The following is a 57,671-nucleotide window of genomic DNA, read 5'->3' as shown; positions in this document are numbered from 1 at the left end:
CGGCACAAAACTGCGGTGGACAATGCCGGGCGCGGTACCATTCTGTTGCTGGACAACGTGGGCCAACTCGTGGGCGATCAGTCGTCGGCCTTCATGCGAAACCAGGTCATAGCTGCCTGCGGCAAACCCTATACTGTCGCCAAGCGTATATGCGTGGGCGCTTATATTTTGAGCCGTGTTATTGCTTTCGTTTCCGGTGTGGATGCGGACATCGCCCAGATCGCGCCCAAACCGAGGTTCAAAAAACTCTCGCGTTTCGGCATCAAGCGGGTGCCCGGAAGAACCGAAAATGCCCGAAGAAGGCGGGACACTGTTTGAGCCCGGTTTCGCTCGTCGGTGAAACGTCTTTGATTCCCTGCCCTCATGAGCCACCGCCCCACTTCCACCATCCGGCATCCGCATTACGTTATCGGCGATGCGATCGGCTTCGATCTCGGCGGGATCGTTGGGCTGGGAAACCTTCAGATCGCTGGATTGCGTCTGACAAGCCGGGCATCTGCCCCCGCAGGAGCACGAAGCTTTTCGAAGTACAGTCGCCCCCGGTGGCAGTGTGCTTGTCGGCAAAGCGCCGCCATCCGGTGTCACGGCAGTCCGAGGGTGAGTCGACACGTCAGGTATCGAGGTTGTTGCTCTCACGTTCATTTCGGTTAGTCCGCTTCACCTTTCCTGGTGCGGAATTCGGCGTTCCATCACGACCCCGGATGCATCTCGTTCCAGCGTGCGGCTTCAGAAGATCGCGTCGGGCTATCCGGGCTAACGGATATATGCATACGCCGGATAGCGCGCGACGAGCGCACTTTTCAGCGCTCCGGGCAGAACGCTCACCTTGCCCGTTGACTTGATCGTTCGCGTCGTCTTGCGCTTATTCAAGTTTTTTGGATCCGAAAAGGTCCAGACGATTTCGATCTCGACGTGGTAGATCGCCGAGTAGTCACGAATCAAATAGATGTCGAAATGCGCGCGGGACGTGACATTCGTGTGCCCTGCATCGAAGAGGTCCTTTATGTCGCCCTCGCGTGGGGCCGGCGCGTCGTAGATCGACACTGAGGTCGCGTCGCGCCATGCGTCGCTCTTATCGTCGAAAAATGGAGTTGACGCACTGTAGCTGTCCACGGCCCAGTTGGGCGAAGCTGTCGTCGTCGTTAACTTGTACTTATTCTTCCCGCCGCCGGCGGTGATCTCTTTATCGAGGGAGGTGCGCTTTCCGCCGCCCTTCGGATCATAGCTGATCTCACGTTCGATGAACTGCACCCACCGGCTATGTGCTGAGAGAGCTCCGCTGTAGCCGACACCAAACCCATATTGCCCCGTCGTTCCGGACGTGGTCTTCCACGGCACTTCGGTCTCTGCCTTGATCGTCCCCCCTGCAACGGGTGGCGGGGGCGTCGCCGGCGCTTTGCCCGGGCCGGGCTGGGCCTTGAATGTGGTCGGCGCGTGGACGGCAGCCGGGCCTGGCGCATTGAGCAGATAGAGCGAGTATGCGAGGTCCGCACCTGTCAGCTTCGCGGTGAGGTCAGCCTCGAGCGTATTGGTGAACAGCGTTGCATACGTCGTCTTCAGTGTGCTGGATTTTGTCGAGTCGTACGCCAGCGGAAGCAAGGCGGCATAGATGGCCTCGGCGTCGATCGTCTTGCCGGCGAGCGCCGTATTGATCGTCTTCGCAACTGTCTCGAACTCCGTGGCCGTAACCGGCGCTTTCGTAGAAACTGCGAGACCGCCTTTCACCCCAAGCAGTGTCTTGGCGAGGGCGAGACCCGGCCCCTTTAGTTGCGAGCCAAGATCGGCGACGAGGTCTGTCATATGCCTCGTCTTATACGCAGACTTGAGCGACGTGATGGCCGTCGCGTCCCGTTCGAGTTTTTGCAGTGCAACGTAGATGAGTTCCTCGTCCGTTGGAACACTGGCGATGGCATCGTGAAGCGAGTCGGCGAGTGTGTCCACATCGGCGGGTGTGAGCGCGACGCGCGCGATCACGGGCGGCTTACCAGAGGCCGCCTGGCCGCTCTGCTGGGCGACATGCGCAAGCTCGTGGGCGATCAGATACCGGCCGCTTTCCGAGTGCGGGGCGTACTCGCTGTTACCGAAAACGATGTCGTTGCCGACCGTATAGGCGCGCGCATCGACCTTCCTCGCCGACTGCGAGGCGGCCAAGTAGGTGTGAACGCGAACTCCCGAAAGGTCGCGGCCCAAGCGCGGTTCAAAGAATCCGCGGGTCACCAGGTCGAGCGGCTGGCCGCCGGAGCCGATGACGCTGTGTACGTGATCGGGATTTGGCGATGGCATTTCGCCCGGGCCCGACAACGGTTTTCGCCGGATCGTTTCTTCTTCGTCCTCGCACGCATCGCATTTACGATGGGTCCCCTTTGTCGGATCGATGTGATTCGTCGTGTTCAGTGCTTCGGCTCCGGCTGGCATCTTCATCACACGATCGGCGATCGCATCCGCCTCGATCTCGGCTGCGTCGTTCGGTTGGGACACGCGCAGGTCGCCCGTACCGGAATGGCATGTCGTACATCCGGCAGTTTTCCTTTGCACTTCAGGTTCGCCGCGGTCTCCTTCAACTTGTCGCGGGACGCTTCGAATCGGAGTGCTCTGAGGATTGAAATAGTTATATAACCTGACGAAATCGACCTGCAGCATGAACCGAATGTCCTGCTCACCAGGATACAAATCTGGCAAGCCGGGAACCTGCTGCATGATCCTGGAACCCGCACCCGTATACGGATCCCTTTCTAAAAGCGGATACGGATCAACACCCTGACGGAAACCACCGGAGAACATCAAGCCATCATCGAACAGTCCCAAATTTACATTCAATGATGACAGTCCTACAGGCGAGGCGCCTGTCGGCGCTGTGGTATTCAGACGTCCGGCGGTCTCGATCGACAAGGTTGACAGCGGGCTATTTTCATCCAACGATTCGATTATTCCTGACACGTCCAAATCGAGATCGAATTCGAACCGTGTTTGCTCAGGGTCAAGGATCCTGTATGTAAAGGTCTTTATCGGAAATTGCGGAAGAAGGGCGCCCGGCGCCATACCGAGATTGAAATCGTTAAGGTGTCTCCGCATTGCTGGATTCGCCATCGCCAGTGCCCAGATGCCCAGATAATTCGCGCCCAGGAATAGAGGCACACCAACACTCAGCGGTGCGGGCAGTGCACGGAACCTGTCACCAAGCTCTTCGGTTAGTTTGGAAAAAGCAGGATTATTCTCATCGAGGTTTTCTGCGACGGTCGCAAGCCCTTCACCGATCGGTTCAGGTTCTTCTTCAGCTGCCTGCGTTCCACTGGCCGGCTGGCGTTGAATTTGCGGTTCTGATACGGACGAATTGAGAGTGATCGGACCGATTTTCTCAATCGGCACGCGCATCACACGATCGGCGATCGCATCGGCATCGATCTCGGCCGAATCATTCGGCTGCGAGACTTTGAAATTGCCCCCACCCGACTGGCACGACGGACATCCACCGCCGCAGGGACAAAAAGCCTTTCTCTGAATTTGGAACTGGTCATGTACAGGAATAGACGACACCGGCAGATACGCCAGCCGGTGATGTGCCGAGTCCAATCGATTTTTAAGCTTCCCCACGGGGCACAACGTCATCGATTGATCAATCCTATTGTAAAACTCATATGAGCAGTCCGGACTCTCCGGCTTCTTTGTCTATGGATTTGGGGCTGTCGTGGCATCAAACACTGCTTTTACCTGACGATCTTCCGGGCCGAGAGCACCCACTTCGCCGCAGGCATAGACTCCTGTTTCGACCTGAGTACATTCGGGTGCGACATCGACGATACGTCCGCGTCCAACCCCTTTATCGACGAGCACTTCCATAACGAGTTGCGCGCGACGCTGAGCCAGGTCCAGGTTATAAGTCTCCGGACCCTCCGGCGAAGCCTTTCCAACCAGTTGGAGTGCTAATGACGGGTTGCCCTGCAACTGTTCGAGCAGAATAGGCCACACGGACTTACTTTCAGTCGTGAGGCTTCGCAGCAAGGTAGCCTCTGTTTTCGCCCATCCACTCATCGGTCGGTCCTGGTCGAAATGGAGCACAACATTCCCTGGCGCTGAAATGGAAGGCTGGTCCGGTATCGGCGTCGGAGTCGGCTGGGGTAGACAGGGATGACCTTGCTTATCGGTATGATCTCCCGGCCCGCAACACCCGCCGAAGAGGTTCGGTCTTTCTCCCGGCAAACAGGGCACGAAAGGACTAGGAGCCGGAATTGGCCCGGGAGGTTGAGGTTCAGAGCCGCTGATACATTGCCCGTTGGATGCGACCTCGCCCGCCGGGCAACAACGCAGGCCCAATGGTGTGGAAGCAGCGCGTGCCGGCGGACAACAGTTGCTGGCACTCTCTATAGTATTGTCTTCCGTCGTCTGATCTGGATTGGTTGTCCTTTTTTCAATGCAACATTGGTCTTTGAACTCTGCCGATCTGCCGGGACGGAAGCCGGAAGGACAAGAGACGGACGGCTTTTCCGGTTTTTTGCATCCTAATTTCCTGCATACAAAACTGCATCCAGGCAGGGAAGGGACTTTTTCACACGCCGTCTTGGCATAGGAGCCACAGACCTTCTTGCCGAACACCGGATCGATCACACAAGGGTCGAATTCGTCGAAGATCGGGATTGTGATCTGCCGTTGAACGACCGGCGCGCCGACCGACTGCTGAATCACGTGCGCGAGTTCGTGCGCAAGCAGCCGACGCCCTGCTTGAGTCTCCGGGGCGAACTGTCCTTGCCCAAAGACGATATTGTTGCCGACCGTATACGCATGCGCGCTGACGTCTCGCGCCGATTGTTCAGCGACAGTGCCGGTATGTACTCGCACACTCGAGAAGTCATAGCCGAACCGTTGCCCCATGTCGTACTGCAGCGATAGATCGAGCGGTCTGCCGCCGCTTGTAAGGATGTGACCTGCATCGGTATGAGCCCCATCCATCCGTCTATCCGATTGACCTGAGAAACGTTGGATACGCGGCCATGCGCCCTTCACTGGAGAATGCCCTGGTGCCGACATCACCCCATCGGCGATCCGATCCGCTTCGATTTCGGCTGGGTCGCCGGGCCGGGAGAGTTTCAGATCATTCGATTTCGCTTGGCAGGCCGGACACCCGCCACCACAGGGACAGGAAGACTTTCTCTGAATTTGGAGCTGATCATGCGCCGGCAGGGACGATACCAGCTCGGGCTGACGCGCACCTGATCGGCGCGATGACAGCTCCAAGCGACTCTTAAACTTCCCAACGGGGCATACCGTCATCTATTGACCACTCCCATGATGAAACGACGCCCTCATCCAGCCGTATGACCCGCGCATGAGATATGGGCGACGTCTTCTCCGGCCAGGCGCCTTGCAAAGGCTTCGAAGCATGTTGCGTCCGCTCGTCTCAGCGCATTTGGGGCATGGCGTGCCATATGAAACCAGATATGGAATGGTTCATGCAAAATTGTCGCAGCTTGCTCTGTTGGGTCGTCCCAAAATGCCTGGCATAGAACGACTAAACGATTACCGGGGCATGAAAAAGCAAAATCAGCTCCACATGTTCCTGTCGCGCATCCCACGAGACTCACAGTGCCGCCACGACATATGTAACGAAGATAGCCACTCTCCAGGGTTTCGCGCACCCGCCGGAAGCGATCCCTTTGTTGTTCGACAAGTGAGAAATGTGCCCGATTGGTGAGTGTTAAGCCCAACTCTTCCTGCAAGATCACATCAAAATCCGGATCAACAGGTTCGCCCGCACGAGCAAACAGCAGATGTGCTTCAAGCAACAGTTCCGCCCGTAACGCCAGCCTAATAGCTTCCGCATCCGCCGCCTCCAAAGCAGCAACAACTTCATCCCCTGTAAGATTTGGATTCGTCAACCCATTCTGCTGACACGATACATGGTCACGCACAACGCTCCGCTGAACAAGACCAGACGATGTATCCGCTGTTTTAAGCCTCGAGATCTGTAGGTTGCCGGTCGTCGGCGATTCGGCGTTACGTGCGGCAGTCTCACGACCATGTTCAACTCCGGAATCAAGACGGCGTCGGGTAAGCGGCGAAGCGTTGGACTGCTGCACAACATGGGTCAGCTCGTGCGCGAGTAATCGCCGACCGGCATCCATACTGGGCCTATATTGCCCTGCCCCAAAAACAATATTGTGACCTGCCGTATAGGCATGGGCATTCAAGTCCCGCGCAGATTGTTCGGCAGCAGCATCGGTATGTACTCGTACTCGTGAAAAATCATGACCAAAGCGCTGTTCCATGTCCCGCTGCAGCGATTGATCGAGCGGTCTGCCGCCGCCGGCAAGGACGTGACCGACCTTGGCATGAGTCACATCCGTCTGCCCATCCGATTGATCTGAGAAACGTTGGATACGCGGCCATGCGCCCTTCACTGGAGAATGCCCTGATGCCGACATCACCTGATCCGCAATCCGATCGGCTTCGATCTCGGCGGCATCGTTAGGCTGGGAGACCTTTAGATCGGCGGATTTCGCCTGACATGTCGGACACCCGCCGCCGCAGGCGCAGGAAGTTTTTCGATGGATGGGCACTTCTCCAAAAGGGCGGGAAGGTAGACTATGGTCAGTCGCGTCCCAAATGTGGCTTCGAACAGCGTGATGCATCGTACGGCTATCGGAGGCGTGTATCGCAGCTGCCGCTCTCATGCCTTCGGCTCCACCTTCGCCGGCTTAGATCGCCTATGATCCGTTACCGCTTCGACTTCGTCTTGCCGAAACAGTAGGCACAATGATGGTAGCCGGCCTTTTCCGCCTCCGCGGAACTACCGAAATAGATCGGCCCACTGGACTTGACCGCGTCGAACCGACAACGTTTGGTGAGATTCTGCGTATCGTGAAATTCGCGTGTCGCTGGATTACCGGCGTACCGTGCCCTGTCATTCGTGCCCTCCTTAGGCTCGATGACGTACTCTCGATAGACCGTGCCCGCATTGACGACGAGGGGTACTGGATCTTCATGAATGACGACGCCCTTGGCATCGAGGATTTCAACCCGCGCAAGAACTTCGTTGCCATCACCCGCTGTTGCGGCTGAGGCAGTCTTGCGGGACAGCTTTTCCGCCATCCGCTCGGAGCTTTTGACGTTCGGTTCTGAGGGTCGCCCCTTTCGGATCTTGCCGGACGGCCGGTCGAAAGGAATACTGAAATAACCATCGGCATTGGTGGTGGTTGATGCAAATGTCTCGCCTTTGTCGCCGTCGCGAGCGGCCGTCAGTCGTACCGTCAGTCCTTTTTGAGGCGCAAACGCAATATCCGAGACAAAACCATGGAATACAGTACCCTCTCCGGATAATGCGACCAAGGTCCGGTCGATGCGTGCTTTTCCTTGTTGACTGGTCGTGCGTAATTCCGTGGCCCGTGCAATGGAGACTTTCAGCCGTTCCATGCGAGGATCATTGTCCCGCTCAACGGTCCTCGACAATCGATTGAGTTCCCGCTCCTCAGACGCGACAAAGGCATCCGGAAGCGCGGCCATAAAAGCCAGCACCTCGAGTCCGAGGTTGATGGCGGGCTGTCGCGCCGCAGCCAGGGGAGCGTCGAGAAATTGTTTTCGTATCGCTTCGGCCGTCGGTTCTCCGGCAAGAAATTCAGGACGTTGATTCTTTTGCGCTTGATCGTTCATGGTAGATCTCCTGTTGCGAGTCCGACGTAGCCGATCGGCCGGCGTCTAGCCTTGATCGCGGCCGCATACGCCTGGACAGAAGGCTTCGACGAGAGACAGATTGTCCTTGAATACGAGCATATTCGGCAAGAACGCCTGAGCCCGCAGGCAGTGGGTAGCCTGATTGTCCGTCGTTGTGTTCATGCCGCCGATCGACCAGCCGGAGAACAATGCGCGGAGCCATGTTTCAGAAAGCCGATTGTCGGCGACCCGCACGCTGCCGGCACCAAGCACGACGTCCGTCAAGACGAAGAAATTCGTCGAGTTGATCTCACACTGATTATCGGTGAACCCCAGATCATCAAGAGAAAATATTGCGACTGAACTGAGGGCGAAGGCAAACGGGTCTTCCGACACATCGAATGTGACCTGATTCTCCGTAAACAGTGTTTTCCCGCTGTTCCATTTGCGCATCAGCGGCGGCCAGAGCGAGGGTGGTTGTGTCGAGACGTTGATCAGTCCCAAGTTCCTCGCCAACTCGCATTCCCGCCCCTTCAAAGCATCAGGTAGTTTTCCCGTCCGTATCAGGATCAGCACCAAAAGCAGACCCAGAGTCCATTCATTGCTGATGCCCAGATTTCCAATGAGGACGGTCGTTGCGAGTAGATCAAGACCTTTCCCGGTCGTTCCTTCGGTGACCAAGCGATTGCGGCCGACCATGACGGAGCCCAGCGCGAAAAACGTGACCGCGCGCCCAAGCGGAGCCACAATCAGATTATCGCGCAGCATGGCTGTGATCGGACCGTCGATAAACGAGGAATTGCGCTTGAATGACGAGAATGAGTTCGTTTCGGTCGTGGTATCCAGCGAAGGGAGAATCAGCCAAACATGCACGCCGCCGCGTATGCCGACCTGTGCGTTATCGACCGGTTCCAGACTGCGGCTGCCGTTATTGAGGATGCGGTTGTCATCAAGTTGCAGGCCTTGCACGAATATGGCGTAGACCCCGCAAATGGGGAACAGATGATGGCGGCCATTGTTGATGATTTCATTGCGAAGGATGCGCAGGTCACTGACTTTGGCGAGCACGATGCCGCCATACGCGACAAGCCATTCCATCGATTTACGAACCGGCGCGATGTCGCGGCGCATGCAGCGGGTGATGAAATTATCGTAGATATGCAGGTTATGCACGCCGATCAAATCCCCGCGATTCACAATGTCAAAAAACCGTACGACGCCGATACCATTGGTTCCCATATCGGTGATGCGATTCCCCGCAATTTCAACATCATACAAATCCCCCGCCGAGACAAATTTCGGCGGACTACCGTCCGGGTTGTCGTCATCGGTCGTATCGACAGGTTTGCAGGGATCACAGGGGTCGGGTTGTTCCGGATCATCAGGGACGTCGCCGCCGTCACCACCCACTTTGGCCAAGCTGCCTAAGGTAATGCCGTTCCAGATGCCGCCTTGAATCAGGTTATCAATGATGCGAACACGATCCGAACCGCCGGCGAGTTGGATGCCACCGCGCGTGGCAGCTCCCACGGTGATCGGCCCCGGCGGGGTGTTGACACTCGCCGGTGATCCCGGGCTGCCCGATTTCGGCGGGATGGTTGGTGCGGGCACGGCTCCTCCGCGCGGCAGGACTTCGATGATATTGGAGTCGATCAGGACATCGTCTGCTCGCGAATAGATCGCTTGCCAAATCGTGGGCAGGTCGCGCATCTGCACAAAGCACCGACGAACCGCGACGTGACGGGCGTTATCGATTTGCACGGCACTGCGCGGGCCGGATTCGATTGCGAGGTCTTCAATCGCGACGGTGTCCGAGTTTTTAATCATGAATGCCGGCTGAGGAGCCGCATTATCGGAGACGGCACGAATGCGTGCGCCCGGGCCGCAACCATGGATACGAATTCCGACCCGTTCATCGATCAGAATACTTTCGTCATAGATACCGTTCAACACACAGACGGTGCCGCCTTTGGCGGGTAGCGCATCGATGGCCGCTTGGACTTTGACAAAATCGCCATGTGAATGAATCCCGTCGCCGACACGGTATATGCAGCAGCCACGAAGTTTGGTCAGGGGTTGAAAAGGGCGGCGGCAGTCTTCTATGTCGTCGCCGGTGACAATATTGCCGGTCCAGTGTATTTCTGCGAGGGGCACCCGGTGGTAGAAGATGCCCTGCGGCGGAACCGGCGTGATCGGATCGGCAGGCATCGGACCGGGAATCCCAACCAGAACCAGCGGGTTACCGATTCCAGCCGCCCGTGCCTCGAACGTCCAGAAATCAGATGGGGTATATTTGCCAACGGCTTCAGGTTCAAATGTGACTTGAATGCCAAGATTGTCCGGGAGATCCTTCTTCGTCTTAAAATCCTCGACACGCTCGATCCCATTCCAGAGGCGGAAAAATCGCTTGCCCTTCGCCGGAGCGGACGGAATCACGCCCTTATAGATATCGCCCGGTGTCACGACAGGGTCAGGCAGCGTCAGGGTATTATCGTTGGCAAGCGCGACCTTGGCGCCATACACGACTTTCCAGCAACCGAGCAGCGGATCATGATCGAGCGCTTCAAGATAGAAATTGTTCGATCCGGAATACACGATCGCGTTCTTATTCCCGAAGAGCGTGACGGTTTTGTCAACCGCGTCAAAATCTCCTGTCCCGACAAGCCCTCCATTCACGTGCGACCACTTAAAGTGGGCCTGGGGTGCGGGTTTATCCGTGTCGGCAATTTCAATGCGATAGAGACGATGCTCAAACCCCGTATAGCCGCCTTCCTCGACCACCGGGCAATCGCCGTCACTCGCCGTCGTAGGTTTCAGCTCGACGATGAGCTTGCCCTTGTTTCCGAAATCGTCTTTCAGCGCGCCAATAATAGAATCGCACGTATCATCGACGGCCATACGGTAGAGCCGAACACGAAACGAAGTCTGGACACGCTCGGTCGTATCCACTCCTCCAAGAGCCGGTTCGATCAGCAGACCAGGATTCTGAAAGGCGCTCAGTTCCTCGAGCCACGCTTCCAGAATTACCGCGTCGCGATCACCGATTGCAGGCGCAGCGCCCGGTAGCGGAGCAGGTTGAATCGGCGGGCCAAGATAGCCCGCAGTCCGGATCGCGTCGACTCCGGTCGGGAGCGCGGGAGGCTCTTCGTCTCTTTTCAGTTCGGCGAGGAGTCCATCCGCCCACACCCGTCCCTTGTTCAGAGAAACTTTGACCTGACCGCCCGTTATCTCGGCTTTGGTGATCTTAAAACTGAGCGGTTCATCCGCCGGAACCGCCGCAACTCCGGCCCCGAACGCATCACGCGCGGCAAGCTGCTGCCATTCGCCCATGATCTCGGTTTGCGCGTTCCAGTCCCGATCGAGCAAGACACGGCCTTGCTGGTGGAGCGTGCCACGGAAATTGTGAGATGTATCCTTATTCCATGCGGAAAAATCGCCTCTCATCCATGCCTCCTTTAACTGACGGGGATCAAAATCGGTCTGATCCCGACCGGCATAAACTCACGAAATCGTATCTTCAAGTTGCGCCACTTGTGCGCCTCAAGCAGAAAATTGAATGCTCCCATTTGATCGTTGTCGACACCCTCTTCGAGAATACGAGGGTCACATTCGAGTGAAAGCTGGCAATAGGCAGGATCACCAAAGTATTCACTCGTAAAAATGAGCCGCGCGTCCGGGCCGGAGACACAGGCAAAGTGTGGGGGCAAGCGGTTTTTGACCTCGTCGGGCGGCGGTGGACTTCCCGTATCATCCGCAAAATAGCAATACTTCAAACACCCGCGCTGCTGATCGAACACTTCGACGACGCCTGTAAAAATATCTCCGGCTCCTTCCGCACTGAGGGTTCGGACTCGGCCAAGGACCGTCAGGTTTCGGACGGTTGTGGCCCCGGCATAGCCCGTAGCCGGATTCGTGGCACTCGTGATCGCAAAGGAAAACACCTTCAAACCGATTGTCACAGGGATGGATTCGATGATCGAGTCGGCAAGGCAGAGGTTGTATCCCTCATCGGTAAGGATGGCTCCGGAGATCGACCGCTGCAGAATGATTTCCGGCGTCTGTTTGAACGCGAGCTCTTCCGCGGCTGCGGAAAATCCATAGGGTTCTTTGAGGTTCATTCCCGGAAGCAGCGGCGCGCGATTTCCATTAAAATAGCGAAATCCACCCGGATCGAGCGTGCAACTCATGACCTCGAGTTTGTTCAAGGCGGCACGCGCAATCAACGGCTGCCCGGCCGCAAAATTCAGCCCGCGCGCGAGATAGAGTCCTTCCAGCCTGACGAACAACGCCTCCATTTGTGCATCGAGCGTCGCCTGTTCCGCGGCATCGGCACCGACGACTTTCGCCGGCCGGAACGCGAGCGGTCGCGCCAGTTCGATCACGGGACGTTCTCCATCGGCCGCCCGTATGATCAACGGGCATGTCAGCAGAATACTCCGCCCCAATTCGCTATTGAGATCCGCCGCGTTCAGCAGATCGATGTCCAGCGAGTGCGTACGGCTGTCCTTGATCTCGATGACGATCGCGGCCTTGGGAGTCCCGCCTGCCGCCGCAGTGCGTGCATCTTCGAGAGCTGTTTTTAGGACCGCTTGGAGCTGCTTTGCCGGATTGCGCAGCACCACGTCTTTGTAATCAATCAATGGTTGTGCCGGATCGAACTCCTTCGGCAGCGGGGGGTATGAGACCGGGTGCGCGCCCACCGGTCCGACGGCACCATAGGTATAGGTCAGCAGCAAATCCTGCACGAGCGCGTCCGCCCTCGTATCATCCGAAACTCCGATACAGAGTCGTCCATGGAAAGGATCAACGGCAATCTCACGATCGGCCAGCGGCGGATTCAGCCCACGCTCCCAGGCGCAGAGATTCTCACCTCGTATGGTCCAAAATCTGGGCAGTGCCGTATGGGGCCACACTTCACCGGGAAACGTCGGGTCGGGAAGATGCAGTTGCAAGCCGACATCGGAAAGCTGGTACGATTTCAAATCATCCTCAGGAACAGCCACATTGAAGGCCGGATCATAGGACTCGACGGAGACATATTCCTGTGGAGCAGTGAATGAAGCATCGGCAAACAATTGGAGCGGGGCCGGATTTGGAGAGGCAAGCGAATCGTCATACTGTTCGGCGATGTCATAATCGGAAATCCGCGCCGGGGGAATAGGCCCTGGTACCTGATCGGCACTGGATATACGCGGGGCGATCGCAGAAAGGTTGAGTGCAGCCATGCCGGTTCTCCCTTCGGCAAAAAGGCCGATCCTGTTCGTATTGAAAAGTGTCACCGGCCTGCCGGCGGGCGTATTGATCGGCTTGACGTAGGGCGTCGAGAGCGTATTGACCGGAATATCACACGCATTCACACGGACGACCCGAGGGGCGCCCAGCGACGGGGTCACTTTTTCTGCCAACGGCTTCGTCACGCCAAGACGGTAATCTTTGAGTCGCCACAGGTAAATCGCCAGGTTGGGCAGGTTGTGGCTCACGTGCCCGATCTCCGGTGGCTTGACCTCCCCCACATGGGCAAAGGGATCGAATGGTGTATTCAGCTGCGCAAGTAAGGAAGGGTCTCGTAAGGAGACGGTCCCTCCTCGAATGGGTGTCGAAGGACGAACGGTCGGGAGCGAATAGGGAGGAATTCCACCTTCATCAGGTCGCTGATGATTGAGGTGCTGATTCCACACCATCTTTTCGAACAATTCCACCGAATGGACTCCCCATTTCGTGAGGATATAGGCGAGCAGTTCGATGGCGCCCAACGTTCCCTTGCGTCTCCGGAGTGCGATCGTATCGGCGACATCGGCACGGAGCGTCCATGGATCGCCGGACAGATGGGTGGTTCCCAACAGGTCACCGATGTAGGGAATGACCCAGGGATCGCAGGTTTCAATGAAGAGATCATGATAGAGCGATTCGATGTTTTCATGGATCGCAGAAAACATGTCCTCGACCGGTGTGAGGTAGTCACGGAGCTGATAGGCAGGCATCGGTTGGCCGTTGGCCAGATAGAGCTTCGAAAGATCGCCATCCTTGATACGATAGATTTCAGGAAGTCGCCGATAGAGCGCGACGCGTTTCTTCGTGGCCACCTCAACTTCCTCTCTCGGCGACAGGAGTCACCGTCAAATGCTGATCGAACAGGCTCAGGATATGGCTGCTGTCGCAGACCACAATCGGATCAAGGACCGTCAGCGACGGCGGTTCGATGGCCGCCGGATCATCTGTATCCACAAGCGCCGTGAAGCCGACTGCTTGAGCCCAGAGCACACCCTCGACATTCTGCACTGTCCCCTCGATTGAAGATGCATATTCGCGCCCGCCGAAACGTCTGCGCCTGAGACTGAAAAGTCCGGTCTGATCTTCCTCGGGAGTGGCTTGACCACGATTGACACCCAGCGCACGGCGGATACATGGTTCGACCAGATCGGCGCGATAGGTCGGTTTGAGCGCATAACGAACCGAGACGGTCACATACATCCGCCTGCCCAATACGACCTCGATCGCATGGCGCGCGGCTCCGCGCTGATTGTTGTAGGCGTTCAGTGTTGCGCGGACGGCGGCAATCTCGGCACTGCGTCCGGTTTCCATCAAAACGGTGACGGCCACGGCCGGTATGTGATCGACCACCTGCCACGCAGCGGAAGCGGACGTGACTCCTGGAATGGCTGCCGCTTCGGATTCAAAATCCTTGATACTGACGATACGCCCCAGACTTTGCACCTTGCCGGGTGCCGCGCGACGAGCATTTTCTCCCGATTCCGGCGTCGATCCACCGGTGGCAACCATCGGCATCCCGACCTTGTCCAGATTCTTGAGTTTTGCCGAAGCCTGAACTTTGGTATCCGCCTTCAATGGGCCGTATGCGCCGCTGCCGGTGCGGAACACCGCGGTGACATTATTCACGCCGCTGGTCAGCCTGGCCCCGGATTTGCCGTCCCCAAACTGCACCCAACTGTTGCCTTCCGCGTCTTCACGGACAATATAGATCTGCTCGCCTTTGTCATGTCCAAAAAAGCTGGCCACTCGCGTCCACTCGCGTCCATTCACATAGATCGCAAGTTCCGGCGTTTCTGCCGGCGTGTTGTCCGGCACGATATGATAGGTCAGCGGAGCTTTAGGGAGTTTGAAGTTCTGGAATGCCGTCGTTTCATCGCCGCTGCCGATGGTGGCTTCCGGGAGGGTTTTGCCCTCATTCGCACCAACCAGGTTGCCGAATACGGTGACAAGCGCCTCGCCATTCGGAAAGTCGGCATAAGAAACGGCTTCCGAGAGTGTCACCGCATGCAACTGCGGAATCGCCTCAGTGCCGGTCGCTGACGTCGAATCGATATCGGTCACTGTGACTATCCGAGGCTCCTCACCTGGTTGATCGAACATGATCCGGCGATTCTTTAATGTTTCCGTCTGTCCCGCCGTGCCATAGAAATAGAGCGTGTTGCCGGACATGAGAGTCGTTTCTTTCTTAGCCCGCATGAGACTGAATAGCGGGCTCGTTGCTTCATGGAAGAGCGCATCGGCAATCTGCATCGACGCATTTGTCCCAACCGAACTGCCGAGTTCATCGTTCAGTCTCAGTTGGCTCACGGTCCCGCTGATTCCGCCCCAGGTCATGGTCACGGTACGGACATCGGTGATCATCCTGACGAGAGTGCTCATCGGTAACGGTTGACCGAGAATGAACGCCATGAACGGATACGTGAACGCAGCCTGGATGACGATCGGAACATTGCTCGGAAGATCGCTCACCTCCGAATCGATCGGAAAATCTCTGTCGCTGAGACTTGTACTCATCGTTGCGCCTAGAAAGGCATTGAAAGGCGTATCAACAGGTCTGGCAAGCGGCACGGTTTGATACGGAATGGTTGATGAAGTGGACGTGGTCCCCCCGCTTACGGTGGCGGTGGATGTGACGGCCGCCGTCTTATTCACGATCTGCGACGGGCTGTTGTATCCGAAATGGTGAAACGTCCGCCCGATACGATAGGCCGATAGACTGCCGACGTTTGACGTGCGGCTCAGCTTGCCCTTGATCGTGTAGTATGTGCGTCCGTGCTCTTCTCGAATCGAATCGATGAAAATCACTTCGGCATTGGCCAGGTTGAACGACCCTGGGAAAGAGACCGCCGGCGCTTCCCCTACGATCAGCCGATCACCGACTTTCAGATCGATCTTGTCTAAGAGCTGCTCCGGATACGCGATGTAGAATTCGGTTGTCGTCGGTGTGATGTCTCCATCTTCCAGCGGCTTGTATAAATGAAATCTTCCGAGCCACGGATAGGCCGTCGCTTCTGCGATCGTCTCGAATTCGGCAGGTTTCGGAAGCTCTTCCAGGGTAGCTTTAAGAGGGAATCCGGCGGGAATGACAACAGGCTCATCTTTTTTCAGCTCGATGGCAAGCACCGCATGTCCACCAACGGCAGGCGAAAGACGATAGCCCAGCAGCCGCACGAGATCGGCGATACTTTCGCGCCATCGCGCTGTCCCGAGAAATGCCTCGTTGGCGTATGTTTCCTGATAAAAGGTGAGAATATCGCCGAGGATCGATGCCCCTTCGAGAAGCGCCACGGCGGGATCGTCCGGCGCGCGGTGGGTCCATGTTTGGAGATTCGGAGTTTGGTCGATCCGGTGAAACAGGAATTCGCGAATCGTCCCATAGGTCCCGATCCGGTAATTGAACCGGGAAAGCGACGGACGATTGTCCTGACTGGTGTGCTCCAGGGGAGCGCTACAGCAGGGGCAATCCTCCCCATGTCCGAACGGGAGCTCCGTTCCGGGCCGGCGCGGAAACCGCAGCGGCATCGTGCAATCATTCGCGCAATCGCGGTCGCTCACTGCCTTCCTCCCTTGACCTCGAACCGGATAAACCCTTGCTCCAGGTGATCGGGGTTTCCCATCACCTGGATGATCTCGTTGTAGTTGACTTGGGTCAGCGCGTCCGTCGCGGCAACGGGAGAATTCCATCGCTTGATCGACACACTGATGGTTTTATCGGCGGGTGGCGTGCCCGCTTTTTGCCCGACAACATGCTCGACCCCTTGAACCCTCATGGCACGCCCGATGATCTGACTGGCATAGAGCGGCTGCCCGAATGTCCATTCATCCGGATGGAAAAATCCTTTGCGTCCATCGGGCGTCCATCCGGCAGAGAATTCCTGTTCAAGCACAAACTTGAGATCTTCCGGCCAAACATCCGGCTTCGCGCAAAGCATGACGTTGATCTCCAGCGGAACGAATTCGGGTGGACGTATCTCGATATCTTCACCGATCAGCCTGACTGCGTTCAGATAGTCCGCCACGGTTGTTCGGAGTTCATACGAAAGCTCGGTTGTCCCGACAGGATCGATCGTGACACGCACGGTACGCCAGCTCCCCGTCCAAGCGTACCGGGCCGCGGCACGGAACACCCCTTCGATTTCTTCCGCCCGCGAGACGTAATCCGCCAGGGTGACGGCACGGAGTTGATGTTGGCGATAGGCTTCGGGCACACGGCGGATGATTTCGGCAACGGGCTCTTGATCATGGCCATTTGTCACGTCGAACGGATTCCAGCATAAGCGGAGCACGAACGGAAACGGCGGAACGACCTTGAGACTGTCTTCCGAAACACTCACGATCATATCGGCGCCGACGTTGCCGTCGAGCGGCATTCCGTACTGATAGCTACAGGTCACCACGGCTCCATCGGGTAACTCCCTGCCGTTCGTGCCGTTTCCAAAACGGATCACGCTTCGACGATTCTCATCGGTTTCGACCACGAAGTGGTCACCGTTCTCGGCAGAATCATCGCTATGGATTAAGTTCGCGACTTCGTCCCATAGGTCGCCGGGAGGCGTCACCTCGACGGTCAAAGTCGATTCCGGAGGAACATCACCGCCGGGTATCGTCTGTTTATAGGCAAGCGGAACGCCCGGGAGACGGCAGAGCGTGCCCCAGCGAGTGCGCTCATAATGAAATTGGAGCGGTTTATTCGGGTCGCTTACATCCAGCAACTCTCCTTCATCTATAAAAATCGTCTGCTCCTCTCGTCCATGAAACATCTCGACCAGATTGCCGTGAAAGAGCGAGACGTTTTTTACCGCACCGATCGCGGTTCCGGGATTGTCGGCAGGACAGTTCACGGTAAAACAATAGTCAAACCGAAGCGCGTCCTTCTTTTCCCAATGGACACGAACCATCCACTCGTTCGTAATGGGGTCTTGTACCGACTCCGCCGCTCCAGATATCAATGAAAGAATCTGACGTTTGGCCGGGTTTCTTCCCGGTGCCTTCCCGGTTTGTGGATTGAGATGTTCCTGAATGAGCAGATGGCGGATGCGCGAGTTGCGGATCAAGTCGCGGATCTCGTCGGCAGCCGCTTGAGTCGCGATCTCGACCGGTGGAGCGGGATCGCCAAGATACAATTTGCTGTACAGCTTAAGATCTGCCCTTGTGCTGCCCGCCTTCAATGTCGTGATGGTGTCGCTCCAGGTATAGAGGCCGACATGATTGAGATATTGATGGACGGTTTGCGTGCCCGCGTGACGAGAGAGGAATACCGCCGAGGCTGCTGTTTCCTTTTTTTTATGAGTCGTTTCATCGATCGTACTTTCACCGGCCCATGCCTTGAGTCCTTGCGCAAGCTGGAACGCTTTCTGTCCCGTATCATGTCCGATTTCCAGCGCAAGCCAGGTCGAAGCTTGGCTGCCTTGATGAATGTGGTAATCCATCAGTCTGGCATGGCGCGCAACCGAGACTCGCTTTCGGGCAGAGGCCAGGTACGCTTCATTCATCACGCGATCCTGATGGTCGCTGAGTTCATCTGCGGCGACTGAGAAGAGCTCCGCCAGCACCATGTCGAGATCGGCCTCGCTGGTCGGCTCCCATCCGGGCACCCGACGAGACATGGCTGCGATCATCGTCCGGCGGAATGACCCGTAGTCCTTAGCGAGATAATCGATGACCGGTTCCTCCAGAGGCGCAAGCGCCGATTCCCATTCAGGGGCGCAGTTGTTATTGAAGCACCCTGGACGAAACTTGAACCGTATCTCGGCGAAGAGCGGATCGATCACTGCATTGGGAATTCCCGCGGTGCTGACCCCAAGTGTGTAGGTGGAATAATCTCCAACCGGTTTGACGACGAGGCGCAACAGAGGTTTCGTGGGATCAGGCTGTGTGATCGCTGCGTTTGGAGGAGTTCCGGTTGAATCAACCTGCACCTGTCCGAGCGCACGGCCGGCGCGAACTCTGATACCGCCCGAGATTGTGAAGATCGTCTTGGCAAGATGGTTGTTCCCGGTATATTCAAGGACAATAGCGGGCAGAATGTTCAGGTTGTAGAAGTGCAGGTCAAGCACGGCAGTATCCAAAACATTGTCCACTTCGACGACACGCAACAGCTTGATCCCATTCGGAGCCGTTGGTCCCGGCGAATCGGTCATCAAGCGCGCGCGCTCACGTAGCGGCTCGCTCCTGGCCAATTCTCTTAGAGGCAGGGCTGGTTCGTCATACATACGCGACTCAGCTTCCCTCGCGCTTGAAACGCAGCACGCGCGTATCATCCGTCCCGGCTAAGCGGTAGCGGATGTCCACCGAAATTGTCGAATTCTGTACCTCGACCTGAATGTATTCCAGGGTCACGCGATGTCCCAGCCACCGATTGATCGCCTGTGTGATCTGAGCCTTGGCCATGGCCGCCGTCGCATCGTCTGCCGCCTCGAACACCAACCGCCTGACGCCGCCGCCGAAATCGACTACAAACGGCCTTTCTCCTTGATTCGTCAACACGAGTTGGACGATCTCATCACGGACATGTTCTTCGAGCGATTGAACGGTCGCCATCCGTCCATCGGTCCCGACGCGAAAGGGAAATGATAGATGCTCTCCGTTGACCGGCTTCATTCTTTACGTCGCCTTCGCCTTGACCTGTGTCTGAGGAATTATCGCCAGACCCTGAACGGCCCCCTCGGCGGTGATACACTTGCCGATGCTCGACTGAGTCAGCACTCCGGTTCCATTGCCCTTGCACATGGTCGCGCCCATCGTCCATTCGATTCGAATACATGGTTGAGGCTTACCCGGCGGCACCGTGAACGGACAACCGACGACCGAATGAATATCCGATTCCAGCAGTGCCGGTGCATGATCGACCATAATCATCGTATTGGCCGTGGTGAGTACCGCCGTCCCCCCATGCGTGCACATGACCTGGCTCATGGTCGTGAGAATGTACCCGGGCATACGCTACGCGCCTATCTTCATGGCCCCGTTTCCGATATCGACCCCGCCCGACGTGAGCTTTACCGAACCCATGGAACTCGCCTGTATGGTGATCTGTGTCGATTCGATCTTGATCTGCGGCGACATCGACGAGGTCCCTACTTGAAGTGTGATCTCGTTGGATGTCAGTTTGACGCTGGAATCGCCGATCTTGAGAATGACGTCATTGTCGCTCATGGTGAGTTCCGCCCCATCCGCATGAAGCAGCTTCACCTCATTCGCATCGTCGTCGAGCAACAGCTTATGTCCTTTGGTCGTGATGAAACTTCGGATCAGCTTCCCTTTCGGCTCAGGCATCTCACCGGACGCCCACCAAAATCCTGTCCAGATCGGAAGCGACGTGCGGCCGGCTTCGAATTCCACCCATACACCGTCGCCTTCTTCAGGGACCGCGACAAATCCATGCTTACTCCCGGCGAATGGGCTGCAGGGCCTGACGTGTTCGACCACGTGGTCCGAGCCGAACACATCAGGCACTTTGACTGCGATCATCCCGAGGTTGTCGCCTTCTTCGACTGACTCCACGATTCCTCTGTACTTCCCGAAGAAATGCTCGTTGCGCCATTCGGAAAGATCGACTATCTGATCTTCAAATTCGAGCGGGTCCATCAAAAGATATCCACTTGAATGTTGAAACTTACGGCGGCCGCACCGGCGGCCACGGCTGCAGCCGGTGAAAAGGCATTCACTGAAGCTTCCGGCGTCACTGCGTTTCCGCGCACTGAAAAGCTTTGCGTATATTCGGATATCCCAAGCGTGTGGGTAACCTTGAAAATCACATACTGAGAGCTGTAGCGGCTGTTGGAAACACGGGCGCGGATCATCCGGTACGGCGAGAGTATCCCGCTGAAGCACTGCGGTATGACCGCCCCTTCGGCGCGGACGGTATAGCTTGATCGCCGTGCCATACTCTCCGCCGCTTCGGAAGGATCCACATGATCTCCGATTCCCGGCGGGAGTCGCCTGGTTCGTATCTCGGAACCCCCGGCAACCGTTGCCGCTTCCCCTTCAGACGGAGCGGCTTCCGAAGAGCGTGAGCTCCCGGTTGAGACATTCTTGTCGTCCATGCTCAACGAGGCCCCTTCATATTGCGCGGCGCTGTTCGATGCCCGCTGAACGTGGAAGCCGCTCATGTTCCGGTCAGGTCCCGTCAGCACCAGAGCAGGCAACATCGGATCCACTGTCTCCGGTAATTTTTTAAAATAACAATCGCTCGTGCCGGGCGCGCTTCCCGGCAACACATACGCGTAAAAATCGGGATGTCGTCTCATCAGTGATCGGAGGAGCTGCATCGGTGTGCCATGTCGCTGAACGACGGCATGGGGATCCGTCGCCGCGCCGGTCTCATCCACTTCAATCGTTCCGCCGAGCGCGGCTTCGGCAAAGAGCGACCGCGCGATGTCGCTGTCCGACTGTCCGGGTGGAAAACCCTCTGAACCGGCTTCGCGATGGAGCAAGGTCGTATCGTCCTGGACGGTCAGCGTCAACATGCTGGCTCCGGGGTCGGCACTCATGCCCGGATCCTGGCCGACAATGCGTCCGTCGATGAGCGGCACAAAATCGCCGTCCCCGACTCGCGCCTCGACACGCACGCGTGAAAATTCAGCGTATTCCGGATTACTCTCGCCGTCCCAGGAACCGTCCTCAGCGATGCAAATCGGTATGGTTATCTTGGCCTGCCATGCGCGGCCGATTTCCTGTTCAACGACGATCTCGTCGATCGCGTTGAGCTGTTCCTGGCTGGCTGGAACGTTTCCATAGTAAACCCTGAATTCCTTGACCATGGATTAACTTTCCGGAACGACTATGAACCGCGTTTCTTCCTGCACGAGCGGATTTTCATTGCGTTCCCGTTCCACCAACCGGTTAGCCTCGAGCTCGGTATTGGCATCCGCGACGTGCCAAAACTTTGTTCCGTCTTTGTATCGACGGTGAGCCATGATATCGAGCCGGTCGGTGCCCTTTGTCTCGGTAAGCTTGCCCGGCACATACGGCAGCCGGCGCAATTTTACGGCGAGAACTTTAGCCCCTTTTACCGTTTCCACTTCGACGGTGGAGCATTTGACGTATCTGGAATTCTCATCAAACATGTATGCACCTCGGCTAAAACGGGATCAATTCCACTACTTGCTGCGCGGTATTCGCCAAGTTCGCCATCGCCTGCGCATCCTTCGCCATGTTGGTATAGAGCATGGCGCCCTTCGCGACTTCGTCGTCGGAACAGAGATCAGTTGCATTGACCGCCAACGTGATGGACACCTCAGCCTGAACAGGATTGAGCAGGAAATCGTACTGCTGCTCGGTAATGCTCATGGATTCGATGATCACGGGCAGTACCCGATACACGCCCCAGATAAAAAGGATTCGTGGATATTTTTCGCGTGGAATCGGCTGACGCAGGGCGGCTCCACCGCCGAGCACCCCCGCTGCTCCGCCAAGCGCCGCGCCGATCGCCGCAAGTAAATCGTTGGACGGATAGACCATCTTTTCCAAGGCAGCCAGACGCGTACCCACTCCGAACAGGCGCGCCAAGGCCTTGTTCTCGCCGAACTCATCCGCCGCGCTGAAACTTGCCTTCAGGGTGATCTTTTCGATCGACGGTTCTCCCGCCTGCGTGGTCTCACGCGCAGTTGCCGATGCGGGACGCGAAGGAATCTGCACCGTTCTGGTCAGGGTTTCCGGATTGAACTGGAATATGACGACATTCGGGATCGGGCCCATAAAATCAGACCCATATTCAATCAGCGCTCCGCGCATCAGGAAACCCATAGAATTACCTTTCGCCTCCATCGAGAATCTTCATGACTTTTGAGGCCACTTGCTTTCCAATCTGTGTGTGCATCGCGCCCGCATGCCTGCCGATCCTAATCTTTCCAGAAGACAGACGATCGATCCTGAGCGTTCCCGAATGCCCCTGAGTTGCTTCGGCGATATGTTTCACAATCTCCTGCCCGACGTCTGAGGCAAGCTTCCTCGGATCACTCATCAGGTGGCCTGCGCTTCGGGGAAGCCGCACGGTTAAGTTGGATATATGAATTCTTCGCTTGGTCATGGATTACTCGAGTTTGACGATATCGTGTACATACGGCCCCAGTTGTTCGAGGCTCAAGGCGCGGTTCATCTTGTCGTATTCGCGTTTGACGGCAACGAGGACATCTTTCATAAACAGTTCTTTATGTCCGTTACCGGCGTACGCCGACTGCAGGCAGGCATTGAACACGATGGAACGGATGTGCCCCCCGGAAAGTGGAAACTGTCGTGCCAGGAAGGCGATATCGATGCGTGAATTTGCCGCGACGGAGGCCGGTATCACCTGTTGCCAAATGGCGGCTCGTTGGATCTCGTCCGGAACCGGAAACTCGATGATATGGCGGATACGCCGCAAGAACGCTTGATCCAAGTCGCTCTTTCGGTTCGTCGCCAAAACCGCCAGCCCTTTGAAGCGCTCCATTCTTTCCAACAGATAACTGACTTCCAGATTGGCATAGCGATCGCGGGCATCATTGGCTTCTATGCGTTTGCCAAAGAGCGCATCGGCCTCGTCGAAGAACAACAGCATGTCCGAGACATCCGCGGCGTCAAAGATGCGTTTCAAGTTTTTTTCCGTCTCACCTATGTACTTATTGACCACCTGTGACAGATCGATGCGGTACATCGGAAGCTTGAGCCGATAGGCCAAAATCTCGGCTGCCATCGTCTTTCCGGTTCCCGGGGGTCCGGAAAACAGCACGGTAATACCGCCTTCGTTCCAGGCACGGGCGGTCCCCCAGTCGTAATGCACCTTGGTCAGGGCCTGCATGGCAGCCAACTGCTCTTCAAACTGAATCGCCTGTTTATTCGGGAGAATAAGCTTCTCGTCGGTAAAACGCGGTTCGACATAGGCCGCCAGTTCACCCATGTCCACGCTCAGTTCGGCACGGCAGGCCTCGATAAAATCATCGTCTTTCAGCGGTTCGGGTTGCGCCCTTAGCTCTGCACAGATATCGCGGATCGTATCCTTCTCATAACGAAACCGGCGAGCCATCTCCTTCAGAATAGGTTCATACCGTTGGGCATCTGGGCCAAAACCTTCCATCCAGGCCGCAAGTCGGCCTTCATAGCCGAGTGCAGAAACTTTCACGAACGGTAACAGCAATGCGGGGTCGAGATGCGCGACCTGCCTCCGATCGGCTATCGCCAGGAACAGTACGATAGGAACCGATACGAGGGGCAGTCCTTCGTTACGCGCGCGCCGAGCTTCCGTTCCATCAAACAACTCCTGCTGGATCAACAGATTGTGTCCGGTCAGCCATGCGAAACACATCAGCATCGCGAAATAGTCTTCATGACCGAGCAAAGTTGGATCGCCCTTGTATTCCCAAAGTTTCTGCTCTGTCAGCAGAGCGATATCGATCGCGGTCTGGCGGTAAGCCGAACGACGGTTTCCAAGCAATGGTACGACGCGCAGTCCGTGCGGCATTTCCGCACGAACACGATAGGCGATCAATGTTTCAGCCTTCGTGAGCTCACCATGCCTCTCCTTCGCCGGGTCGATCAGCTTTAAACTCGTCGAACCAATTTCTGCTCCATCGCTCATCGAACGTGCCACCAACCATGGCACCGAGAGAGGTTGCTCCCAAAGGGTGTCCGCATATGGCCGCTGGACGGACGAGCCGCGACGGAGCAACCCCATCGCAAACAGCGGGTGCATGGGGTCGGAAAGCGTTTGCGCTTCTTCCGGGTCATCCCACAATCGCTGTATCAGCATGAGGTTTGGATGAATGCGGGACGGGTCGTTCAGGCACGATGCGATAACGGCTCCGAAACTCGCGTCAAAGGCCGAGGCGAGCCCCATGGCAAGCGTCAATGCCGAGACATCGTCAAGCGAGAGCTCATGAAGAACCCATCCGAAAGACCCGCGAACCGATTGATCTATTCTGGGGGGCGGAATACTCAGTTGGTCGGTCAAATATTTCGCCGCCACATGGCTTGCATAAAATCTCCGCTTTTCGTCCCAGTGACGCGACAGATCGAGTGAGACCGACGCGCGGTCGATCATCGGCGGCAATTCACCCGATTGTGGAGGTGAGCCGGTACCTCGTTCGTGCCACAGCCAGGCTATTTCGCGCCGCAGACGGAGTGTGGCTTGGCGCATCCAATAATTCGCCAGCTCATCACGAGCCCGCAAATTTGGCGTGAACACAATGGGTTCTGTTCTGATCGATTCCACGTTCATGGACCATCCATGTGAATCAATGGACTCCGAGGAGCTTGCTGTCCGTTGACGATCACCACCAGGTTGTAATCGCCTGCGGGAATGGCATCGCTGTTGGCCATTGTGAGACGACGCTTGGTTTGTGGCGGCGGCGGACCCGGTGGAATCGTAAACACATCGAACATCCGAGCGACGCTGCCGTTTCGGTAGAATGCGGCAATTACATCATCGCCATCCGTACCCAAGAGCAGGCCCGTCAGATCGATCGTGGCAAAGGCTGTGCGAGGTGGCCCGCCGTTGACCGTCACCGTACCGGGGGGTACCGTGACCACAGATTGCAGGGTGGGCACGAGATTGCCGATTACGGCATTGCTCTTTCTCTTTTTCCCCGTCCCCGGGAGGGTTTGGACGACAGTGACGGCATGACTTCCGGCAGAAATCCCACTCGTCCCGATGATCGCGGCATCCACCATGAACTTCAGCTGATCTGGTCGTTGCATCGTCACGGGCAATTCAACCGTTCCGAGCATGACCGAAAGGTTCGCCAAGTGCAGGTCTGTGCCTTGTATCGTGACCTCTTCACCCACTTCGAAACCGACAGGGACAATTTCATCGATGTGCGCTCCCATGGATGGAATGGTATCGATGCCGACATACGGATCGGCCAGCGTCGTGGGTGACTGCGTGTAATCGATACCGACCAATAGCGAGTAGTCGCCGGGTTCCGCCGCTGCGATCATCACCGGGCGCACCTGAAAACAAATCGAGAGCCTGTATTTTTCATCGGTTCCCTGCATGAGCTTTGCCAGCAGATCCGAATGACTCTCGTCGAACGTGACATGCAATTCTTGAGGATTCGGACTGAGCGCTTTGCTGATCGTGGTGTTCACTCCGATATCGATCAAGTCGTTCCGGTTCAGCGCCTTAATCGCTCCACCGAGTCTCTGATGCGCAACAATCGTGTCGCTCACATCCTGGGCTGAATAGGCCGTCAGCAAATACTTCAGCACCATCCACAACGGAGGTTTCTCACCTTCGTTGAGCGGAATGTTTTTTAAGAAGGGGTCAAACTCGATCTGATACAGAAATAGGTTCAGATGGGGCGTTGCGTCATCTGACTCTTCGGGTTTGCCGATGGTGACCAGAGTCGAGCCACTCAGGGCCTGAAGCCGCAGCTGAAGCATTTCAGTGACCGCGCCGATGGCATTGGTGGTGTCTGCGAGCGCCATGATTCTCTAGCAGGCTGTTGACAAATCTTTTGAACGTCTCGAACGGCGCAGGGGCTCCCTGATCGCCAATGGGTTTGGAATACCCCGCAGGGTGCTTAAAAAGGTCGTCCAACGAGGCCGCAGCGAGCGAAGAGGCGACGCGTACTCTGGGCCGTACGTTGAGCCTCTACGCGACGCAAAAACACCGTTGGCGGACTTGTTCAACATACCGCTAGATGTAATGCCGGCTCAGCCGTGACGGCGAAGGTCTTGATGCTCTGTTGCCTTGCCCGGATTCACTCCGCCGCGCAGGAGCAAGCTGAATCGGTCGCTTATCGTCTTCTATCACCACGCTGATCGTTCCAATTGAAAGATCAAGCACCTGTTCCTGGATGTCGGGTATCGCTTTCATGGGCTGATCGTGAGTTCTCAATTCCACCCTCTCTGTGCTGCCGATACGAACCACGCTGGGTTCGGGCTCCGATGGCTGCACCACTTCACGTTGTTTTCTCGGCGACGATCCTTGATGCCCTTCCTTCATGATCCCGGACTTTTCAGGTGCCACCGGTCCCGCCGCAATCCATTCCTGAATTTCTTGCAAAAGAACGGTTTGTATTTCGGCATGCTCCATTGCACTTCCGTCGATGATCCCGGCTATCTTTCGGAAATGTTTGTTCTCCTGCTGTTGTTCGGATGAGACGGCGGGGACAGATTCGTTTGTCCTTAATTCATGGACCCTCTCGGAATGCTCACCGACAGTAGCCCGTTCTTCAACAGGCCGACTTGGCTCGGAATCAACCGTCTGAATCTCCCCCTTTGACGACATGTCTCCGCTAAACCGAACTATTGGAACTTCTTCGCGGATACGATCATGGATCTCCGAAGGAACGACCATAGGTTGGGGACGATTGAGCAAGGGCGCGCCCTCTGCTCGCTCCCTCACCGCCATACGTTCGATTTCGGATATTGCCTTTGGAGCCCTATCGGTTTTCGACGACAAGGGATTGTTCGTCTCCGGAGTTGATGGGACCTCTACAAACTCTTCCACGTCGACAGGCGCAATCTTCGATGAGCGAGGGCGAGCTCCTTGGATCAGGGTTCCAGCTGATGACGGTCTCGGTTCCGCAAATCGGAGGCCGCTCTGTCTCGCCATATGTGAAAAATATCCGCTCATTTCTTCGCGGCCCAGATCAGCTGCAGGTACTGTTGTCGTCGCCATTCGGGAACAGCGAGCACATCTGCCTCGCTCCAGTGATACTGCGACGCCATTCTATGAATCGCATGGATCAACTGGGTTTGCATTCGGCTCAGCATAGCGAGCGCGGTCTCCATCAGATCGACCCGATAGCCGTTGAGCCTGTCGCATTCCCCGCAACTCACCCGACAACTAAAATTCACGAGCGGGTCGGCGTCATCAAACATTCTTTCGACCTCACTCACCGAAGCCGTTCCAAGAGTCGTCGGGAAATCCGCCGTGACAGTCAGAGACCTGATCATGCTCGCTGCCGCATTCTGTTCATCAGGGAACACCGCCCTTGCCCAGACTTCTTGGTCACGGCCTGTGGGCTTGCGAAATTCGATTCGCCTGCCCTCCACGTCGACGCCGACTGTTTCAATTTTGTCCGCCTCACGCTGAACCTCCGAAAGCTCCTCGAAGGTGAGCTCCAGTTCAAGATCCTCGCCGCATCCCTGACAGTTGAACACCAAACTCAAGGCCTTATCCCACCCTCCGGCTGCGAGTAGAAGAAGGCATTCGATCCGCTTGCCGATTGAAAGTTCGATGAAATGTCCGGGCGGAAGCAGATGTTCGGGATCAACGGAGCACAACTCAAGCAGACGTGTAACAAGCGCCGCCCGGTTCGGCACCGAGAAATCCACGGCGAGATCAGTCTGGCATTTCCCAAATCTCCTGAATCCCGCGCCACCTTTGAACCATGCCACGGAAGATGACGTGGTAAACGACGGCAACGGGATCACATGCTCTGTCCCGACCTCAATATTCATGGGCTCATCCTACCGGCTAACCTTGCGGAACATCGTCGGCCTCATTGGGTTCTTTTGTGTCCTTGTCTCGATCCCAACCTTCGAGCTCGATCTTCATCGATTCAATGGCCACGGCATTGGCGTTGGCGTTCAATTCGGGAATGGCCGTGTATTCACTGACCCAGCAGTCGTACAAGAAATACCTGTATACCACGTGGCCTTTCTCGTTCATCATTTCGAGCGTGAGATCCTTTTTATAGGCGGCGAGATCCATCGCGCTATCTCCTGAATACGGATGCACCTTATTCGCCCAGGCTTCGAATTCCGGATCGTGAGTCAAACCGCGCTCGACGCTCACCGCATCGTAACTGGTGCGGCCCGGCGATTTATGGTCGGTACTGTTATCACCGCCGTCACGATGCTTGACCACCTCGGTCGTCCGTTTGAGCGCGCTGACCTTACTGATACCCATGACCGGTTTGCCGTCCCAAACGAGCCGGAACTTGAAATTCTTGTACGGATCGAACCTCTTTGCGTTCTTAACGAATCCTTTAGCCATGTCTCGCTCCTTTTAGCGGTTACACATCCGGTATCTGTTGAATGCTGATGATGACGAACTCGGCTGGTTTGAGCGGTGCAAAACCGACCTGGATATTGACGATGCCCAGATTGCGATCGTTGGCCGTCGTTGTTTCGCCGTCGCATTTGACGAAAAACGCCTTGTCGGGCGTACTGCCCTGAAATGCCCCTTGCCTGAACAGGCCCATCATGAACGCAGTGATGTTCATGCGGATCTTGGCCCACAACGGCTCATCGTTCGGCTCGAACACAACCCATTTCGTGCCGCGGAAAAGCGATTCCTCGAGGAACAGCGCCAATCTGCGGATTGGAATATATTTCCACTCCGACCCGAAATCATCGCTGCCATCGAGTGTGCGTGCGCCCCAATTGACGATTCCGTTCGGAAACTTGCGGATGCAATTGACTCCGAGCTTATTGAGGACGCCGTTTTCTCCGTCCGTCATATTCAGTTCGACGTCGAGGACCCCCCGAAGATCGGCCTCGGTTCCAGCCGGCGCCTTCCACACGCCCCGTTGTGAATCGGTTCTCGCCATCAGACCGGCTATCCCGCCGGACGGTCCGAGCGGCTTAATGATACCGGCGTCGCTGTATTTGACTCTGGGATAGAAAATCGCCGAGTTTTGCTTCACGATGCCGGCGCGGAGCCCGTTGACCTTTGCCGCATCGGCGACCATTTTGTCCCCGTTGGTCCAACTCACAGGTGCATCGATCAGCAAGAACGCGCGGCGGCTTTCACAATATGTCGTGGCAGGTCCGATGAGCTGCTGGTATTCACTTTCATCGATATCTCCGTCCTGAGGGATGATCATGAGATTAAACAGGTCGACGCGATCGAGCGCATAGAAGCCCGTATGATCCAACGCGCTTCCCGTATAGTCGGCAACGGTCAATGGCGTCCCGTCATCGTCCTGTCCGATCTGTCCCGCACCATTTTGAAATGAGCCGGTTCCGATGTTGCCCAGGGCGTACTGCCTGACGTTGGACGTGAATGATCCGGCCAGGTTTTCGGTTGCGGTCGAGACGGTGTAGGTCGTATTCAACATCCCGACCTTCGGCTTGAAGGCGATCCGGTATCCCCACACCTCGGCTGTAACCGGAGCGTCGGGTTTGTCATTTATCGTCTTCGCCATGATTTGAAGCTTTTCCCGCACCCCATCGGAATGGTTGGTAATCGCCGACGAGAGGGCGTCTTTGAACCACCGGTCAGCCGCGCCGGTCGTTTGCAACACATTGGGGAGTGGAACGTTGAAATCAATCGCATTGGGCGCGGGGGCGCCGGCGAACGTAATCTTCGTGATGTCGTGCGCCACATCCGTCTGAAACAGTTTTGCCAAGGTGTTCGCGCTTCCTGAGAAATATGTCGAGGTTGGAACGGGGCGATGATTGGCGAACCGCGTCGCTTCAACTCCACCTTGATCGATACCGAGCATGAGCGCTGCCGCCAAGTCGTTGCTGCTTGCGCGTCGTATCTTGACGCTGAGATTGTTGCCTGTTGCGGATGTAATGCGGAGGACTCTCAGTCCCGAACCGGAGTCTATTTCGTCCAGGCTGCAGGTGACCGAAACACCCGCCGGAAGGCTCGGCGTGATACGAGCCAGTATCTCAGCCTCGAGCGGACCTTTTGTCGTTGCGGTCAACGGGGCAGGATTATTAGCGCGGATATCAACAGATGAATGTGGCCCTTCATTCACGCTGATATCAAACTTTCGACTGGCCGATGCCGCAGGCGGGGTATAAATCAGAGCGTTTAACTCATCTCGAACGGCGGTCAACGTGGCGCCCATTACGCGGCGGCCCTCACTATAGCCGGCTTGTGCCGAGGAATTTATGTCAAAGCCCGTCGCCAACTGAACGTCGACTAATTGTGAACTTTGAGTCACAAAATTCACGACATATCGGGGCGCCGCCGGATTCATGGATAGGTTAAGAAAGGTCTCGCTGTTGACGACCACACCACCGTCCTCTTGTGTCAGATAGAGATTGAAGGTCTCCTCCGGGTTCGAGGTGTTGTAGTCGATCGCCAATCGGACATTGTTGCCCCAGATGCCGGCATCTTTTGCCATAATGGTCAGCGCGGGGACGCCGGCCACATTTTTGAGTGTGACGTCGGCTTTTTTAGCATTGTGCGCGAGTCTGACGATGTAACAATCCGTCCCTCCGTTTCCAAAAAACTGCTTGACGTTTGCGCCCAGTTCGCTCGATGGATGTCCACCTCCGAATTCACGCAAGAAATCCGAATAGCTCAGACAACGGACCGCCTTGTTGATCGCTCCCTTTTGCGCCCGGCCAAAAAACGCCGCGATAGAGGTGGACACGCCCGTGATCGTCCTGACACCGCTTGGAACTTCCTGGATATAGACACCTGGGTAACTCACTGACACTGGCATGGTTCATCCTCCTTGTTAGCATGCGCCGTCGTCACGTTCATTTCTCGCTGCCCGACTGTCTGGCTACCGTTCTCACCGTCTGCACGATGTCTCCGTGCTCCTCAGTGATCATGCTCTGCCGATACGAGCGGAGTTGCTGCGTAAATACATGCGTTGTATCCGGTGTCACACTCACGATGGTCAGGTCCGGATAGACCGCCAGTAATTGCCCGCACAACGCCGGTTCATCCATGTGTTCCTGCGCAAGAAGGACGACATCGGCCTTGGCTCGACCGGTTTCCTGGAGAATTTTCATCGCCCCTCGGCAATCCCCGACCACTTCCATGTCATCCTGTTCTTCAACAAGATGTCGAACGACATCAGGAATCATGATCGGATAATTTCCGAAAAGTACTCTGATTTTGTCCAATAGACGGCCTCGCGATACTGTTGACGTACTCTAGCCGTAATTGTGTGAGATCCCATGGATCTACGGGATGAATTTGGGTCTAGATGCGGCAGAAGTAAGATCTAGATCCTCATCTAGATCCTTTTCGGATGAGCCGGGAGGGGATCAATGAAACTCGTGTGTGACAGGGACTTGGGGAGGCTAGCGTCCGGTGTACATGGCCTGTTCTTTGAAGTGCTTCACCGCTGAATGGCGATTGTGCAACTGCAGTTTATCGAGGATATTATGGACATGGTTTTTAACGGTCGACACTCCAATGTGCAGGCAAACGGCAATTTCTTTGTTACTGAGCCCCTCATCAATCAATCCGACAATTTGCGTTTCACGCCGAGTGAGACGCGCTCCATCGACGGCATGGCCACTTTCAATCTGACGTGTGAGTGCGGACACACGGTCGAACGCCAGACTCGCAACACGTGGAGAGCACAGTGTCTCCCCATTCACCACCGCCTTGATGTTGTTTATGAGATCTTTGATGGAAGCATTGTGCAGCAGGTAGCCCGAGGCCCCGCCGGTTTCAATGCAGTACAGCACATCATTGTCATTTTCAGGCACATCGATCACCAAGGTCTTCACTCGCGATGACAGATGACGAATTCTCGCGGTGGTTCTTTCTTCTCCGCGAGCCAATATTCCAAACTCAAGCAGGAGCACATCAACGTGATGCGCGCGAAGCGCTTCTTCGATCTCTTCTGAATTCGATGCATCATGCTCCACTGAAAATAAATCGATCTGTGCCAAACAGCAACTCAGGCTTTCTCGAAACAGCTGATTACGGTGGAGGATCGCAACGCCGATGTTGTGAATGTTTGTCGCAGTCATGAGGTGGTACCGAACGCCTTCCCTCATTTCCAGAGGGTCCCTAACTTACGCCTAGATGGTACCTTCGTCAATTCTCATTCAATCAACTCCATGATAACTTTCACTCATGCGGCGTCATACAAAAAGCATTCCACTACGGCGGGACACGGGAGCTTCTTGAATCAGAAAGTTCTCGCAGGGAAGAACTATTTTGGGGGCACGTTTCAACGCGCTGTTTCACTCAAATATATTCTTTTTCCCTCACATGAAGACCGGTTCGATAAACTCACTGTACTGTATTAAAACGATACACCCATCAGTTCGAAGCGCGTAGTGTATCCAGACGATCAAATGAGTGTATCTAAATTGTTTGATCCGTGCGGGAACGCGCTCTACGCTCAGTCATAATTTCATGTTTGTCCGTCCTCGCTCACGACGTTCATCGTCGAACGAACCGGCTTGCAATCGTAATCGTATGGTGCGCTGAACGCTGGAAGAACACCAGGCGGCGTAGATGTCGGTGAAGTTATCCTGATCCGTGATGCCGCACTCGTAGAGGAGGACTTGCCGATTTCTGCCTGAAGCAAGCACAACAGGCTGATTCCTCGATGACGACACCCGGCGGTGGATTTCTCATCATCACCGCCGGACTCGCCCGCCCGGGGCCGGAACCTCACAAGGAGATGGGGGTGCTGGATTGGGCGATCCAGTCTAGCCCCGGCCCGGGACATGCTGTCCGTACCCAGCAAGTCCCGTGCTTAGCTGACATCCTGGATCCAGATTTTCCAAATCGCACGATCATGGAGAAAATCTGGCGGTTTTACGCGAATTCGCGTAGCCAGACCTGGTCATCTTCGGTCACCGTACCGAACGGCTGAATAAAAATTGATTCAACATGAATACAAACTGGGCGATTATGCCCAACTCGACACCACACTGATAGTCCATTAGAACGCGCCGAACTTGACCAATCTGGTGCGCTATGAGTTGGCGCACCTACGTTGTTTTAGTCAGCCTCGTTGTATGTATGACAAGTCTTGGCGGCCTCGAAATGGGGAGAAAAGTAAACACAGAATGTAGTGCGATGGGGTTGTTTGAAAATATCTTCATAATTGAATTTTCCAAAGACGTACATGATTTTATCGCCATTGGCAAACTCATCGATTTCGTCTTGGGTAAGTCCTGCGGAGACTCGGATGTGCCAACTAACAAGCCCTCCAGGCTGTACCACGCCCAATCCTGGTTTATCGTCAGGCTTTGGATAGACTGGAGAGAAGGGTTCGCTTTTGGAAAGTACCCGAGAAACTACATGACCATGCATTTTCCGAGCTGGAGTTCTCCCGGTATTTGCTACTTGGACCTCAGTGACAAGTCTTGCGTTTGGTTTGACCTGAGGAGTGGTAGCGAGCGCGAATCCAATCCACGCCCTTTGATCAATTTGAGCAGATTGCCGGTATTCATCGAGCATGATTTTGTTTCGTTCTACAGTCGCCTCCAGAGAGTTAGCCATTCTCGTGGCTTCGGAAATGATTCTATCGGTTTGCATAGAGCTATCTTTAGCCTGAAAGCAATAAATAACGACTTGGGCAGCAGCAGATATAGCCATGATAGCTGTCAGGACAATCATCCATACGTCGCTTTTTTGAATTCTGTCTACAAGCGCCTTATCGCGTATGGAAGCTGCCTGATGGCTCTTATCTGCATGTGTTGCGGTCTTTTCCTGGTGCGTTTTTACGATGGGCAGTTCGACAGCCTCCTGTTGAGGAGGCTCAATGGGCGAAGGCGAATTTATGCTGGGATCGGTCTGTGCGGGCTTTCCATCGCCATCCTCTATCATGGGATATCGCTATTGTGGTGGTGTTGATGGATTTTTGCGTTTCTTTGGTTTGGATATCGCACTATCTCTCTGTGGCTTCGGTGGCGCTTTAACGAGAACGTCTATGACCTCTTCAAAGCTCAACGGATGGAGCGAGAGTGGTTTCGCCTTCGGCATACAACCTCCATGGGCAGGTTTAGCTGCACGTTCTTCGGATCATACTTCATGCTGGCACGCTTTACCGCTGGCGTGCTCAGCATTCTGCTATCACGTCGCCAAAGATGTCTGGATTCTGGCGGTTATTGTGCCGGTAGCTGAACTCGGCCAGGTACAGCGGCAAGTAGTCTTTGCTCACCTTGTGATAGGTGCCGATCACACCCCGCTTCAACAAGCTCCAGAAGCTGTCCAGGTTCGCGGTATGCACATTGCCGCGCACATACTCACCGCGATAATGGCTCACCGACTCATGCGGATAGCCCAGCTTGGCCAGGCCCTTATAACCAGAGTGCTCATCAGTGGCCACCAGGGACACGTTCTCTCCTACAGCCTGCCGTACAAAGCCCTGCAAAGTCTCTGCATTGACTTTCTCAATGATCTTGGCCACGACCTTACCCTTGCGAGCCATCGCGCCAATAACGGCAACCTTGCCCTTGGTGCTGCCATGGGGACCATCCAGGCGTTGAGAGACATGCTTGTTCTTAAACTTGCCGCCGATGTAGGTTTCGTCTACCTCTACTTCGCCCATCAGCGCATTGAATCCGCCGTCTTGCATGGCAGATCGGATGCGATGGCACATATACCAAGCGGTCCGATAGGCCCCGCTACCGATCATGCGTTGTACCTGCAAGGCGCTAATCCCCTTCTTGCTGGTCATCATGAGGTAGATGACCTGAAACCAAGTCCGCAACGGATAGTTCGTGTTCTCGAAGATCGTATGGGTGATGATCGAGAAGCGGTAGCCGTTCCGTCCTCCGCACTCCTTGCCCTTACAGACCCAATGGAACGGACGGCTCTTGACGGCGAAGACCTTGGCATTGTTGCAACGGGGGCAGTGGACCCCATTCGGCCAGCGGCGCTCAAGCAAGAACTGCTTGCAGGCGGTTTCGTCTTTGAATCGATTCATCATGCTGGTGAGCGTCGTTTTCATTGTCTGGCCTCCGTGATGTTGAGGCCATTCTACAGCTTTATGGATGTGGTGTCAAGTGGGGCATAATCGCCACAAACTGATTCACACGGTCTATCCAATCTGTAGTCTCAACCCTACAATAAACAACTAACCACACCCGTGGTGCGACATTCCGCGTGATCGACTAGAACACCCGTTGTGAGAAAGGAATTGCTGATCAGAAAAACGCCAGGCTGGCGTAGGTCACGGTGGAGTTATATTGATCCGTGATGCCGCGATCGTAGCGGAGGACGTGGCCCTTTTCCGCCTGAATCACTCGCAACAGGCTATAGATCGGCGAGAAGCCCGAAATGCGACGTTGATCGTGTTCCTTTTGGATGTACCCGGCGAATGCGTCCGGTTGGAGTTCTTCGACATGCTTCAACATTTCCAAATCGCGCTGCATGGCGCGATGAAAGGAAAAATCAGTCGGTGGAGCGGCATCGCCATAGCGCAGGCCGAGATGAGCCAGCTCCCCTGCGGCAATGACACATGATGTCTTTCTGGAGACAGCGATCGCATCTTGCAGAGCCTTCAGAAACCGATCCACCGAATTCCGGACTGTAGGATCATGGAGACTCGATGCGGAAAATGAGGACAAGATCGGAACGATCGTGAACGGCTTCCCGATGATGGTTTGGAGAAACGGCAATTGGAATTCAATGGCATGTTCGGATTGATGGGCGATGTCTTCTTGGAAGTATTCCGGAACCAATTCGTTTAACCGGTCTACGACCGTCCGATCAACCTGGACCGTTCCCAACGGGGTCTCAAAATCTTTGTCGGTGACTGCAAACAAATTCCCCAGTCCGGCATGTGCCGTACCGAACAGCACATAGACATCCGGCCGTTGGGCTTCCTGTAACTCTTTGTATCCCCACGCATAAACCGGTCCTGCCTGCTTGAGATCGTATGTGGGCACCACGAGCCCCTTGATCGTCTTGCCCTGATGCTCGGAGGGCTTGAAATCCGGACCTTCACCAGACGTAAAGAATCCGTCGATCTGCTTTTTGAGCTTCACACCATCGGCCTCGTAGCTCCGTCCGGCAAACGCGGCCGGCCTGGCCGGCTGCTGCCGATACTCGATCCGGGCCTGTTCCCGTGCCGATTCAGCTTGCGGGCCTTCCAAGAAAAGCTTGTGCGCCAGATCCGCCACCAACTGTTCCACTTTGCTCGGCAGCAGGAATTCACCAAACCGTTTCAGGTACAGCGCGCCGATGTCTTGGAGAGAATGCTCTCCGTCGAAATGTTGCACGATGAAAAAGAAATTGAGCGGCAGGACCAGTTTTTCCTTGCTCAGGCCGCTGGGATCCCAGAGCACCATCAATTGATCTTCCCCCTGCTTAATGGGCGAAAATTGCAGATTCCGAAGGACCGGATACTGAGTTGAATCTTTGACGACACCGGTGGACATGACGACGGTCATTGTAGGGGATGGAATGGAGCCGCTGCAACCGATCCGATAGCCGTGGCTACTGACTACTTGGAGGAGGGGCTTCACCTCGCCGGGCCAATATGATGAGCGCCACCACCGTGAGAATCAGCAACCAGATGGTAGGCCGCCCGTAGGAGGCATCGGAGAATTCGATCAAATCGGTCAATCGGCCGATCAAGAGCGACATGCGGGCCATAACCGTATAACCAAACGCGGCGCCGAAGGAAATCATCAAGAACAGCACGCCGGTTCGAGCCACTGCCCTTCCAGGCCCACTGTGCTCGATCGAAAAAAAGAAGTAGAACAAGACCGAGCCGACTCCCAGCAGGATGATGATCGCATTGAGGTTGCTCGCGGGATTGAGCAGGTTCATCGAGAAGCTGACGCCATCCGCTCCCGCGATCGATAACAACGGACGAACTGTATCCTCGATTTGTTTCAGGATGAAGGAAGAAATCGTTCTCGGTATCGCCAATCCCGCCCCCATCCCGACGATGAAGGCGAAGGCGTATCGGGATATCCAGGCGGCTTTCGGCACGTACCTGGTCAGCATGAGCATCCCAATGGCCACGGGAATCAGCAGGGCGATTTCCCCGTTTTCGACGATCGGCTTGACGACCAAGTGGACGATGACGGTATCGTACGTCTTCACGATCGTGTAGCCGACCGAAACCCCCACATAGAGATGCTCGGCCAGTTTGAACAACACGTTATCCTTGTACAGGAATGAGAAGATCAGGAGGGTCAACCCCGTCGCAACCCAGGCCCCTAGTATCGTGGCATCCATCGAGATCCTCTACCCTTCAGCCAACCTGTCCCTGTGCCCGAGCTGTGCGCCGGAGCGAGAGGTAAAATGCGTTGCAGATGATCACCAGCACGATGATGGCGAGATGCGTCGCGGACTGTGCGTCCATACCCGCCACCGCTTTGCCTTTCTGACCGATGAGGCTCTCATACTCAGCCGCGCCGCGGAGGCCGCCGATCAGGCCGTTGATCTGTCCGCTTCGCAGCAATGGATATAATCCCGGCGCCATCACTCCCGTGCAGCCACCACCCATTTCGAACTTATATTTGTCCTTCCCAAAGACATACCACTCTTCAACCCCGGGACGGCCGGCGCCCAAGCTGACCATGTAGCCGACATCCTTCAAGCTGCGCACGCCGTCAAGAACCGGCAAATCCTTCGTGGGCTTGCCGCTATAGTCGCTGGGAAATGCTGAATAGAGGTCCTGCCCCATATTGATGATCACGGCTTGCCCGCCCGGACTCCATCCCAGAAATGCATAATCCTTCCCGTATTCTCTCCCCATCTCTTTGGCAACCTGCGTGACTAACTGATCCGCCATGCCTGTCCCGGTCACCCAGAGAGTCATCGTGACCACCCGAAGATTCTTCTTGAAAGCGTGACGCAGCAGCGCCACCGCTTGCGGATAGAGCTCGGGTTTGGAGGCGGGATCGAAATCGATCGACAGCAGAAAGACGGAATGTTCCGGCAACGACTCGATATGCTCGTACACGCCACGGACTTCCGACGAAATCCTGATCGGCAAACCGACCGGATAGAGCAACGGCAACAAGGTGCAGAGGCCGATCACCAAGAAAATGATCCGCCGATCGATCCTGAGCATACGCTCTGAAAAACTCATGCCTTCTCCTGCTCCCCCTCACCCATCAACTGCGGGTGGCGCCGAGCGGGAGCCCGGTCGCGCGCAGCGGAAGGGTCCCACACTTCCTACTCCTTCCCTCCGCCAAGATACGACCGCTCCACGCCAAAGATAATCTTGAATGACAACGCAATAGCGCCGAGACTGACGCCGATCAGAATGGCCCGGCGTACGGAAGCATTGAGCACATTCAAAATCCATGAGGAAACGTCGCCGCTCAAGGGAATCAGATACTCACCCAGCGGCACACGTCCCATCATCACGATCACTGCCGCGACCAACAATACCGCCGCTTCCCGACTCCTGGCCCTGAACGAGCGATAGGCGGCCGATGCGATGAAGAAGGCCAATATGGCAAACATCGTCCCTTGCAGCGGCACCATCATATAGTTGTAGACCCAGCCGAATGCCGTCATGGCCCCATCGAGGCTTTCTTTGCCATTGGCCCACAGCCCGGCCGCGATCGTCCCGAGCATGGCGGCATACAGCACGAGGCTGTAGCCCCATCCGGCTTCCTTGCGCCCGATCTTGACCGCATGTTGATGGAACAGGCTGGTCACACCCAGGATCAACGCGAATCCTCCGATAATCTGCAGCCATTTCGTCGCGGAGGTGAGCATCTGCTCCGAGGCCGGATGCGGCACATAGTACTGCGCCGCAAACAGAAGACCCGTGATCATCGTGATAAGCAGAGGCAGTTGCCGACGGAGAAAGATCATTTCAGGTCCCTAAAGAGATCGAGGACAATCTGCGGCCAATGCGCGCCGGTGACGACTCCGACCGTCGCCAATACGGTTCCGACGGCGATCGCGCTGAGCACGACCGCTTTCCCGATGTCCTGTCCGCGCAGCGTGCCGACTTGGACCGGCTCCCTGGACAGATACGCGCTCGCGGCGTACAGCTCTTCGCCGATCAACGTGTAATCGCAGGTGGTCACGAAGAACGGGAGTTGGTGGTCGGCATCCGTTCCGGCGATTTGGATGGCGCCGGTGCTCGCGCCGGTTTCGGTGAGCAACAGCGACTCGGCAAAGTAATGGCCCATGAAGAAGTTTGCGGCGGGCTTCTTCCGCAGCATGATCCCGTCGACCGCCGCCGTGTAGCTGAACTGATCGGGTGTGATGAAAAAGTTCGCGTCTTCCTTGAAGAGATCGGGCTTTCCCGCCTCCAAATAGGCTTGTTTGGTGATTTCCTGGCAGACCGCCATCGTAATCGGCTCGCGATGGGGCACCATCAATTCCGTTTCATAGAGCGCAGCCCGCTTCGCCACCTTCCCGAGAATGACCGCAGCGGCAATCGTCGAAGGGTCGTGCAAGTCATGCGCGCCGGTCATATAGAGAATCGGCTTGCCCAACTCGGTTGCGCGCCCGATCGCTTCATCCACTGCGTCGAGCCCCGGAATACGACGCAAGAAGATCTCGTTCCGCTTTGCATAGCTGATCGTATAAAACACCAGCCCACAGAATGAGACGGCGATGATGAGATTATTCAGTTGATTCCAGTTGAACCAGTCCGGCGAAGGAGTCGCCACCGACACCGGGCTGAAAACCCGCTGATCGCCTTGGACAGCCGCCAATGCGACGGCATAGGCCGTGCCATCCGTCACGTCGATATTCTTTGCACTCTTGATGACGGCCTGGTGCCAGGTCTTCTCGGCCTTCCTTGTCCACCAAGCGGTTTTTGTGTCTTTGACGTATTTCGTATTGGCGGGGAATTCTGCGACGACCGTGAATGTCGTTGGATCGGCAGCAGGTGCTCTTGCAAGCAAGACCTGATAGCGGATGTCCGGACCATCTTTCGGCGTAGGAGCCCACTGAACGGTCAGGCTTCCTCCTCCGTCGTTCGGCGTGTCGAATACCTGCACATCTTGGGGAGCACTGATAGCTGTCTCAGCCGAGGTGCACGGTGGTTGCAAACTCGACACACAGAAAATCACGACCAGCAAAGGCCATGCGAAACGGCCCCAACCGCCTTCCACGAGATCCACTTCACGCCTCACGCTTCAGGCCCCCTCGATCACCTCGATATTCGTCCGCGGAATCACGACCCGCGTTCCATCGGCGAACTTCACTTCCAATACCCGCACCTCGCTCTCGGTAGGAATCTTGGTGAGATCGGACGGAAGCGCCGATACTTCCCCGATTCTGCCGAAGAGCGGATCGCGGATGATGCGGACCGGATCGCCAAGGCGAATCCCGTCGCGCCGGGTAACGGTCTCCATCCCAACCTTGTCTTCTACTTGTGGAATAATAATTTCCGGACGGATGACGCCGGCTCTGATCTGTGTGGCGCCCGAGATGGATGCCTTCCGGCCGACATGAGCGGAAAGCAGCTTAAAGGTCTTGGTCGCCATTGGAATCGTCCCGAACCCCTCCGTCAGGATCAGCGTAAATCCCACTTGTTCCGTTCCTGTAATGGCGACACCGAGATCATATCCCAACAGGGCACGCAGATCCTCATCATGAATCCCCCCCACGACCAATCCGGCCACACCGACGGCCTTGGCCTGCTTCAGGGCTTCGGCCGAAAGGAACGACCCTCCCACGACCACTTTGCCTTTCATACTCGAATTGAAATGTCCCGGCGACTGTGGTTCGTCCGGAGCTTTCACGCCCAGCACGATGTCGCCGAACGTCTCTCCACCGATGCCGAAGATCCCTTGCACCAATCCACATGTCGCTTCGACCACGACACCCTGCTGCGGAACCGTCTCCGAGATGATCCCATCCACATAGGCCAGCAGTTGTAGGACTCTGGGCGGTTCCCGCAAGAGCACTTGGCCTGTGATGGTCGACACAGACTCGACTATGCCCGCCACCGGCGATCGGATCTCCGTCTTGAACCACTTGATCAGGGGCTTGTTCTCGGCAAGAATCTCGTCTTTCTCAACGGCATCGCCTTCCTTCTTGATCAAATAGTCCTTGATCTCACCCGGGGCAATGCTGAGTTGATTGGCAAGATTGACCGGGAAGACTTTTCCCGGCAACTCTGCCTTGGCAACAACCTGATCTGACCGCACCCGCTCGCCGACGTTGACCAATACCTTACCCGGCAAGGGCAACATGCGCCGCCGATGGATCACCGTACGATCCGTAACAGTGAGGCCGGGTGTATAACTGTGAGCCATTTCCCTATGGTCCTAAACCGGGTAGAGATCGACTGCCTTGAACCATTTCGTCAGTGACGCGACCCGGGCTTGATGGTCAACCGGAAATCTGAGCGGTCGCCCACGGCCATCGAGCAAGAGTCCGACCACACCGCCATGGACCTCTCTCGTGAAAGCAGTCCCCGCTCCCGCACCCATGTTGACGCCTTTGGCAGGTTGAATCTTGATGGTTGCCTGTTTGCCGGAATCCAACGGATAGAGCCGCAGATCGCCGAATGTGAGTCGATCGTTGATGGTCTTTCCATCAGGCAACGTGATCTGATAGTCGGCACAGAGATCCCCGTCTTTCCCCTGTCCGATCGGCGCCACGCAGGTGCCCAGATAAATCATGCAATCTCGAACGAACACATCGGTTGCGGCCTTCTCATTGATCGTGGACAGCACGCCGAGATGCGGCATCATGAAAATGCTGTCGACCGACAACCTCGTGCAGCCCATCGGCTCGTAGGCATCGACCATCATCAGCATCGATTGGATCCGCCGCGGCGCATGGGACAGGATGCCGCCGCTGCCGACAATCAGATCCAGTTTCAACATATCGATCAGCGATTTACCGGACGCCTGCTGTTCGAAGACATCGGAGATCGTCCGCTCCTGTTGCACGCCCTTCAACCCCGTTGCCAGCGACTTATGATGAATCAAGGCCAACCGCAGAGCCTCGCGCGCGATCGCCTGCTCGATTTGCAATTCATCGAGTGTTTGGGGAATCGTGGTGGGCCGGATCATCTTGTTCTTGATGCGGTTACGAAGCGTCTGTTCATCGATCGTGAACGGCACCCATCGCATAATGTTCGCCAGTCCCGCTTCGGCGAGGACATTGGACACACTATAGGACATGCCGAGATTGGCACTGACCGTCCGGTTGAACACGCCGTCGAACACGGAAAAGACGTCGGTCGTTGCTCCGCCGATATCCACCCCGATCAGATTTAAATGTTCCCGCTGGGCGATCGTCTCCATGATGAGCCCGACTGCAGCGGGCGTCGGCATGATGGGAGCGCCGGCCATCTCGATGAGCTTCTTATAGCCCGGCGCCTGTTGCATGACGTGCTCAAGAAACAAGTCGTGAATCTTATTCCGCGCCGGCGCCAGGTTCTCTCGTTCCAAGACCGGACGGATGTTCTCTGTGACGACCAACGCCGATTTGTCTTCCAACGTCTTTTTGACTTGCGGTTGGGCTTCCTTGTTGCCCGCATAGATCAAGGGCAACTTATACGTCACACCGAACCGGGGCCGTGGTTCGGCTGCCGCGACATATTCGGCCATCTCCACCACGTGGGTCACCGCTCCTCCGTCGGTCCCACCCGACATCAGAATCATGTCCGGTCTCATGGAGCGGATGCGCTCGATCTTTTCGTGCGGCAACCGGCCGTCGTTTGAGGCCAACACATCGATCACGATCGCGCCGGCCCCCAACGCCGCACGCTGCGCGCTTTCGCCGGTCATGTTCTGTACCACGCCCGTCACCATCATCTGCAGCCCGCCGCCGGCGCTGCTGGTCGAGATATAAATGTCGACACCTGTCTTGTCGTCCCGGCAGGGCGTGATGATCTGATCGCCATCCAGAATTTTCCGGCCGGAGAGCTCCTCGATCTCAGCGATGGCGTTCAACACGCCGCGCGTTACGTCTTCGAACGGAGCTTCCACAGTCGTCGGCGCTTCGCCGCGATACGTCTGCCGATACTCGTCACCGACTTTTTCGATGAGAATGGCTTTGGTCGTGGTGCTGCCGCAATCGGTCGCCACGATTACATTGAGAGGGCGATCGATCTTTGGAGGGCTGGATGCGGAAGACGTCATTGAGCCGTTGCTCCCTTTGGAGCAGACTTGGCTTCAATGATGGAGATGAGGCGAGTCACCGTATCACGGCGCTCGAGCAATCGCGCAACCTGCTCGACTTCTTTCGTGTTGAAGGCACAATCAAGGATCGGGGTCAGGAAATGCAGTGCCTGGCTGCCCAGAAAATTCATCGGTCCCATGGACTCCAAGAACATCGTCGCCGGAGCCGCCATTCTCCGCTTGACGATCACCTCCGCGATCCGTTCCATCAACTGCACGTCTTCTATAGAGAGGGGCTGATTCTCAGGAGGAACGGCAAACGCATGGCGAAGCCCGGCTCCTATTTGAGCCAGCTTTCCCACCAGATTGTCATTGAAGCGCGATCGCATAAGTGCAGGCCGGACAAGGCAAACCTCGAACGGATCGCATTATATGAAGGGGGTAGAAGAGAGTCAATTCAATGGTGGAACTGCGAAATCAGTTCAAAAGTCGAGCTAGCCGCCAGCATGGCATCGTTTTCGAAGAAAATGTGACGAGTGTGGGTCTGCATGGTGATGACAAAAGGCACACATTGAGCTAGACTGGCGCATGAAGCCGTTTCGTTGGGGTCACGAGAAGAATGAGCAACTGAAAGCTGAGCGGAATATTTCCTTCGAGGAAATCGTCCTTGCCATTGAGGCCGATGGATTGCTCGATATCGTGGTACACTCCAACCTCGACAAATACCCTCGTCAACGAATGTTTGTTGTCGAGGTCGAGCGCTACGTCTATTTGGTTCCATTCGTGGAAGAAGCTGACCATTACTTTCTTAAAACGGTCATTCCGAACAGGAAGGCGACCCGTGACTACCTAAAGGGCGGTGTCTAAATGAGAAAACGTCGGCCATCGTATGAAGAACAGATTGCGAAGGAATATGAGGAAGGCCGGTTTAAGTCCGTTGCTCCCTCAAAAGCTGAACTCAAGCGTTTCAAAGAAACGGCCCGGGCGACATTCATCAAGAATCGGAGAGTCAATGTGAGATTATCCTCACCCGATTTGATGGATATTCAAACCCGTGCAGCCGAAGAAGGGGTGCCTTACCAAACACTCATTGCCAGCGTGCTACATAAGTTCGTGACAGGTCGATTCACAGAGAAATCATCGCGTCTCACAACGCGTTCGAGCGCGCGCGCCAAACGACGGCGTGCGGCATAGCACGAGTACACTGCTCGGATCAGACGTGGGTTCGGTAAAGAATCCCTCAATTCACCACTATGACACTCATTACCCGCGAAACTGTTGCTGAGAAGTTTGCCGAATATTTGCGACACGATTTGTCGTTGGACAGCCTGGTGGCCTGGGCAGAATCAGCACTGATGGACGGTGAATTCGATCCAGCTCATCTTGCGACCATTCGTGACATCGTGGCGAGGATCGGCGTCGCCGACGTACGCGCACTCGGCCTCACCTGAGACGACTCCGAGCACTCGCTCGCCCAGCTCGGTTATTCCGCACAACTCAGTATTGTCGCCCGGTAGTTTCGCCTGAAACCCTTTGGCGGCTGGCAAGGTAAAGACTTAATCGGAGGTGGGGACTACTTCGGCTGAGGCGCAGCGTCTACATCCCGTTGGTACTGCTCGTAAGAGACAGACGCGTTGGCCAGGCACCGGTTTCGTTCCTGTATATCATCAATCCTGAAGCACTGGTTCTCCTGCCAAGCCTGACCAGTCTTATACAGCTCTTTCGACGAGCACCCGGCCAGTGTTGCCAGGCTAAGCGCGAAAAGCCAGATGACGACAGCTTGCTTCATGCGTATTCCAACCTTGTTTCAGGAACCACAAGCGAGTTGCAGTATATGAACGGGGGACAAAGGGAGTCAATTCAATGGGACTAATTGGAGAAATGCCGCGTCCCCTTTGATCAAATGATCTTCGTCGGTGACGGCCTCACGGATGTTCCATGCTTCTCACTGATTCGAAAGAACGGAGGAATCGCGATAGGTGTGTTTGACCGCCACGAAAAAGACAAATGGGGACGTGCCTGGGGCTTTATTGAGGAGGGCCGCGTTTCAAACCTGGTTCCTGCCGATTTCAGTCAGGGCTCGGCCCTTTCGCTTTCGCTAATGATGGCCGGCGGGAACATGGCGCAGAAAATCAAATTGAATGCACAGACCTATCAAGGGTAACACGGCTACAAAGATGTTAACTTTTACTGTTTTCACGAGAGAGACCAGCGTCACGTGCAACCTAAGCCATCCCTTTAGCCCGTGCGATATCGCCTAAGGCCTTGGCGATAAATGCCGCATCGCCATCAGCCTCTTCGAGACATGCCTCTAGGTATGCCGCCATTTCCTCCGGTGTTTGAAGATGCTCGGCGACATCAAAGCGAGTTGTAGTCGTTCGTCCCATACGGCGCTCCGATAGATTACGCGCAAGCCGCAAGGTTGGCTTAATATCAGCTGTCGTGTCTGGCAAACCTCCGAAGAACGAGACAATTCTTGATAAATACCCGAAAGACTTATTAGGATAAACCGCCACAAAGAAAATATTGGCCGAAATACATTGGCCACTCGACTTTCTAGGTAGACTAAGGCAAGAAACTCCGATAGGACAACGGGATGCCAGCAATCTCAATATTTTTCGGAATCATAATCAGGATGTTCTACAATGAGCACGAGCCGATGCACTTTCATGCCGAATATCAGGGACAACGAGCCAAGTTTGATTTCACCGGTCGGATGATAGTCGGCTACATTGGTTCCAAGACAGCTCGACGACTGATCAGGCAGTGGGCGATAGCGCATGGAACAGAGCTCCGCGCTAACTGGCAGCGCATGAAGGCTGGCAAACCGCTCGAAATGATTGAGCCGTTACGATAATTGCGAGAGAGGAGACGTCATGAACAGGATCCCATGTGTGACCAAGGCTGAATATCGAGGCGGCTACAGGATTTGTGTGACATTCGATGATAACTCCGAGAAAACGATCGACTTCCGACGCTACTTAAAGGGACCAATTTTTGAGCCGTTGAAGAATATTAAGTATTTTCGTCGATTCTTTCTCGACGGCTGGACAGTCGCTTGGCCGAACGGTGCGGACATTGCGCCTGAGGAACTGTACGAGAGCGCAGACGTCGGCACTGAACGTGGAGCAGCCTGACCTCAAGGTCGAAACCGACGCCGACAAGTGGTGTGGCTCATTGGCAAAGCCTTACCCCTCGCTGTTCACTAACACTTACTTCTATATTCTTGTGGCCATCACGCACTGACCTTTGCTTCTTCATCCAGTATCCTGACCCCAACGGCAGGACGGATTCATGAGGAGACGCTCATGAAGAAACAACCGCGAACTAAGCTGATTCATGAAGGACGATATCTTGCCGAAGTCGACGTTGAACTATTGGTAACTGATGACGAGTGGTCTCCCTACCTATCGGTAGAAGACGCATACAAACTTGATGATGTGCGTGATGCGTTGAAAAATGGAGACACCGCAACAGCAGCACAATACGGTCGTGTGTTCTCCCTAACTCCCATCGCTGTTTAGCCCATTCCACACGGGTAGCCCCGCGCAACAGCCTTCCCAGCTTACTACTGCGCTATTTTCTTCACAGGCACTGTGTTGTTCTTTCTCTCAAAAGCAAGAAGGGAGCGGTCAGGTTGTCGTTCACTGTTCGCTCGCCTCCCCTCCCCACAAGGGCGGACGGGTTGAATCCAGAATTGCGCGCATCGAACGAGGTCCTTCTGAGGGCGCGCGTTCGGCGAGCAAGAAGGACAACCTGGCTGCTCCCTAATTCTTCCGTTGCCCCATCTTGCTTTCCGTCCCGTTCCACAACCGTTCAATATTGCCCTTGTGCTTGATCACGATGAGTCCGGTCACGAGCACAGCAAACGATAGGAAAGCGGTCGTTGGTCGGAGAAACACGGCGATAATAGGAAAGAGTCCAAATGCGGTGAGTGCGCCGCCGGAGGAGTAGCGCCACAGAACTACGGCTCCAATCCACGCCAGGAGCAGCAACAACCCGATCAGCGGCGCGACACCGAGAACGGAACCAAGTGCGGTCGCCACTCCCTTTCCACCTTTGAATCCTAGAAACGGGGAAAACAAGTGTCCGAGAAACGGCGCAAGGGCGACAACCAAAATGGCCCATTCATCCTGAAGCACTTGCGTCGCCGAGAAACCCATCACCCACCCCTTGCCCATATCACCGAGCAAGGTCAGGATACCGGGCTTCTTGCCTGACACACGCAGCACGTTCGTAAATCCGACATTCCTGCTGCCGACCGTACGTGGATCCGGCAGGCCCATCGCTTTGGAGATGACGACTCCAAACGGGACTGCGCCCAACAGATATCCGACGATGGCGAGACCTATGGTCAGCCCTGTGTGGTCCATCCAAACTCTCGGCGTTACCGCCTTGTCTCTAGCGACGAGCGCAAGCGTCGGCCTATCACTGAAACTTCTCCGGGTGCGTGAAGAATTCCAGCATGACTCGATTCAGATTGGGCCAATCGCGATGCCCACCGGCTCCTTCGCAGTAGAGTGTCGCGCCTCCCTGCGCACAGTGTTGATACGCACGACATCCGCCCTCGACCGCTTTCGCCTGGTTCAGATCGCAGCGATTGCAGCCCGCCCACCAAGCTGACGTTTGAGCTCCCCACCCGGGAAACAAACTGTCGTTCTTGCCGTGCAGGATCATGACCGGAATGGGATCTCGGCACTGAAATGATTCGAGATCTTTTCCAGTCCATCCTGCGGCGCTCGGCGCAATCGCGGCGGGAATCCTCTTCGTCTTATCGAGCACGGCAAGCGCCAGTGAAGCGGTGCCGCCATCCGAGTGTCCGGTCACAAACACTTTCTTCTCGTCGACACACCACTCCTTTGCCACCGAGCCGGGGATCGTCCCGGCTTGTTCAATCGCCGAAACATTCAACTGCCGGTGGTCGGCATAGACCACGATGAAGCCGGCGCGGGTGGCTGCTGTCGTGAGGCCTGTAAACCGCTCCGTCGCCCAACGACTTTGTCCGGCCGGAGCGTAAACCATAAGGAGAGGATGCGCAAAGGTCGCGTCATAGTTGGAGGGTGTCCGCACCATATACCGAATACCGTCAGTCGAAGCCTTGCCATCGGTTGCACCAACGAGACCAACTCGGGCGCCCGCTTCACATCGGAGCGCCGCCGGAGCGCTCGAATACGCATAGGCCTCTAATTGAGGAGGCGTTTCGTTCTCTGTACAGGCTGTGATGAGGAAGAAGAGACAGGTACAGACACCGATCTGTTGTGCGAGCGGCGCTCTCCGAACGGCCCGGCATTTCAAACCCATGTCAGGCCCGTCCCGGTGACAGTCAATCCGACGAGAACTGATGGAGGAGTCAAATCTAACGCATTACAGGATGTTCAAACGAGACATCCAGCAAGGCCGCAGCGAGTGAAGGGCCGAGGCATAGGCTTTCTCACCCACCCGCCCCGAGCAGCCGGAACTGCTCACTCCCGCCGGGGTATGTCGAGGGTCTGAACGATGCGAGAACGAAGCTGGGGTCTAGTTTCAACATCCTGACTACAATCCTTTAGCGACGACCTGCTTCCAGAAACTCCACACATACTGGCCGCCGGAGATATAGCCAAGCACCAGCGAGAGGTACAAGGTGACGGTGCCGGCCAAATGCAGATTGCCGAGTTCAGCCAGCCCTGTCCCTTCCAGAATCAGCATGATGATCGCCACCACTTGCAGGGCCATCTTGTATTTGCCGGTCGTCTCCGCGGCGATGATCATCCCTTCTCCGGCCGCAATAGCTCGGATTCCCGTGACCGCGACTTCCCGCGCGATGATCAGCAACACCACCAAGGCGCTGACCCGGTCCACGTTCATGAGGAGAATCAGGGCCGACAACACCAGGAGCTTGTCCGCGATGGGATCGAGCAGCTTGCCGAGCTTCGTCACTTGCCCGGTTCGTCTGGCGATAAAACCATCCAGCCAATCGGTCACCGCCGCGACGGTGAAGATGATGGCTGCCGCCAGCGACTGATCCGGCGTGGGATTGACGAAGAGAATGATGAAGGCCGGGATTAAGAGAATGCGGACGAGAGTTAACAGATTTGGCAGGTTGAGCGACTCCGCTCCGATCTCTCGCCACACTTCCAGAACACGGTTCATAATGCGCTTCGTCTCCTAACAAGCTGTCAAAACTCGGTACCCGCAGGATGGTCAAAAAGGCCGTTCAGCAAGGCCGCAGCGAGCGAAGAGGTGAGGCGTACGCTTCGGTACGTTGAGCCTCTGAGAGATGCGAGAACGCCGCTGGCGGTCTTTTTCACCATGCTGCTATACGATCCCGTTTTTGAGTAAATCGTGCAAATGTATCACGCCGCGAATCGCGCGACCATCCTCCGTCACGACCAGCGTCGTGATCGAAAAACGTTCCATCATCTCGACGGCTTTGGCCGCCAGTTCATCGGGTCCGATGGCTTTGGGGTTCTGCGTGGCCAATTCTCTCGCGGTCGTGTTGACCAAATCTGTCCCGCGTTGGATGAATCGCCGCAGGTCGCCGTCGGTAATCACACCGACCAGCGCTCCCTCCTGATCAACCACTGTCGTCATGCCGAGCTTTTTCGCCGTCATTTCCAGCATGGCCGCCATGCCACCGACCGAGGCTTGAACCATCGGAACCTCCGATTCGGTGTGCATGAGATCTTTCACCTTCACCAACAACCGCCGTCCCAAGGTGCCGCCGGGATGGAACCGCGCAAAGTCTTCTTCCTTGAATTCGCGTTTCTGCAGCAGCGCAATCGCCAGCGCGTCGCCCAAGGCCAGGGTCGCCGTCGTGCTGGCGGTCGGGGCCAATCCCATGGGGCACGCCTCCTCCTGCACCGAAACATCGAGCGCAACATCGGCGTTTTTCGCCAACGTCGAATTCATCCGGCCGGTGAGCGCGATCACCGGAATGCCCAGACGTTTTACATAGGGAAGCAATTGGAGCAATTCTTGCGTCTCGCCGCTGTTGGAAATCGCGACCAGCGCATCCCGCCTGGCCAACATACCGAGATCGCCGTGCACCCCTTCGGCGGGATGCAGAAAGAAGGACGAGGTGCCGGTGCTGGCAAGTGTCGCGGCAATTTTCTGCCCGATGAGGCCCGACTTCCCCATCCCGGACACCACGACCTTCCCCTTGCATTGAACGAGCACATCCACCGCTTTGGCGAACTTGGCATCCAGCCGATCGATCAGCGTTTGGACGGCCCGAGCTTCGATTTCCAGCACGCGCCGGCCATCGGCGAGACTGCCGAGCATTTTCTCGGTCTTCGATATTCGAGTGGGTGATTTCACGTTTTTGGCTTTGCCGCGTCGCATATACGCAGAACCCGCTCCAGCAAAGATTTCAGTTGATGCAACGGGACCATGTTCGGTCCATCCGACAGAGCTGCATCCGGATCTGGATGGACTTCCATGAAGAATCCGTCCACACCCGCTCCGGCCGCCGCGCAAGCCAATGGCTCGACAAATTCACGCTGGCCGCTGGATTTCGTCCCTCTACCACCCGGCAGCTGCACACTGTGTGTCGCATCGAAGACCACAGGATACCCGAAGTTCCTCAGGATAGGGAAAGATCGCATATCCACGACGAGATTGTTGTAGCCGAACGACGAGCCGCGTTCGGTCAGCACGATCCGCCGGTTGCCGCACTCCTCTATTTTCTTCACGGCATTGCCCATCTCAATCGGCGAGAGAAATTGGCCCTTTTTCACGTTCACGACCGTTCCGGTCTTGGCGGCGGCGATCAGCAAATCCGTCTGCCGACAGAGAAAGGCCGGAATTTGCAGCACATCCACAACCTTCCCGGCTTCCGTCGCCTGCTCTTCCGTGTGGACGTCGGTCAGGACCGGAAGCGTGAATTGGTCCTTCACTTTCTTGAGGATCGCCAGGCCCTTTTCGATGCCAGGCCCGCGAAACGACGTGATGGATGTGCGGTTGGCCTTATCGAATGACGACTTGAAGACGTATGGAATCCCCAACGACTTGGTGATCTCTGCAACACGGCCCGCCGTGTCCATGACCAGCTGCTCATTCTCGATCACGCAGGGGCCGGCAATGAGAAACGGCTGCTGCCCTTGACCGACTTTGAACGGACCGATATCGACGAGTTGTGCCATAGTCTGTAACTAATGGCCGAGCTTTCTGCGCAATGCCGCTCCGACGAATCCGCTAAAGAGCGGATGCGGGCGGTGCGGACGCGAACTGTACTCAGGATGAAACTGGGTGCCCAAGAACCAGGGATGATCTTTCAGCTCGATGATTTCGACCAGCCGGCCGTCCGGGGACACTCCGCTCAAGACCAGCCCCTTTGCGGTCAGCTGCTCACGATAGGCGTTGTTGAATTCATAGCGATGGCGGTGGCGTTCACGGACCTCGCTTACGCCGTACATCTTCTGGGCCAGCGTCCCCTCGCCGAGCTTGCAGACATACGATCCTAGTCGCATCGTTCCGCCCTTGTTGCTGACGGCATGCTGATCGGGCATCAAATGAATCACCGGGTGTGGTGACTGTTCGTCAAACTCGGCGCTGTTGGCGCCGGCCAGCCCGGCTACATTGCGGGCGAATTCGATGACGGCACACTGCATGCCCAGACACAGACCCAGGAACGGCACCTGACGTTCCCGCGCATACTTGATGGTTGTGACTTTCCCCTCGATCCCTCTCGTTCCGAACCCCCCGGGAATCAGGATACCGTCCGCCTCCCGCAAGATACGCTCCGTACCCAGCCGTTCGACATCCTCCGACTCGATCCAATTGATATTGACCTTGGTTTCATGGTCGATGCCGCCGTGAACCAGCGCTTCTCCCAGACTTTTGTAGCACTCTTTCAGCCCTACATATTTTCCCACCAGCGCGATGGAGATCTCGTGCTTCGGGCGCTTGATCTTCTGCACCATCGCATCCCACTCGCGAAGATTCGGTTGGCCGGTCTCCAAGTGCAGTTGACGGACGATCAGTTCATCCAATCCTTCTTTTCGAAACACGATCGGCACTTCATAGATCGTATCGACGTCTTTGGCGGTGATGACGGCATCTTTGTCCACGTTACAAAACATGGCAATCTTGCCCTTGAGCTCCGGGGGAATGTACCGGTCGGTCCGGCATAAGAGAATGTTGGGCTGAATACCGATTTCACGAAGCTTGTTGACGGAATGCTGCGTCGGCTTGGTCTTCAGTTCACCGGCCGTGCCGATGTACGGCACCAAGGTCAGGTGGACGTACAAGACGTTATCGCGCCCGACATCATACGGCATCTGCCTGATGGCCTCGAGAAACGGCAAACTCTCGATGTCGCCCACCGTGCCGCCGATCTCGACGATCGTGACATCGATGCCCTTGGAAATGCGCATGATCGCCTGCTTGATCTCATCCGTCACATGCGGCACGACTTGTACGGTCCCGCCGAGATAGTCTCCGCGGCGCTCTTTGGTGATGACCGAGTGATAGATCCGGCCGGTCGTGTAATTGCTTTCCTTGGTCAGCGACAGGGTCGTGAACCGTTCGTAATGTCCGAGATCGAGATCGGTCTCGGCTCCATCGTCGGTGACAAAGACTTCCCCGTGTTGATAAGGGTTCATCGTACCCGGATCGACGTTGATGTACGGGTCCAACTTGAGAAACGTGATCTTCAACCCTCGACTTTCGAGAAGATTCCCAATGGACGCGGAAGCCAGGCCCTTCCCAAGTGATGAGACCACTCCTCCGGTCACGAAAATAAACTTGTTCATGGTTGACCTCTCTTGGCCCTCGAACCGCTCTGTGTCAGCCCGGCCGCTGGGATACCACGCCTTGGCTCTTCAACTCACGCTTGAGCGCATCGAATTGCTGGAGCCGGTCCGCAACGTCAGGCACATCTTCCCGTCGATCCACCCGCAACGATGCGTGTTGGGTTTCCCACACCCGGATCGGAATGCCGTAATCCAGCGCGCGAAGTTGCTCAAGCTTTTCGGCGTCCTCCAAACGACTCGTCGGCAAGGCGGCCAGTCGGAGCAATGTTTCCTTCGCATAGATATACAGACCCAGATGGATATAATGAAGTCCTCCGATGACCCGCCTCTCCGCCTCATCACGGGCGAACGGGATCGGAGCCCGTGAAAAATACAGGGCATTCCCCCGGACATCCGTCACCACTTTGACCACACCGGGGTTGAGAAGATCCTCTGTCGGGTCCATCACTCGCTTCAACGTACCCACGCCGGCACCGCTGTCGATAAACGGCTCGATCAGATCCGTCAACAGTTCTGAGTTCAACGGGATTTCGTCACCCTGCAAGTTCAAGAAGTAGTCTCCGGCAAATATGCGCGCGACGGCCGCAACTCGGTCCGTCCCCGTCCGACATTCACTGGTGACAAGGATCGCACGCCCTCCAAACCGTTCAACGGCCTGTTTGATACGCTCGTCGTCGGTTGCGACCAACACATCAGAAACAGCCCGGCACGTGACCGCCCGTTCATAGACATGCTGAATCATCGGCTTGCCGTTCAACTCGACGAGCGGCTTGCCCGGAAAACGGGACGAGCCGTACCGAGCAGGAATCACCACCGTGACTGACCGTGACGCTCTATTCATCCCCAAACGCCTCAGACAACTGTTTTGGTGAGATGGTCGCGGTCCCGACCATTCCCACGACGATTCCGGCCGCGTAGTTCGCCATGATCGCTCCGGTCTTGATGCTGGCGCCGGCCGAAAGCGCCATCGCGAGGGTTCCGATAACCGTGTCTCCCGCTCCGGTGACGTCGTAGACTTGCCGGGCTTTGGTGGGCAAATGCCACGATGCCCCGTCCCCTTCGTACAGACTCATGCCTTTTTCCCCGCGCGTAATCAGGACCGACTGACAGCCGAGACGCTGCCGGATCATCGCTCCCGCTTCGTTGATCGTTTGATTGTCATCCCCGTGCATTCCCGACGCCTGAGTCGCCTCGAGGTGGTTGGGAGTAATGACGGTGACTCCTTTATAGTAGTTAAAATGCTCGACCTTCGGATCAACGATGACGGGAACTCTGCGCAATGACGCGAGGCGGGTGAGATCGGACATCAAGGCCGAGGAGATGACTCCTTTGGCATAGTCGGACACGACGATGCAGGACAACTCTCGAAGTTTCGATTCCACATGCCGGATTATCTTTCGGCGAAGGGTCGCTTTCAACTCGGTTCGACCCTCAATGTCATACCGCACGATCTGCTGGTTATGCGCAATCACACGACTTTTCCTGGTGGTGGGACGTTCACGGTCGATCACGACGCCGCCGAGTCCCCCCCGCGTGTGTCGCAGCTCTTTGAGCAACGATTTTCCGCTTTCATCGGTGCCGATTACGCCGCAGAGATGCGCCCTTCCTCCCAAAGCCAGAATATTGCTGTAGACGTTGGCCGCCCCGCCCAGCCGGAGGGACTCTGAATCGACGTGGACGACCGGGACCGGCGCTTCCGGAGAGATCCGGCTCACCCGCCCCATCACATAGTGATCGAGGATGAGATCGCCGACGACGAGCACCGATGCTTGTGGAAATCGTTGAAGATACTGTCGGAGCGCTTTGGGCGACGAACCTTCCTTCCCGTTGGATTCTTCCCTTGGGAAAGAGGTGCCGCTGCTCTTCTTCACTGAATGGCCTTGGCGAATCGTTCCCACCGGACCCACTCCGTCCAATTTCCCTGACCGTTCCAGGACCAATAGATACGGAACGCCTTCCCTCGAATCTTTTCTTCGCGCACATATCCCCAGAACCGACTGTCCAGACTTTGGTCGCGATTATCCCCCATCACGAAATAGGATTCTTCGGGTACCGTGACCGGCCCAAAATTATCACGAGGGTTGATGGTGCTGTCGATGATGCCGGGGTCGATTCGTTGTGTAAAAGCCTTGTCGTCGAGCGGTTGCCCGTTGACGAGCACGACTTTGTTCCGAAGCTGCACGGTATCCCCAGGCAGCCCCACAATGCGCTTGATGAAATCTTTTTCTTCATCTTCGGGAAAGCGGAACACGACGATATCGCCCCGTTGCGGCTTGCCGAACGTGACCACCGTCTGAGAGGTGTAACAATTGACCGGAGGGAAATTCCATTGCAGCTTGCAGTCCGTCGGCCACTGAAGACCATACGAAAGCTTGCTCACCAAGATGTGATCGCCGATCAGCAACGTCGGAATCATCGATCCGGATGGAATCTTGAATGCCTGTACGACGAACACGCGGATCGCGAATGCCAGCAGCATGGCCACGATAATGGCTTCCGCATACTCACGGACGATGGATTTGCGCTCCGTTCGGCCCGCGTTGTCTGCGAGTTTGGCTCCGGAAAGCGAAGCCTCCTCTCCTCCGCGCGGGGCTCCGGACAACTTTTCCGCATTCCTCTGATTCTGATCGAGGCTCATTCTTCTCCGACTCTCAAGATGGCCAAGAAGGCTTCCTGCGGAACCTCGACACTCCCGACCGCTTTCATACGCTTCTTTCCTTCCTTCTGCTTTTCGAGCAACTTCCGCTTGCGCGTGATGTCGCCGCCGTAGCACTTCGCCGTCACGTTCTTTTTCATCGCCCCAATCGTTTCGCGCGCAACAATCTTGTTGCCGATCGCCGCTTGTATGGCGATTTCAAACATCTGACGTGGGATCAGCTCCTTCATCTTTTCCGCAAGCTGACGCCCACGCTGATACGAGCGCTCCTTGTGCGTGATGAAGGACAGAGCATCGACCGCCTCGCCATTCAACAAGATATCGAGCTTGACGAGTTCGGATTCGCGATACCCGATCAGTTCATAGTCGAGCGAGGCATACCCCTGCGTGCGCGACTTGAGCTTATCGTAGAAGTCGAGAATCACTTCATTGAGCGGCAGCTCGTAGCTGATGACGACCCGCGTCGGATCGAGAAAGTGGATGTCCCGCTGAATGCCACGTCGCTCTTGGCACAGTTGGAGAATTGCGCCCATATACCGTTCGGGCGTGATCACAGTCGCCAGAATGAACGGCTCTTCAAATGTCGTGATGTTGGTTGGAGGGGGCAATTCAGACGGATTGTCAATCTCCAGCTTATCGCCTTTCGTCGTGGTCACATGATAGACCACGGTCGGCGCGGTGGTAATCAGCGTCAGGCCGTACTCCCGCTCCAACCGCTCCTGGATGATTTCCATGTGCAGCAAGCCCAGGAACCCGCAGCGAAACCCGAAGCCGAGCGCCAGCGAGGTTTCAGGCTCGTAGACGAACGAGGAGTCGTTCAACCGCAGTTTGACGAGCGCGTCCCGCAAATCCTCGTACTTCGCCGTGTCCGTTGAGTAGAGGCCGCAAAACACCAACGGCTTGACTTCTTTATATCCGGGGAACGGAGCGGCGGTGGGAGTGACGGCATCCGTCAACGTATCGCCGATTTTGACATCGGCGACTTCCCTCATATTGGCGCACAGGTATCCGGCTTCGCCCGTCAACAGCTCGGTCTTTTTCGTGCGTTTGGGGGTAAACTGGCCTACTTCCATCACTTCAAACATCCGGTCGTTCGACATCACCTTGATCTTCATTCCCGGTCGGACAGATCCATCCACGAGTCTGATCAGGACGATCACGCCCTGGTAATTGTCGAACCAGGAGTCGAAGATGAGCGCTTTGAAGGGGGCCTGCGGATCACCGGAGGGAGGAGGAACACGCGCAATGATCGCCTCCAAAACGGCCGGTACACCCTTGCCTTCCTTCGCACTGATGGGAATGGCGTCGGCGGCGTCCAGCTGCAAAACCTCCGAGATGGAATGTTTCGTTCCCTCGACGTCCGCGCTTGCCAAATCGATCTTGTTGATGACCGGAATAATGGCGAGGTTGTTGGCCATCGCCAAATTGACATTGGCGATCGTCTGCGCCTGCACACCTTGAGTGGCATCCACCAGCAACAGCGCTCCTTCACAAGCCGCTAAACTCCGGGAGACTTCATAGGTAAAGTCGACATGCCCCGGCGTATCGATCAAATGCAAGGCGTACGTCATCCCATCCTCGGCCTTGTACCGGATCGCCACTGCATGGGCCTTGATCGTAATGCCACGTTCCCGCTCGAGGTCCATGGCATCGAGGATCTGGTCTTTCGCCTCTCGAGCAGTGACTGCGCCAGTAGCTTCTAGGAACCGGTCAGCGAGGGTTGATTTGCCGTGATCGATATGAGCGATAATTGAAAAATTGCGTAT

Annotated in this window: 51 protein-coding genes and 1 pseudogene (2 of these 52 only partly in view); 7 read left to right on the top strand and 45 right to left on the bottom strand. The window is 56.0% G+C overall.

Translation table 11 applies throughout. From position 1 onward, the window contains the following. The 34 genes from H8K04_08640 to H8K04_08475 all read right to left on the bottom strand — a co-directional run. A protein-coding gene (locus H8K04_08640; protein UVT17583.1) for a DUF4157 domain-containing protein crosses the window boundary here: on the bottom strand, positions 1–585 show its beginning. The gene continues 1,245 nt to the left of window position 1, outside the view; only the first 585 of its 1,830 coding nucleotides appear in the window; the start codon lies at positions 583–585; its stop codon lies off the left edge, out of view. Between the two features lie 168 nt (positions 586–753). Then, a complete protein-coding gene (locus tag H8K04_08635) occupies positions 754–3,606 on the bottom strand; it encodes a DUF4157 domain-containing protein (GenBank protein ID UVT17582.1) in 2,853 nt (950 codons plus the stop codon). A 60-nt stretch (positions 3,607–3,666) separates the two neighbouring features. Continuing rightward, positions 3,667–5,265, bottom strand: a complete 1,599-nt coding sequence (locus tag H8K04_08630) for a DUF4157 domain-containing protein (GenBank protein ID UVT17581.1) — start codon at positions 5,263–5,265, stop codon at positions 3,667–3,669. Between the two features lie 32 nt (positions 5,266–5,297). Continuing rightward, the gene (locus tag H8K04_08625) at positions 5,298–6,416 is read right to left on the bottom strand and encodes a DUF4157 domain-containing protein (GenBank protein UVT17918.1); all 1,119 of its coding nucleotides are present in this window, start codon (positions 6,414–6,416) and stop codon (positions 5,298–5,300) included. A gap of 292 nt (positions 6,417–6,708) precedes the next feature. Further along, the gene (locus H8K04_08620) at positions 6,709–7,641 is read right to left on the bottom strand and encodes a carboxypeptidase regulatory-like domain-containing protein (protein ID UVT17580.1); all 933 of its coding nucleotides are present in this window, start codon (positions 7,639–7,641) and stop codon (positions 6,709–6,711) included. A 45-nt stretch (positions 7,642–7,686) separates the two neighbouring features. Beyond that, positions 7,687–11,085: a right-handed parallel beta-helix repeat-containing protein gene (locus H8K04_08615; protein ID UVT17579.1), complete on the bottom strand. Its 3,399-nt coding sequence runs from the start codon at positions 11,083–11,085 to the stop codon at positions 7,687–7,689. A gap of 11 nt (positions 11,086–11,096) precedes the next feature. Then, positions 11,097–13,724 carry a hypothetical protein gene (locus H8K04_08610; protein ID UVT17578.1) on the bottom strand — a complete coding sequence of 876 codons (2,628 nt, stop codon included), beginning with the start codon at positions 13,722–13,724 and terminating at the stop codon, positions 11,097–11,099. Between the two features lies 1 nt (position 13,725). Then, on the bottom strand, positions 13,726–16,467 hold the full coding sequence (locus H8K04_08605) for a hypothetical protein (GenBank protein UVT17577.1): 2,742 nt from the start codon (positions 16,465–16,467) through the stop codon (positions 13,726–13,728). Then, complete coding sequence (locus tag H8K04_08600) at positions 16,464–19,052, bottom strand: baseplate J/gp47 family protein (protein ID UVT17917.1); 2,589 nt, start codon at positions 19,050–19,052, stop codon at positions 16,464–16,466. Before H8K04_08600 ends, H8K04_08605 begins: the two co-directional genes overlap by 4 nt. Positions 19,053–19,131: 79 nt before the next feature. Further along, complete coding sequence (locus H8K04_08595; GenBank protein ID UVT17576.1) at positions 19,132–19,512, bottom strand: GPW/gp25 family protein; 381 nt, start codon at positions 19,510–19,512, stop codon at positions 19,132–19,134. 3 nt (positions 19,513–19,515) lie between these two features. Further along, a complete protein-coding gene (locus H8K04_08590) occupies positions 19,516–19,851 on the bottom strand; it encodes a hypothetical protein (protein ID UVT17575.1) in 336 nt (111 codons plus the stop codon). A gap of 3 nt (positions 19,852–19,854) precedes the next feature. Further along, positions 19,855–20,499: a hypothetical protein gene (locus H8K04_08585; protein ID UVT17574.1), complete on the bottom strand. Its 645-nt coding sequence runs from the start codon at positions 20,497–20,499 to the stop codon at positions 19,855–19,857. Continuing rightward, positions 20,499–21,674 (bottom strand): hypothetical protein, encoded by a 1,176-nt coding sequence (locus H8K04_08580; protein ID UVT17573.1) that lies wholly within the window; start codon positions 21,672–21,674, stop codon positions 20,499–20,501. Before H8K04_08580 ends, H8K04_08585 begins: the two co-directional genes overlap by 1 nt. Positions 21,675–21,677: 3 nt before the next feature. Continuing rightward, entirely contained in the window at positions 21,678–21,980 is a 303-nt protein-coding gene (locus H8K04_08575) for a hypothetical protein (protein UVT17572.1), read from the bottom strand. A gap of 13 nt (positions 21,981–21,993) precedes the next feature. Next, a complete protein-coding gene (locus H8K04_08570) occupies positions 21,994–22,659 on the bottom strand; it encodes a hypothetical protein (GenBank protein UVT17571.1) in 666 nt (221 codons plus the stop codon). A 4-nt stretch (positions 22,660–22,663) separates the two neighbouring features. Next, entirely contained in the window at positions 22,664–22,876 is a 213-nt protein-coding gene (locus H8K04_08565) for a hypothetical protein (protein ID UVT17570.1), read from the bottom strand. Between the two features lie 69 nt (positions 22,877–22,945). Further along, positions 22,946–25,105 (bottom strand): ATP-binding protein, encoded by a 2,160-nt coding sequence (locus tag H8K04_08560; GenBank protein UVT17569.1) that lies wholly within the window; start codon positions 25,103–25,105, stop codon positions 22,946–22,948. Then, positions 25,102–26,313, bottom strand: coding sequence for a DUF4255 domain-containing protein (locus tag H8K04_08555; GenBank protein ID UVT17568.1), 1,212 nt, complete (start codon positions 26,311–26,313; stop codon positions 25,102–25,104). Before H8K04_08555 ends, H8K04_08560 begins: the two co-directional genes overlap by 4 nt. A 211-nt stretch (positions 26,314–26,524) precedes the next feature. Continuing rightward, positions 26,525–27,445: a hypothetical protein gene (locus H8K04_08550; GenBank protein UVT17567.1), complete on the bottom strand. Its 921-nt coding sequence runs from the start codon at positions 27,443–27,445 to the stop codon at positions 26,525–26,527. 17 nt (positions 27,446–27,462) lie between these two features. After that, positions 27,463–28,296, bottom strand: a complete 834-nt coding sequence (locus H8K04_08545) for a hypothetical protein (protein UVT17566.1) — start codon at positions 28,294–28,296, stop codon at positions 27,463–27,465. Positions 28,297–28,312: 16 nt separating this feature from the next. Continuing rightward, complete coding sequence (locus H8K04_08540) at positions 28,313–28,834, bottom strand: phage tail protein (GenBank protein ID UVT17565.1); 522 nt, start codon at positions 28,832–28,834, stop codon at positions 28,313–28,315. Between the two features lie 19 nt (positions 28,835–28,853). Beyond that, positions 28,854–30,287 (bottom strand): phage tail sheath family protein, encoded by a 1,434-nt coding sequence (locus H8K04_08535; protein ID UVT17916.1) that lies wholly within the window; start codon positions 30,285–30,287, stop codon positions 28,854–28,856. A 994-nt stretch (positions 30,288–31,281) separates the two neighbouring features. After that, positions 31,282–31,614: a hypothetical protein gene (locus tag H8K04_08530; GenBank protein ID UVT17564.1), complete on the bottom strand. Its 333-nt coding sequence runs from the start codon at positions 31,612–31,614 to the stop codon at positions 31,282–31,284. A 219-nt stretch (positions 31,615–31,833) separates the two neighbouring features. After that, a complete protein-coding gene (locus H8K04_08525) occupies positions 31,834–32,514 on the bottom strand; it encodes a response regulator transcription factor (GenBank protein UVT17563.1) in 681 nt (226 codons plus the stop codon). 985 nt (positions 32,515–33,499) lie between these two features. Beyond that, the gene (locus H8K04_08520; protein ID UVT17562.1) at positions 33,500–34,330 is read right to left on the bottom strand and encodes a hypothetical protein; all 831 of its coding nucleotides are present in this window, start codon (positions 34,328–34,330) and stop codon (positions 33,500–33,502) included. A gap of 232 nt (positions 34,331–34,562) precedes the next feature. After that, positions 34,563–35,456: an IS1595 family transposase gene (locus H8K04_08515; GenBank protein ID UVT17561.1), complete on the bottom strand. Its 894-nt coding sequence runs from the start codon at positions 35,454–35,456 to the stop codon at positions 34,563–34,565. A gap of 196 nt (positions 35,457–35,652) precedes the next feature. Further along, positions 35,653–36,888 carry an AmmeMemoRadiSam system protein B gene (gene amrB, locus H8K04_08510; protein ID UVT17560.1) on the bottom strand — a complete coding sequence of 412 codons (1,236 nt, stop codon included), beginning with the start codon at positions 36,886–36,888 and terminating at the stop codon, positions 35,653–35,655. 58 nt (positions 36,889–36,946) lie between these two features. Then, positions 36,947–37,696, bottom strand: a complete 750-nt coding sequence (locus H8K04_08505; GenBank protein UVT17559.1) for a hypothetical protein — start codon at positions 37,694–37,696, stop codon at positions 36,947–36,949. Between the two features lie 16 nt (positions 37,697–37,712). After that, on the bottom strand, positions 37,713–38,555 hold the full coding sequence (locus H8K04_08500; protein ID UVT17558.1) for a hypothetical protein: 843 nt from the start codon (positions 38,553–38,555) through the stop codon (positions 37,713–37,715). A gap of 86 nt (positions 38,556–38,641) precedes the next feature. Continuing rightward, positions 38,642–39,292, bottom strand: coding sequence for a hypothetical protein (locus H8K04_08495; protein UVT17557.1), 651 nt, complete (start codon positions 39,290–39,292; stop codon positions 38,642–38,644). Continuing rightward, the gene (locus tag H8K04_08490; protein ID UVT17556.1) at positions 39,289–40,569 is read right to left on the bottom strand and encodes a hypothetical protein; all 1,281 of its coding nucleotides are present in this window, start codon (positions 40,567–40,569) and stop codon (positions 39,289–39,291) included. Before H8K04_08490 ends, H8K04_08495 begins: the two co-directional genes overlap by 4 nt. Positions 40,570–40,572: 3 nt before the next feature. Continuing rightward, positions 40,573–41,697: a hypothetical protein gene (locus H8K04_08485; protein ID UVT17555.1), complete on the bottom strand. Its 1,125-nt coding sequence runs from the start codon at positions 41,695–41,697 to the stop codon at positions 40,573–40,575. A 12-nt stretch (positions 41,698–41,709) separates the two neighbouring features. Further along, positions 41,710–43,536 (bottom strand): glutamate mutase L, encoded by a 1,827-nt coding sequence (locus H8K04_08480; GenBank protein UVT17554.1) that lies wholly within the window; start codon positions 43,534–43,536, stop codon positions 41,710–41,712. Continuing rightward, a complete protein-coding gene (locus H8K04_08475) occupies positions 43,533–43,904 on the bottom strand; it encodes a hypothetical protein (GenBank protein UVT17553.1) in 372 nt (123 codons plus the stop codon). Before H8K04_08475 ends, H8K04_08480 begins: the two co-directional genes overlap by 4 nt. Positions 43,905–44,103: 199 nt before the next feature. On the opposite strand from H8K04_08475, the gene H8K04_08470 reads away from it, so the two are divergent. The 4 genes from H8K04_08470 to H8K04_08455 all read left to right on the top strand — a co-directional run bounded on the left by H8K04_08470 (position 44,104) and on the right by H8K04_08455 (position 45,679). Beyond that, a complete protein-coding gene (locus H8K04_08470) occupies positions 44,104–44,382 on the top strand; it encodes a toxin (GenBank protein UVT17552.1) in 279 nt (92 codons plus the stop codon). Next, a complete protein-coding gene (locus H8K04_08465; GenBank protein UVT17551.1) occupies positions 44,383–44,709 on the top strand; it encodes a hypothetical protein in 327 nt (108 codons plus the stop codon). Positions 44,710–44,768: 59 nt separating this feature from the next. Beyond that, positions 44,769–44,966 carry a hypothetical protein gene (locus tag H8K04_08460; protein ID UVT17550.1) on the top strand — a complete coding sequence of 66 codons (198 nt, stop codon included), beginning with the start codon at positions 44,769–44,771 and terminating at the stop codon, positions 44,964–44,966. Positions 44,967–45,496: 530 nt separating this feature from the next. Next, positions 45,497–45,679: a hypothetical protein gene (locus tag H8K04_08455; GenBank protein UVT17549.1), complete on the top strand. Its 183-nt coding sequence runs from the start codon at positions 45,497–45,499 to the stop codon at positions 45,677–45,679. Between the two features lie 64 nt (positions 45,680–45,743). Here H8K04_08455 and H8K04_08450 read toward each other — a convergent pair. After that, positions 45,744–45,902 (bottom strand): annotated as a pseudogene (locus tag H8K04_08450) (putative addiction module antidote protein). Positions 45,903–46,111: 209 nt separating this feature from the next. Between H8K04_08450 and H8K04_08445 the strand changes: the two are divergent. From H8K04_08445 to H8K04_08435, 3 genes are all read left to right on the top strand, one after another. Then, positions 46,112–46,372: a DUF4160 domain-containing protein gene (locus H8K04_08445; protein UVT17548.1), complete on the top strand. Its 261-nt coding sequence runs from the start codon at positions 46,112–46,114 to the stop codon at positions 46,370–46,372. A 19-nt stretch (positions 46,373–46,391) separates the two neighbouring features. Further along, positions 46,392–46,652 carry a DUF2442 domain-containing protein gene (locus tag H8K04_08440; protein ID UVT17547.1) on the top strand — a complete coding sequence of 87 codons (261 nt, stop codon included), beginning with the start codon at positions 46,392–46,394 and terminating at the stop codon, positions 46,650–46,652. Positions 46,653–46,823: 171 nt separating this feature from the next. Further along, positions 46,824–47,039 (top strand): hypothetical protein, encoded by a 216-nt coding sequence (locus H8K04_08435; GenBank protein ID UVT17546.1) that lies wholly within the window; start codon positions 46,824–46,826, stop codon positions 47,037–47,039. Positions 47,040–47,282: 243 nt separating this feature from the next. Here H8K04_08435 and plsY read toward each other — a convergent pair whose 3' ends face one another. The 10 genes from plsY to lepA all read right to left on the bottom strand — a co-directional run. After that, complete coding sequence (plsY, locus tag H8K04_08430) at positions 47,283–47,888, bottom strand: glycerol-3-phosphate 1-O-acyltransferase PlsY (GenBank protein ID UVT17545.1); 606 nt, start codon at positions 47,886–47,888, stop codon at positions 47,283–47,285. Positions 47,889–47,943: 55 nt separating this feature from the next. Then, on the bottom strand, positions 47,944–48,816 hold the full coding sequence (locus tag H8K04_08425) for a poly(3-hydroxybutyrate) depolymerase (protein ID UVT17544.1): 873 nt from the start codon (positions 48,814–48,816) through the stop codon (positions 47,944–47,946). A 234-nt stretch (positions 48,817–49,050) separates the two neighbouring features. Then, positions 49,051–49,647 carry a CDP-diacylglycerol--glycerol-3-phosphate 3-phosphatidyltransferase gene (gene pgsA, locus H8K04_08420; protein ID UVT17543.1) on the bottom strand — a complete coding sequence of 199 codons (597 nt, stop codon included), beginning with the start codon at positions 49,645–49,647 and terminating at the stop codon, positions 49,051–49,053. Between the two features lie 165 nt (positions 49,648–49,812). Next, positions 49,813–50,778 carry a KpsF/GutQ family sugar-phosphate isomerase gene (locus H8K04_08415; GenBank protein UVT17915.1) on the bottom strand — a complete coding sequence of 322 codons (966 nt, stop codon included), beginning with the start codon at positions 50,776–50,778 and terminating at the stop codon, positions 49,813–49,815. 32 nt (positions 50,779–50,810) lie between these two features. After that, a complete protein-coding gene (gene kdsA / locus H8K04_08410) occupies positions 50,811–51,638 on the bottom strand; it encodes a 3-deoxy-8-phosphooctulonate synthase (protein ID UVT17542.1) in 828 nt (275 codons plus the stop codon). A 9-nt stretch (positions 51,639–51,647) separates the two neighbouring features. Then, entirely contained in the window at positions 51,648–53,249 is a 1,602-nt protein-coding gene (locus tag H8K04_08405; GenBank protein ID UVT17541.1) for a CTP synthase, read from the bottom strand. A gap of 34 nt (positions 53,250–53,283) precedes the next feature. After that, entirely contained in the window at positions 53,284–54,090 is an 807-nt protein-coding gene (gene kdsB, locus H8K04_08400; GenBank protein ID UVT17540.1) for a 3-deoxy-manno-octulosonate cytidylyltransferase, read from the bottom strand. Next, entirely contained in the window at positions 54,083–55,147 is a 1,065-nt protein-coding gene (rfaE1, locus tag H8K04_08395; protein UVT17539.1) for a D-glycero-beta-D-manno-heptose-7-phosphate kinase, read from the bottom strand. The genes kdsB and rfaE1 overlap by 8 nt, the downstream gene beginning before the upstream one ends. Next, the gene (gene lepB / locus H8K04_08390; protein ID UVT17538.1) at positions 55,117–55,887 is read right to left on the bottom strand and encodes a signal peptidase I; all 771 of its coding nucleotides are present in this window, start codon (positions 55,885–55,887) and stop codon (positions 55,117–55,119) included. The genes rfaE1 and lepB overlap by 31 nt, the downstream gene beginning before the upstream one ends. Next, positions 55,884–57,671, bottom strand: the 3' portion of a protein-coding gene (gene lepA / locus H8K04_08385; GenBank protein ID UVT17537.1) for an elongation factor 4. It continues 12 nt past the right edge of the window; the window shows 1,788 of its 1,800 coding nt (coding positions 13–1,800); its start codon lies beyond the right edge, outside the window; the stop codon is at positions 55,884–55,886. The genes lepB and lepA overlap by 4 nt, the downstream gene beginning before the upstream one ends.

Origin of the sequence: Nitrospira sp., assembly GCA_024760525.1 — a bacterium.
Taxonomy (GTDB): Bacteria; Nitrospirota; Nitrospiria; order Nitrospirales; family Nitrospiraceae; genus Nitrospira_D.
Note: the sequence above shows the minus strand (reverse complement) of the source record. Positions and strands in the feature narration are given on the sequence as shown.

What these genes read in the sequence shown, in the direction of transcription:
- H8K04_08635 (UVT17582.1), bottom strand. Translation starts at nt 3,606, where the DNA reads ATGACGTTGTGCCCCGTGGGGAAGCTTAAAAATCGATTGGACTCGGCA.
- H8K04_08630 (UVT17581.1), bottom strand. Translation starts at nt 5,265, where the DNA reads ATGACGGTATGCCCCGTTGGGAAGTTTAAGAGTCGCTTGGAGCTGTCA.
- H8K04_08625 (UVT17918.1), bottom strand. Translation starts at nt 6,416, where the DNA reads ATGTCGGCATCAGGGCATTCTCCAGTGAAGGGCGCATGGCCGCGTATC.
- H8K04_08620 (UVT17580.1), bottom strand. Translation starts at nt 7,641, where the DNA reads ATGAACGATCAAGCGCAAAAGAATCAACGTCCTGAATTTCTTGCCGGA.
- H8K04_08615 (UVT17579.1), bottom strand. Translation starts at nt 11,085, where the DNA reads ATGAGAGGCGATTTTTCCGCATGGAATAAGGATACATCTCACAATTTC.
- H8K04_08600 (UVT17917.1), bottom strand. Translation starts at nt 19,052, where the DNA reads ATGACCGATTCGCCGGGACCAACGGCTCCGAATGGGATCAAGCTGTTG.
- H8K04_08595 (UVT17576.1), bottom strand. Translation starts at nt 19,512, where the DNA reads ATGAAGCCGGTCAACGGAGAGCATCTATCATTTCCCTTTCGCGTCGGG.
- H8K04_08590 (UVT17575.1), bottom strand. Translation starts at nt 19,851, where the DNA reads ATGCCCGGGTACATTCTCACGACCATGAGCCAGGTCATGTGCACGCAT.
- H8K04_08585 (UVT17574.1), bottom strand. Translation starts at nt 20,499, where the DNA reads ATGGACCCGCTCGAATTTGAAGATCAGATAGTCGATCTTTCCGAATGG.
- H8K04_08580 (UVT17573.1), bottom strand. Translation starts at nt 21,674, where the DNA reads ATGGTCAAGGAATTCAGGGTTTACTATGGAAACGTTCCAGCCAGCCAG.
- H8K04_08575 (UVT17572.1), bottom strand. Translation starts at nt 21,980, where the DNA reads ATGTTTGATGAGAATTCCAGATACGTCAAATGCTCCACCGTCGAAGTG.
- H8K04_08570 (UVT17571.1), bottom strand. Translation starts at nt 22,659, where the DNA reads ATGGGTTTCCTGATGCGCGGAGCGCTGATTGAATATGGGTCTGATTTT.
- H8K04_08565 (UVT17570.1), bottom strand. Translation starts at nt 22,876, where the DNA reads ATGAGTGATCCGAGGAAGCTTGCCTCAGACGTCGGGCAGGAGATTGTG.
- H8K04_08560 (UVT17569.1), bottom strand. Translation starts at nt 25,105, where the DNA reads ATGAACGTGGAATCGATCAGAACAGAACCCATTGTGTTCACGCCAAAT.
- H8K04_08555 (UVT17568.1), bottom strand. Translation starts at nt 26,313, where the DNA reads ATGGCGCTCGCAGACACCACCAATGCCATCGGCGCGGTCACTGAAATG.
- H8K04_08550 (UVT17567.1), bottom strand. Translation starts at nt 27,445, where the DNA reads ATGGCGAGACAGAGCGGCCTCCGATTTGCGGAACCGAGACCGTCATCA.
- H8K04_08545 (UVT17566.1), bottom strand. Translation starts at nt 28,296, where the DNA reads ATGAATATTGAGGTCGGGACAGAGCATGTGATCCCGTTGCCGTCGTTT.
- H8K04_08540 (UVT17565.1), bottom strand. Translation starts at nt 28,834, where the DNA reads ATGGCTAAAGGATTCGTTAAGAACGCAAAGAGGTTCGATCCGTACAAG.
- H8K04_08535 (UVT17916.1), bottom strand. Translation starts at nt 30,287, where the DNA reads ATGCTCGGTATCGATCAAGGTGGAGTTGAAGCGACGCGGTTCGCCAAT.
- H8K04_08530 (UVT17564.1), bottom strand. Translation starts at nt 31,614, where the DNA reads ATGATTCCTGATGTCGTTCGACATCTTGTTGAAGAACAGGATGACATG.
- H8K04_08525 (UVT17563.1), bottom strand. Translation starts at nt 32,514, where the DNA reads ATGACTGCGACAAACATTCACAACATCGGCGTTGCGATCCTCCACCGT.
- H8K04_08520 (UVT17562.1), bottom strand. Translation starts at nt 34,330, where the DNA reads ATGATAGAGGATGGCGATGGAAAGCCCGCACAGACCGATCCCAGCATA.
- H8K04_08515 (UVT17561.1), bottom strand. Translation starts at nt 35,456, where the DNA reads ATGAAAACGACGCTCACCAGCATGATGAATCGATTCAAAGACGAAACC.
- amrB (UVT17560.1), bottom strand. Translation starts at nt 36,888, where the DNA reads ATGTCCACCGGTGTCGTCAAAGATTCAACTCAGTATCCGGTCCTTCGG.
- H8K04_08505 (UVT17559.1), bottom strand. Translation starts at nt 37,696, where the DNA reads ATGGATGCCACGATACTAGGGGCCTGGGTTGCGACGGGGTTGACCCTC.
- H8K04_08500 (UVT17558.1), bottom strand. Translation starts at nt 38,555, where the DNA reads ATGAGTTTTTCAGAGCGTATGCTCAGGATCGATCGGCGGATCATTTTC.
- H8K04_08495 (UVT17557.1), bottom strand. Translation starts at nt 39,292, where the DNA reads ATGATCTTTCTCCGTCGGCAACTGCCTCTGCTTATCACGATGATCACG.
- H8K04_08485 (UVT17555.1), bottom strand. Translation starts at nt 41,697, where the DNA reads ATGGCTCACAGTTATACACCCGGCCTCACTGTTACGGATCGTACGGTG.
- H8K04_08480 (UVT17554.1), bottom strand. Translation starts at nt 43,536, where the DNA reads ATGACGTCTTCCGCATCCAGCCCTCCAAAGATCGATCGCCCTCTCAAT.
- H8K04_08475 (UVT17553.1), bottom strand. Translation starts at nt 43,904, where the DNA reads ATGCGATCGCGCTTCAATGACAATCTGGTGGGAAAGCTGGCTCAAATA.
- H8K04_08470 (UVT17552.1), top strand. Translation starts at nt 44,104, where the DNA reads ATGAAGCCGTTTCGTTGGGGTCACGAGAAGAATGAGCAACTGAAAGCT.
- H8K04_08465 (UVT17551.1), top strand. Translation starts at nt 44,383, where the DNA reads ATGAGAAAACGTCGGCCATCGTATGAAGAACAGATTGCGAAGGAATAT.
- H8K04_08460 (UVT17550.1), top strand. Translation starts at nt 44,769, where the DNA reads ATGACACTCATTACCCGCGAAACTGTTGCTGAGAAGTTTGCCGAATAT.
- H8K04_08445 (UVT17548.1), top strand. Translation starts at nt 46,112, where the DNA reads ATGCCAGCAATCTCAATATTTTTCGGAATCATAATCAGGATGTTCTAC.
- H8K04_08440 (UVT17547.1), top strand. Translation starts at nt 46,392, where the DNA reads ATGAACAGGATCCCATGTGTGACCAAGGCTGAATATCGAGGCGGCTAC.
- H8K04_08435 (UVT17546.1), top strand. Translation starts at nt 46,824, where the DNA reads ATGAAGAAACAACCGCGAACTAAGCTGATTCATGAAGGACGATATCTT.
- plsY (UVT17545.1), bottom strand. Translation starts at nt 47,888, where the DNA reads ATGGACCACACAGGGCTGACCATAGGTCTCGCCATCGTCGGATATCTG.
- H8K04_08425 (UVT17544.1), bottom strand. Translation starts at nt 48,816, where the DNA reads ATGGGTTTGAAATGCCGGGCCGTTCGGAGAGCGCCGCTCGCACAACAG.
- pgsA (UVT17543.1), bottom strand. Translation starts at nt 49,647, where the DNA reads ATGAACCGTGTTCTGGAAGTGTGGCGAGAGATCGGAGCGGAGTCGCTC.
- H8K04_08415 (UVT17915.1), bottom strand. Translation starts at nt 50,778, where the DNA reads ATGCTCGGCAGTCTCGCCGATGGCCGGCGCGTGCTGGAAATCGAAGCT.
- kdsA (UVT17542.1), bottom strand. Translation starts at nt 51,638, where the DNA reads ATGGCACAACTCGTCGATATCGGTCCGTTCAAAGTCGGTCAAGGGCAG.
- H8K04_08405 (UVT17541.1), bottom strand. Translation starts at nt 53,249, where the DNA reads ATGAACAAGTTTATTTTCGTGACCGGAGGAGTGGTCTCATCACTTGGG.
- kdsB (UVT17540.1), bottom strand. Translation starts at nt 54,090, where the DNA reads ATGAATAGAGCGTCACGGTCAGTCACGGTGGTGATTCCTGCTCGGTAC.
- lepB (UVT17538.1), bottom strand. Translation starts at nt 55,887, where the DNA reads ATGAGCCTCGATCAGAATCAGAGGAATGCGGAAAAGTTGTCCGGAGCC.